This window comes from Mycobacterium sp. NPDC006124 (assembly GCF_040614235.1).
Taxonomy (GTDB): domain Bacteria; phylum Actinomycetota; class Actinomycetes; order Mycobacteriales; family Mycobacteriaceae; genus Mycobacterium.
The window spans coordinates 57,543-114,479 of record NZ_JBEXUA010000013.1 but is presented as its reverse complement, the minus strand read 5'-3'; the positions used below and the strand labels follow the sequence as shown (position 1 = coordinate 114,479).

Sequence of the window (56,937 nt, the reverse complement as noted above, 5' to 3'; positions counted from 1 at the left end):
GCACCGGTGGCGCGCCCGTCGTCGCGACGATCGCCCGCAAACTCGGCGCGCTCACCGTCGGCGTGGTGACCCGGCCGTTCTCCTTCGAGGGCAAGCGCCGCTCCAATCAGGCCGAGGCCGGCATCGCGGCGCTGCGCGAGAGCTGCGACACGCTCATCGTGATCCCCAACGACCGTCTGCTGCAGATGGGTGACGCCGCGGTCTCGCTGATGGACGCCTTCCGCAGTGCCGACGAGGTGCTGCTCAACGGCGTGCAGGGCATCACCGACCTGATCACCACCCCCGGCCTGATCAACGTCGACTTCGCGGACGTCAAGGGCGTGATGTCCGGCGCGGGCACCGCCCTGATGGGCATCGGCTCGGCGCGCGGCGACGGCCGCGCGCTCAAGGCCGCCGAGATGGCGATCAACTCGCCGCTGCTCGAGGCGTCGATGGAGGGTGCCCTCGGCGTGCTGCTGTCGGTGGCCGGCGGCAGCGACCTGGGCCTCTTCGAGATCAACGAGGCGGCGTCGCTGGTGCAGGACTCCGCGCACCCCGAGGCCAACATCATCTTCGGCACCGTGATCGACGACTCGCTCGGCGACGAGGTGCGCGTCACCGTGATCGCCGCGGGCTTCGACGCCGCCGGACCCAGCCGCAAGCCCGTCGTGGGTGCCGGCGTCAGCGGACCGTCGGTGGCCGCGGGCACCTCGGGCAAGCTGCGTCCGGCATCGGCGTTCGACCCGGATCCTGCGAGTGTGCCCGTGCACACCAACGGTGCGACGGTCAGCATTGGTGGCGGCGGCGATGACGACGACGACGTCGATGTGCCGCCCTTCATGCGTCACTGACCGGTCGACCTCTCGACGGCCGGGATACTGGCAGCGTGACCCGACGCATCAGATGTGTGACCACGACGAGGGCCGGCGGTGCCTCGGCTCCGCCCTTCGATTCGTTCAACCTGGGCGATCACGTCGGTGACGATCCCGCCGCGGTGGCCGCCAATCGGGCGCGGCTGGCCGCGACGATCGGGTTGGGCGCCGACGGCGTCGTCTGGATGAACCAGGTGCACGGCGATCGGGTCGTCGTCGTCGACGGGCCGGTCGACGGCGCGGTCGACGATGCCGACGGTCTGGTGACCACCCGGCCCGGGTTGGCACTGGCGGTGGTGACCGCCGACTGCGTGCCGGTGCTGTTGTCGGACGCCCGCGCGGGAGTGGTCGCCGCCGTGCACGCCGGCCGGGCCGGCGCCAAGGCGGGCGTCGTGGCGCGAGCGGTGGAGGCGATGCTGGCCCACGGCGCACACGCCGCGGACATCTCGGTGCTGCTGGGCCCTGCGGTCAGCGGGCGCAACTACGAGGTGCCCGAGGAGATGGCGGCCGACGTCGAGGCGGCACTGCCCGGCAGCCGGACCACGACGGCCCGCGGTACCGCAGGCCTGGACCTGCGGGCCGGCGTCACCCGGCAGCTGGCCGCGCTCGGCGTCGCCAAAGTGGCCGTCGACCCACGCTGCACGGTGGAGGATCCGAACCTGTTCAGCCATCGCCGAAGCGCCCCGACCGGGCGCCTGGCCTCGCTGGTGTGGATCGAATGACCTCGGCGCGCACCACCGAACTCGCCGAATCCCTTGCGGCACTGCGACATCGGGTCGACGACGCCGCGACCGCGGCGGGCCGCGACGCCTCCGAGATCGAACTGCTGCCCGTGACGAAGTTCTTTCCCACCTCCGACGTCGTCGAGTTGGTGCGACTGGGGTGCGACGCCTTCGGCGAATCACGCGAGCAGGAGGCGTTCCGCAAGATCGCCGAGGTGGCCCAGCTGGCGGCGGGGGACTCGATGCCGCCGCTGCGCTGGCACATGATCGGCAGCATTCAGCGCAAGAAGGCGAAGGCGGTGGCGCAGTGGGCCTACGCCGCACACTCGGTGGACCGCGCCGCGGTGGTCGAGGCGCTGGGCCGGGCGGCGGTCGAGGCGTTGGCCGAGGGCGTGCGGGTCGATCCGCTGCGGGTCTATCTGCAGGTGAGCCTGGACGGCGATCCCGACCGGGGCGGGGTCGACGTCGGTCGGCCGGACCTCGTGGACGAGCTGTGCGAGCTGACCGACGCCACCGACGGACTGGACTTCGTGGGCCTGATGGCGATTCCGCCGCTGCATTCCGACGCGGCGGAGTCGTTCATGCGTTTAGAAGCCGAACACCAACGGGTACAGGGGTCCTACCAGCAGCGTCTCGGTCTTTCGGCAGGTATGTCAGGTGACCTCGAGATGGCGGTGAAACACGGCTCGACGTGTGTGCGTGTCGGTACCGCTCTTATGGGAGCACGTCCTCTAACGTCTCCCTGAGTAGTCACTCCAGTCACATCTTCATCACAGACAACACGCTTTCTCAGTCATCAGAAGGGTCTCCGATGAGCACACTGCATAAGGTCAAGGCCTACTTCGGTATGGCGCCGATGGACGATTACGACGACGAGTACTACGACGACGACGACCGCACGTCGCGCGCCGCATACCCCCGTCGCGCCCGGGAGGACCGCTTCGAGGACGAGGGCCGCGGCTACGACGCCCGCCCCGGCGAGCCGCGCGGCTACGACGACCGGATGGACCGCCCCGGCGCGCGTGAGTTCGAACGCGAAATGGCAGGCGCACCAACGGGTTACCGCGGCGGATACATGGACGAGCCTGCGTTCCGTGGTCGGCGTGAGTTCGAGCGGCCGCGCTTCAACACCCTGCACGGGGCCACCCGCGGCGCCGTCGCGATGGAGCCGCGCCGGATGGCCGAACTGTTCGAGGCCGGCAGCCCGCTCGCCAAGATCACCACGCTGCGTCCCAAGGATTACAGTGAGGCGCGGACCATCGGCGAGCGCTTCCGCGACGGCACCCCGGTCATCATGGATCTGGTCTCGATGGACAACGCCGACGCCAAGCGTCTGGTCGACTTCGCCGCCGGTCTGGCCTTCGCTCTGCGCGGCTCGTTCGACAAGGTCGCCACGAAGGTGTTCCTGCTGTCCCCGGCCGACGTCGACGTCACCGCCGACGAGCGCAAGCGCATCGCCGAGGCCGGCTTCTACGCCTACCAGTGACGGCCTGGGTACGCTGGACCTACGTCGGGTTCTCCTGAGACCCGTGGTCCAGCACCACCCAATGTCATCATCGCCTGGAGTGAGGTCGCGCAGTTGTCGCTGTTCTTTTCGATCCTGGGCTTCGTGCTGTTCGCGTTCTGGCTCCTGCTCATCGCGAGGGTGGTCGTCGAGTTCATCCGTTCGTTCGCCCGGGACTGGCGTCCGCGGGGCTTCATGGTCGTGGTGCTCGAGGTCATCATGACCATCACCGACCCTCCCGTGAAGTTGCTTCGCCGCATCATTCCGCAGCTCACGATAGGTGCGGTGCGTTTCGATCTGTCGATCATGGTGCTTCTGCTGGCCGCGTTCATCGGCATGGAGTTGGCCTGGAGCCAGTAGCGTCAGCCGGCTGCGAATGGCCCCGTGAACTGTGAAATTCGCTCTTAATCTGGACCTCAACCGCAACCGCCGGGTCTACTGTGACAGGATGGACGCCAGTTACTTCCAGCATGGCTTTCACATGACACCGGTTGACGGTCGAGACCTCAAGGGGGCAGACGATGCCGCTTACACCAGCCGACGTCCATAACGTCGCGTTCAGCAAGCCGCCAATCGGCAAGCGCGGTTACAACGAGGACGAGGTCGACGCCTTCCTCGACCTCGTCGAGAACGAACTGACGCGTCTCATCGAGGAGAACGCCGACCTGCGTCAGCGGGTCGCCGAACTCGACCAGGACCTCTCGAGCGCGCGCTCCGGCAGCGGGGTGCAAGCCACGCAGTCGATCCCGCAGTACCAGCAGCCCGAGCCAGAGCCGGAGCCCGTCGCGCCTCCGCAGCCGGCTTACGAGGCGCCGCAACCGGTTGCCGCCGCGCCGGTCAGCGAGGATTCGCACATCAAGGCCGCCAAGATCCTCGGCCTGGCCCAAGACACCGCCGACCGCCTGACCGGCACCGCGAAGGCCGAGTCCGACAAGATGCTCGCCGACGCGAGGGCTCAGGCCGACGCGATGGTCAACGAGGCCCGTACGACCGCGGAGACCACGGTGTCCGAGGCCAAGGCTCGGGCCGAAGCCCTGCTGTCGGACGCCCAGACCCGCTCGGAGACGCAGCTTCGTCAGGCGCAGGAGAAGGCCGACGCCCTCCAGGCCGACGCGGAGCGCAAGCACACCGAGATCATGGGCACCATCAACCAGCAGCGCACCGTGCTCGAGGGCCGCCTCGAGCAACTCCGCACCTTCGAGCGTGAATACCGCACCCGACTGAAGACCTACCTGGAGTCGCAGCTCGAGGAGCTCGGCCAGCGCGGCTCCGCGGCGCCGGTGGATTCGACCGCCAACAACGACGGCGGCGGGTTCAACCAGTTCAACCGGGGCAACAACTGATCCGGTTGACTGACTCATGCTGATCGTTGCACTGGTCCTTGCCGTCATCGGCCTCGCCGCGCTGGTGACCGCCGTGGTCACCAGCAACGAGCTGATCGCCTGGGTGTGCATCGGGGCCAGTGTGATCGGGGTGCTGCTCCTGATCGTCGACGCGCTGCGCGAGCGCTCCCGGGCCACCGACGCGACCGACTCCGAGTCCGACGACGACGGGGACGACGCGACCACCGTCATGCCGGCCGTCTCCGATCCCCAGGCCGCCGAGGACTACCCGGAGGAGCCGAGCGAGGGGCTCGCCGAATCCGAGCACGAGCCGTCAACCGTCTCCGTCGACTCCCAGGAGGGTGGCAACGCGTCCGACGCCGACGACACCCCGGAATCCAAGCGCGACTAGGCCTTTCAGCCCGCGATTTCGGCGTGATTGGTCACGCTGAGGGCGACCGATCACGCCGAAGTCCCGTGGATGAGGTGCAATCCGCCCGTGGGATGACTACGAATGGATGTCGTGGGTATCGAGTTCGAGAGCGTGGTCGACCATCCGTTGGACGAGGTCTTCGCCTGGCACACCCGGCCGGGTGCGATGCCTCGGCTGGTCCCGCCGTGGCAACCGATGACGGTGGTCGCCGAGACGTCGTCGGTGGCCGACGGGCGCGCGGTACTCGGCCTGCCCGCCGGTCTGCGATGGGTTGCGCAGCATGACGGCGCCGACTACGACCCTCCGCACCGCTTCGTCGACCAGTTGTCCTCCGACGGAATCAGATCCTGGCCGCCGCGGATCATCGGAACCTGGCGCCACACCCACGACTTCGCTGCCGAGGGGGAGAACGCCACCCGGGTGCACGACCGCGTCGAGGCTCCGGTTCCCGCGGCGGCGCTGCGGTCGACCTTCGTCTACCGTCACCGCCAGCTGGCCGACGACCTCGACGCGCACCGCGAGGCCGCCGACGCGGGTTTGACGCCCGTCACCGTCGCCGTCTCGGGGGCCTCGGGTCTGGTCGGTACGGCGTTGACGGCGCTGCTCACCAGCGGCGGCCACCGGGTGATCCGACTGGTACGCCACGCCGCGACCGGTCCCGACGAGCGCCACTGGGATCCGGACGCACCCGCGACCGATCTGCTCGACGGCACCGATGCGGTCGTGCACCTGGCCGGCACGTCGATCGCCGGCCGGTTCACCGACGCCCATCGAGCGGCCATCCGCGACAGCCGCATCGAGCCGACCCGCAAGCTCGCCGAGGTCGCCGCGCGCGCGGGCGGGCCGGCGACGTTCGTGACCGCGTCGGCGATCGGCTTCTACGGGTACGACCGCGGGGACGTCCCACTCGACGAGGACAGCTCACGCGGCGACGGCTTCCTGGCCGACGTGGTCGCGGACTGGGAGGCGGCGACCGCACCCGCGGCCGACGCCGGTCGGCGCGTGGTCGCGGTGCGTACCGGCATCGTCCAGGCCGCCCGCGGCGGCACGCTCAAGCTGATGCGCCCGCTGTTCGCCGCAGGTCTGGGTGGCCGGTTGGGCAGCGGTGAACAGTGGCTGTCCTGGATCGGCATCGACGACCTGCTCGACGTCTACTATCGCGCGCTCTACGACGACCGCCTCAGCGGGCCGGTCAACGCGGTGGCGCCGAACCCGGTGCGCAACGTGGACTACACCGCAGCGCTGGCCCGAACGATGCACCGCCCGGCGCTGCTACCGGTGCCGTCCTTCGGGCCACGGCTGCTGTTGGGCAGCCAGGGCGCCCGCGAACTGGCCGAGGCCAACCAGCGCGTCCTGCCGGTGAAGCTGAAGAACGTGGGTCACCGGTTCCGCCAGCCCGAGATCGGCGATGCGCTGGCCCATCAGCTGGGGCACGCTCAGGCCTGAGCCACCCCGTCGACGAACGCCCGGACGAGGGCGTGCACCCGCTTGGTGGCGCTCTCCAGTTCGGCCCGGGTGGCGGCGCGCAACCGGTCCGCGTCGAGGCCCAGCGCTGCCAGTTCGGTGGCGCCTTCGCCCGCCAGCCACATCTCGAGCAGGCCCTCGTCGACCTCCGGATGAAACTGCAGGCCCATCGTCGTGCCCATCAGGAACGCCTGCGAGGCGCTCGAGTTCCTGGCGATCTCGGTCGCCCCGGGTGGCACCGTGAACCGGTCGAAGTGCCACTCGAACCAGGGTCCGCTGGGCACCAGTTCGGTTCGGGACGCGTCGACGTCGAACCAGCCGACCTCGGGTGCGGGGGAGCGGGTCACCGATCCGCCCAGCGCGTGGGCGATGAGCTGCCCTCCGAAGCACACCCCCAGCGTCGGCACGCCCGCGGCGTGCGCCTCGCGCACCATCGTCGCCTCGGACTCCATCCAGGGGAACGCGTCGTTGACGCCCCACCGAGAGCCCAGCGGGACGACGACGTCGTAGGCCGTCGGGTCCGGCATCGTCGCGTCGAATGCGGGTTCGTCAGCCTGGCCAGCGCTGACGACCTCGAATGTGGTTACCTCGTAACCACATTCGACGAACGCGTCGCCCAGCATCGCCTCGGGCGCAGTGGGATCGTTGTAGATGAACAGCACCGTCTTCGCCACCGCTCCGAGGATACGGGGGTCGGCGACGCGGCGCCTACGGGGAGGAGCCCGGCGCCCGCGGTCACAACCGGTCGAAGATGCCGTTGACGATGTCGTCGCCGATTCCGATGCCGGCCCCGGTCACGATGGCCTGACCAAAGCGTCCCCCGAGGAAGCGCTGCAGCGTGCCGCCGCCTTGTGCGGGTGGGCTCTGATACTGCGGCGCGTACCGGGGTTGCCACTGCTGGGGCTGTTGGTACTGCGGTTGACGGTAATTGGGCTGCACCGGAGGGGGCGCTGCTGCGGACGCCTGCTGCACGTGTCCGTCGACCACCGCGTGAATGGCTTGCAGCAGTTCGGTGGTGGTGGACTGCTCGTCGCGCAGGGCCAGCGCGATCTCGCGCAGGTCCAGCGACCACTCCCGCGCGTTGGGGTCACCCTCGGCCCGCGACAGCTTTCCGGCGAGCGCTGCGACCAGGCCGGCGGTCTGCTGGGTCCGTCGTTGCAACTCGCCGAACCGTTGGTCCACGGTGGCTACGGTGTCCTCGTCCACGGTGGCGCCTCCTCTCGTACGTGCACACCGGCGTGCACCGTCGAGATATACCGTCGCCGACTCGAGGGCTGCTGCGCGCTCGCTGTCAGAATCCGTGGAACGGGTTCAGGCCGAGGGGATGTCGAGAAGCTGCTCGAAGAATCCGCCGAAGCCGCGCTCGCGGTCGACGAGGTGCACCTCGAGGATCCAGTGGCAGTCCCGACCGGAGGGGTCGGTGCGGCGCATGGGGTTCTCGTTGGCCGGGGCGATGTAGCTCTCGAGCGCGTCGCCGCTGATGCGTTCGTGCGGGAACTCGCCGACGAGGTGCCCGGCGTGCTCGGCGGCATGGCTCCACCCGGCGTCGGTGATCAGTCCGGTGACGAACGAGAACAGCTGCGCACCGGTGATGTCCGGGGTCGCCGCGAAGTGAGCCCGGCCCTGCTCCCAGATCCGGGGCAGGTCCTCGGCGAGCCGGTGCTTGACCGGATCGTCGCCGAGGACGTAGGTGCGGCCGACGTCGGCCTCCCAGTCGGCGAAGATCGGTCCGAAGTCCAAGAACACGATGTCGTCGGCCTCGACGACGCGGTCCGGCGGGTTGTCGTCATAGGGCGCCATGGTGTTGACGCCGGCGCGCACGATGCGCTTGTGCCAGAACCTCCTGGTGCCGAACATCTCCTCGGCGAGAGCGCGAATCTGGTCGCTGAGCTCCCGTTCACCGACGCCGGGGACGATCATTGCGCGGGCCACGACCTCCTCGAAGAGGGCGTTGGCCTTGCGTTCGGCGTCGCGGAGGGCCTCGATCCGGGATTGCTCGGCTACTGCGTCCATGGTCCTATTCTGCGCGCCGCGCCCGGTAGCGGCGCTCGGGCCTGCCCGCCCCGTACTGCAGCCGCAGTTCGAGGGCGCCGACGCCGAGGAAGTGTTCCAGGTAGCGGCGCGCGCTGACCCTCGAGATGCCCACCACCTCAGCACATTCCGCCGACGACACCTCTCCGGCCGCCCGCACGGCGTCGAGCACCAGCTGTCCGGTCACCGTTCCGAGCCCCTTGGGAAGGGTGTCGTCGGGGGCGGTCGCCGCGCCGCCCTGGCTGCCGAACAGCGAGTCGATCAGCGACTGGTCGGCGCCGGTGGCCGAGGACAGCGCATCGGCCCGAGCGGCGAAGGCCTCCAGCTTGGCCTGCAACTGGGGGAACTCGAACGGCTTGATCAGGTAGTCGGCCGCGCCACCGTCGAGGGCGCCGCTGACGGTGTCCAGTTCGCGGGCCGCGGTGATCATGATGACGCCGACGGGGTCGCCGGCCGCGCGCAGCCGCTTGAGGACGTCGAGGCCCGTCATGTCGGGCAGGTACACGTCGAGCAGGATGAGGTCGGGTTGCAACGCGGCGGCCATCTCGAGGGCCTCGGCTCCGGTGCGGGCCGCGCCGACGGTGCTGAACCCGTCGACGCGGTCGACGAACTTGCGGTGAATCTCGCCGACCATGAAGTCGTCGTCGACGACGAGGACCTCACGCATGGTCGGCCAACCGGGCGGGGGGCAGGCTGACCCGGAAGCAGGCCCCGCCCGTCGGAGCGTCGGTGACGTCGACCGTGCCGCCGAGTTGCGCGCTGACCAGGCGCACCAGGGCCAGGCCGATTCCGCGTCCACCGGGAACGTCGGGTTTGGAGGTGACGCCCCTGGTGAAGATCTCCTCCCGAAGATGTTCGGGCACACCGGGTCCCGAGTCGGTGACGGACACGGTCATCCCTTCGGTGTCGTCGAGGTGCACGGTGACGTGCGCGCCGGCCGACCCCTCGGAGACGTCGACGGCGTTGTCGATGAGATTACCCAGCAGGGTGATGACGTCGGTCGAGAGTGCGGGATCCAGCGCCGAGAGATGGGAGTCGGCGTCGATGATCAGGGCGACGCCACTCTCGGCGGCCAGCGAGGTCTTGGCGATCAGCAGCGCGGCGACGGCCGGGTCGGCGACCAGTTCGGTGACGGCGTCGCTGATCTCGGCGCGTCGACGGGTCAGCGCCCCGACGAAGTCGTGCACGGAGTCGTACTCGCCGAGTTGGACCAACCCCGAGATGGTGTGCAGCTGGTTGGCGAATTCGTGGGTCTGGGCGCGCAGGGTGTCGGTCACGCTCTTGTGCGAGGACAACTGACCCTGCATGGACGCCAGTTCGGTGCTGTCGCGCATGGTGGTGACGGTGCCGATCCGTTTGCCCTGGCTGGTCGCCGAGCGGCGGTTGAGAGCGAGCACCCGGGTGCGGGTCACGATGACGACGTCGGATTGGCCCGACCGCCCCTCGCCTCCGGCCAGGAGGAACTCGGCGACGGCGGGATCGAGGTCGAGCTCGTCGATGCGACGTCCGACCGCATCCTCGGTCACGTCGAGCAGCACCTGCGCACTGTCGTTGAGCACCGTCACGACCCCGTCGTCGTCGACGGCCACGACACCTTCTCTGATGCTGTGCAGCAACGCTTCTCGATGCTCGGCGAGGCCCGCGATCTCGGCGATCTCCAGCCCCCGGGTCTGTCGTTTGATGCGGCGCGACAGCAGCCACGACGCCATCGCGCCGAGTGCCGCACCGAGTCCGAGGTACACCAGCAGACGTTCGCCCGCGCCGCCGAGGAGCTGCCACACCGAGGGGTAGCGCTCGGAGACCGACACCACCGAGAGCACCACCCCGTCGACGTCGTTGATCGGCACCTGACCCGCCAGGCTGTGTACGCCGTCGACGTCGAGATCGCCGAACCAGGCCCGGCCGTGGGCGGCGCCGCTGACGGAGAGGTCGAGCCGCCGGCCGATGCGCGACGGGTCGGTGGACACGCGGACGACGCCGGAGGGGTCGACGATCTCGGCGAGTTCGGCGCCGGACAGCGCGACGGCCCGGTCGACGTCCGGGGCCAGGATCTGCGCGGCGAACGGATCGGCGAATCGCTCGCGGACGATCGGCGTCGACGCCAGGTTCTCGGCGACTGCGATCATCCGCTGGCCGCGGACGTCACGGAATTCGTCGGTGGACTGGGTGACCGACACCGCGGCCACGGCGACCAGCACGATGGCGATGACGACCAGTTGGAACACCAGGAACTGGCCGGCGAGGCTGCGCGTCCCGCGGACGCCGCGGGCCGCTCCCGCCCGGCGCCCCGTCAGATTCCCCGCCCGATTACACGGTGATCGCAACGACCACAACTTCCTTTGCGTTCGTAAGAGTGACCTGTGTCACCTCGCGGTCCAGTATTGCTTCTCATCACACTCAAGCGAATTGGGACGACCCTATGAGAGCACGACCGCCCAGAACGACACGCATTCTGGCGTTCCTGATCAGCCTCGCGCTCGCCGCCGCGTTCGCGACCGGCTGCGGGGTGACGCGCGGCAACGACGACACCGGCCTGCACCGGCTACGGATGATGGTGCCCAACAGCCCCGGCGGCGGTTACGACCTGACCGCCCGCAGCGCGGTGAAGGTCATGGAGGACGACGACATCACCGGTCGCGTCGAGGTGTTCAACGTCATCGGTGCCGGCGGCACGGTGGCCATGGCACGCCTGATGAACGAGAAGGGCAACGGCGATCTCATGATGATGATGGGCCTCGGCGTCGTCGGCGCGGTGTACACCAACGGGTCCAACGCGCTGGCGACCAACGCGACTGCGCTGGCGAAGATCGTCGAGGAGCAGGAGGGCATCCTGGTGCCCGCCAACTCGCCGTTCAAGACCGTCGCCGACTTCATCGCCGCGTGGAAGGCCGACCCGGCGAAGGTCACCGTCGGCGGCGGATCCTCGCCGGGCGGACCCGACCACCTGTTCCCGATGGAGACGGCCCGCGCCGCGGGCGTCGACCCCAAGAAGGTCAACTACGTCTCCTACGACGGTGGAGGTGATCTGCTCACCGCTCTGCTCGGCGGCAAGATCGCCGCGGGCACCTCGGGTCTGGGTGAGTACGTCGACCAGATCGAGGCCGGCCAGGTCCGCGTCCTGGCCGTCTCGGGCGACGAGCGCGTCGAGGGAGTCGACGCGCCGACGCTCAAGGAAGCCGGCATCAACCTGACCTTCACCAACTGGCGCGGCGTCCTTGCGCCCCCGGACATCTCGGAGGAGTCCAAGCAGGTGCTGGTGAAGTCGCTCGAAGACATGCACGCCACCGACGCTTGGAAGGAGGCCCTGGTGAAGAACGGCTGGACCGACGCGTTCATGACCGGCGCGCCGTTCGAACAGTTCCTCAAGGATCAGGACCAGCGCGTCTCGACGACGCTGACCGAGCTGGGGCTGCTGTGAGCGCGCCGACCGAGGAACCAACCCAAGATCCCACGCCGGTCGAGCAGGCGGCACCCACCGTCGACCGGGCGCAGTACCTGGTGTGCGCGGTGCTGGTGGCCGTCGGTGCCTTCCTGTTCTATGACGCGCTGCATCTGCCCGGCGGCTTCGCGAAGGTGGATCCCGTTGGGCCACGGCTCTTCCCGTTGGTCGTCGGGGCCGGCCTGGTGGTGATGGCGGTCATCCTGGCGATCGCCATCCCCCGCGGATCCAGGGGCGAGGCGGATGCGGGGGAGGACATCGACCCGGATCGGCCCAGCGACTGGCGCACCGTCGGCCTGCTGGTGGCGATCTTCGTCGCCACGATCCTGCTCGTCGTTCCGTTGGGCTGGACCATCACCAGCGCCCTGATGTTCGCCGCGTCCGCCACGGTCCTGGGCAGCAAGCACTACGTGCGCAACATCATCATCGGCGCCGTGCTGGGCGTCCTCAGCTTCTACGCGTTCTACTCAGGGCTCGGAATTCCGCTGCCCGCAGGCATTTTGGATGGGATTCTCTGATGTTGGCGAACTTGGACTGGTTGCTGCAGGGGTTCGAGCAAGCGGCCACCCCGATGAACCTGCTGTACGCCTGCATCGGTGTGCTGCTGGGAACGGCGGTCGGCGTGCTGCCCGGCATCGGACCCGCGATGACGGTGGCCCTGCTGCTGCCGATCACCTACAACGTCAGCCCGAGTGCGGCGTTCATCATGTTCGCCGGCATCTTCTACGGCGGGATGTACGGCGGGTCGACCACGTCGATCCTGCTCAACACTCCCGGCGAGTCGTCCTCGGTGATCACCGCGATCGAGGGCAACAAGATGGCCAAGGCGGGCAGAGCCGCACAGGCCCTCGCGACGGCGGCCATCGGCTCGTTCGTCGCCGGCACCATCGGCACCCTGCTGCTGGCGCTCTTCGCCCCGGCGATCTCGCGGTTCGCGGTCACCCTCGGTGCGCCGTCGTATCTGGCGATCATGCTGTTCGCCCTGGTGGCGGTCACGGCGGTGCTCGGCTCCTCGAAGCTGCGCGGCGGTATCTCGCTGTTCCTCGGGCTGGCGATCGGACTGGTCGGCATCGACTCCCTGACCGGTCAGGCCCGGGCGACGTTCGGCCTCCCGCAGCTCTCCGACGGCATCGACATCGTCGTCATCGCGGTCGCGATCTTCGCCCTCGGCGAGGCGCTCTGGGTGGCCGCGCATCTGCGGCAGAAGCCGGCCGAGGTCATTCCGGTGGGGCGGCCGTGGATGGGCAAGAGTGACTGGCGACGGTCGTGGAAGCCGTGGCTCCGCGGCACGGCCTACGGCTTCCCGTTCGGTGCGCTGCCCGCCGGTGGTGCCGAGCTGCCGACCTTCCTGTCCTACATCACCGAGAAGAAGCTCTCCAAGCACCCCGAGGAATTCGGCAAGGGCGCCATCGAGGGCGTGGCCGGTCCGGAGGCGGCCAACAACGCCTCGGCGGCGGGCACTCTGGTGCCGATGCTGTCGCTGGGTCTGCCGACCAACGCGACGGCCGCGGTGATGCTGACGGCGTTCGTGTCCTACGGCATCCAGCCCGGCCCCACGCTGTTCGACAAGGAACCGCTGCTGATCTGGACGCTGATCGCGAGCTTGTTCATCGGCAACTTCCTACTGCTGGTGCTCAACCTGCCGTTGGCGCCGCTGTGGGCCAAGCTGCTGCGCACCCCGCGGCCCTACCTGTATGCGGGCATCCTCTTCTTCGCGACGCTCGGCGCCTTCGCCGTCAACATCCAGCCGCTGGACCTGGTGCTGCTGTTGGTCTTCGGCCTCCTCGGGCTGATGATGCGGCGCTTCGGTCTTCCGGTGCTGCCGTTGATCATCGGGGTCATCCTCGGGCCGCGCATCGAACGCCAACTGCGGCAGAGCTTGCAGCTCGGCGGTGGCGACTGGGGCAGCCTGTTCACCGAACCGGTGGCGATCGGCGTCTACGTGTGCATGGCGCTGCTGCTGCTGGCCCCGCTGGTGCTCAAGCTGATGCACCGCAGCGAGGAGACGCTGCTGCTGGTCGAGGACGACAAGGATCAACGAGAGAAGGCGCAGGCGAAATGATCGTCGTCGGATACACCGCGGATCAGTATGGACAGGCCGCCTTGGAGCACGCCATGACCGAGGCGTCGGTGCGGGGGACGGGCTTGCTCGTGGTCAACTCGACCAAGGGCGACGCCTATGTCGACCCGGCCTTCGCCGGGGCGCCGGAAGTGCACGACGTCGAGGAGCGGTTGAAGCGCAGTGGCGTGGCCTACGAGCTGACCCAGCCCGTCGGCGTCGACCCGGTCGACGAGCTCCTCGCGGCCATGGACCGCCCCGATGCCGAGTTGTTGGTCATCGGAATCAGGCACCGCAATCCGGTCGGGAAGCTGCTGTTGGGCAGTGTCTCGCAGCAATTGATCCTGGAATGCCAAAAGCCGGTGCTCGCCGTCAAACCCAGTGTTTAGACTCTCGACGCCATCGGGTCCGACCCGCCACACGTGAGCGGGGGGCGTGAATGCTGATCCCGCGATGACGGAAGTTGGTAACTGGGTTGGCGTGACGACGAACGCATCGACCGGGGCGTGAGCCCCGGCCGATGCGCTGCCGGTTGTCAGCCCGCTATTGCAATCAGCTGGATCGTGTTGGAGGCGCCCGGATCGCCAGGTTGGCCGTTCGCCACGTTGTTGGTGACATAGATCCTGCCGTCGGGTCCGACTGCAACGGGGCCGAGCGTGAAGGCGTTGTTGCCATAGGCCAAGAGGGCGGAGTCGCCGGTGTACACCTTCGCCGTACCGCCGTCGGGCCCCACCCTCCACACCTCGACGGCTCCCTGACTGGGAAACACGGCGAGGTAGGCGTTACCGTCGGGACCAACCGTCAGCGGAAATGGTGCGTACCCCGCGATGGATGCGCTGGATGCCCCGTTGAAGAGGTTGACGACGACGATCGTGGGGGCGGCGCTGCCGTTGCTCACGCTCTGGAGATTGTAGGCCGACGACGGACCGTAAACCGTCGACACTGGATAGCCAACCGCTGGCACTTGCACGAGCGGCGAGAAGCTGCTGGCTCCCGGGCTGAAATGCGTCGAATACCTGTTCGTACCAACGACATTCAGGAATAGCGTGCCATCAGGAGCCACTCCGTAAGCGTTCACGCTCAAGGAGAAGTCGTTGCCGACGTTGAACGTGGTGGGGACATTCGACGACGACTCGAAGACGTACAGGGTCTGCACCGGAGTGGAGCCCGTGAAATTCTGCGCAGCGGCGTAAAGGAGACCGTTGGCGCCTCCATACACCCCGAAGCGATGAGTAGCATCGACGACGAACGTAGTCATTGGAGCTGCCAAGCCGACTTTGTAGAGCCCCACCGAGTTGGTTCCGATGTTCTTCGCGTAATACACGGTGTTCCCGACGATGAACGTCGACGCGAACGAATCGGGGAACGGAGACAGGTCGGGGCTCACTCCTGCAGGCGTCACCCGGTAGAGATGGTCCTGGTTGTGCAGGTAGACGACGCCGTCGCTCACGAAGACGTCATGTGCGTCGATCCCGACGGGTGCGTCGAATGCAGTCACCTCTCCGTCAGGGGTGATGAAGGAGATGACACTGCGCTGGCTCCCGGAAATCGAACTGGCCACTACCACCGTCGAGCCCACCGCCCGGATGCTCTGAATCCCGCCCTCGATGGGGATGGGCGTGCCGCGTCCGAGGATGCGGATGTACGTCCCGCCATCGGGTGAGCTGTACGGCTGATAGATGGTGCCGTCGGCCGCGACGACCGCGTTGTCTGTGGCGTAGTCATTTGGCCACGTATCGAGGACCACGGAATTCGCCGGAGCGACGGGCACCGTGACTGGCACCGGCCTCGGTGCGCCGGCGGCTGCGAACGGAGCTGCCGTTCTGGCGAACGACGCGACCTGCACGACACCCGATGTCCCGCTGATGCTTACGACGAAGGTGTCTTCGGTCGGGCCGCCCGAGAAGGCGTCCAAGCGGGCCAGGGGGTCCGGCGTGTAGACGTACGTCACGGTGTACGAATTGGCCACACCGCTCGGAGCGACGGTGACCTCGACGGTCCCGTAGGTCGGCTGATCTTCCTCGGCGACGAGGGCCGCGATGGCGGCTCCGTCCGGACTGACGAACACGAACGATCCGGTCACTCTGCCGTCCGTCTGACTGGGCGCCCCGTTGATCGGTGTGGTGACGACGTATCCGTCGTTTCCGGAGACGATGACGTCGACGCTGTCGCTGGCGATCTCACCCGCGGCGTCGGTGAGGGTGAAGGAGATCGTCTCGGTACCGGGTTTGGTCGGATCGGGGATGTAGCGGAGTGTCACGGTGTTCTGAATGGGTCCGAACGGACCGGTGACGGTGAACCCGGTGGCTTGGGGGCCCTGACCATAGTCGTACGTGCCGTGCTCGGGGTCGGACAACGTCAAGGTGACGTTGTCGTCGTCCTCCTCACCGAAGTTGATGGTGACCAGAACAGACCCGTCGGCGTCACCGGTGGGTCCACTGGTCAGCGTGACGGTGGGTGCGTGATTGTTCACGACCGGCGCCAGCGGGCTGATGGGGACGTCGACCTCGATGACGGTGTTGTCGCCGAATTCGTCGTCGGTGTCACTGATGTCGAAAACGAGCGTCTCGACGTCGTCGCCGTCGGTGTAGTAGGCGGCGCCGCGGGATGGAGCGTAGGGCTGATACACGTAGAACTGGGTGGTCTGCCCGGAGTCTTCGTCGTAGGTGCTGTCGACGTAGGTCAGCGTCCCGGCGTCGGGGATGGGGTAGAACACCGTGACGTCATCGCCCTCGGGATCGTAGAAGGTCACCGCGACGTCTACGGCGCCGTTCCCTCCGGGTTCTCCAATCGTGATGTAGCCCAACGGGTTCTGGTTGACCCCGGTGCCGCTGACGACGACGTCCGTGCTGGCCTTCGCGCTCAGGCCGGCAGCGTCTTTCAGGGTGAACGAGATGGTCTCGGTGCCGGGTTTACTGGGGTTGGGGGTGTAGACGAGCGTGATTGATTGCTCTCCCGGTCCGAAGTCGACAGGATCAGAGGTGAAACCGCTGATGACCTGCCCTTCGTAGGTATAGATCCCGTGCTCCGGGGTCGAGAGAGTGGCGATGACGACGTCATCGTCCTGTTCGCCATAGGTGATGGTGACGTAAAGAGACCCGTCGGCCGCCCCGGTCGGCGTGGTGGTCAACGTGACCGTGGGGGCATGGTTGACCGCCGGATCGACGGTGACCGTCTGGGTTCTGACGACGGTGCCGCCGTAGCCGTCGGTCAGAGAGAACGACAGGGTCTCGGTGCCGGGGGTGGCGGGGTTGGGGATGTAGTAGGCGACGTTGGTGGTCGGGGCGGCGGACCCCGGGACTGGGCTCGGGCTGGTGATGGTGACCGCGGGACCGTCGACCGTGTATGCGTAGTAACCGTATTGCGGTGTAGAGGTCGTCGCCGTCAAGGGAGTGTCACCGTCGGCGTCGGCATAGGTGATGGTGACCTTCACCGCACCATTGGCGGCCCCGGTCGGTTCGGTGACGATGCTCAGGGTGGGAGCGGCGTTGACCGGGGTGATCACAGGGGCGACCGTCACCGCGGCTGTTGCCCCTGCTGAATCGGTGGCGGTGAACGTGATCGTGTCTGCGCCGGGATTCCTGTTCCCGCCTAGAGCCAGGCTGTGAGCGTAAGTCGCGTCGGGCGTGTACACGTACACCAGTGGATCGGTGGAATCCTGGGCCAGGGTGCCTCGGACCGGCGGGGTGGTGACGGCGACGGTGACGGTGTCTCCGGGTGAGTCGGTGGTGGTGACGGTGTACCGGGTGGCCCCGGTGACGGGATCGAGCACGCCCGGAGCGACGATGACAGGCGGGGTGTTGGCACCGGTGACGACGGTGACGGCGGTCAAACCGATGGTGGCCACCGTGGCGTGCGGGCCGTACGGCGACGCCAACCCCGACAGCCCGTGCACGTGGGCCCCGCCGTCGCTGACTGCCACGGTGAAGCTGTCCGCACCGACGTAGCCGGCGGTGGGCTGGTAGACGTACTGACCGTTGGCGTTCACCGCCACGATGCCGTGAGCCGGACCTTGAAGCACCTCATAGGTCAGGGGGTCGCCGTCGGCGTCGGTCGCGCCAAGGGTGCCGTAGAGCTGGCCGGTCGTCGGATTGGCGACCTGATTCGCCGGGGCCAGAGTGGGGCTCGTGTTGAAGAATTGACGGCGTACGAGCGCCAGCACTGCCCACAGCACCGGGGTATCGGCTGGCACGGAAGGCCCACCGGTGAAGAGCGGCGTGAATACCGCGGCGATCAGATCCACCGCAAAGGACACGATATTGCCCGGCAAGGCAATCAGCGCGGCGATCGGGTCGACTGGCGGGGTGGTCACCGTCGGCGGATTCGGCAGTACGTAGGGCGCAGCTGGGTCGGCAGCCAGCGCATTAGCGTTGGGTGCGGCCGAATTGATCATTCGCGCGGAGGCGGACGGGCCTGCGTTCAAGACGGCGTTGGCTGACAGGTCCTCCAGTGAACCCGTTACGCCGGTCGAGGGGGTGCCCACCGCGTTCGCACCCGTATTTGGTGTCTGATTCGCACCGTGGTCGGCACCCGTCGGAGGGGTACCCGAGGTGGGCACTGGCGCCGCGCTGGTCGGGATGACCGAGGTGGGATCCACGGGCACCGCCGCTGGAGACGTCGGCGCCACCACCGTGGCCGTCGGTTCGACTGTCGCCGGCGCCGTCGACGGCGGATCCGCGACTGGGGCGCTGGATGTCGGCACGCTGGAGGAAGGCGTGGTGTCGTCCGTCTGAGTCGCCGTCGTGACGGTGGTCTGGGCGTTTATCGAGACGGTCGGCGCGCCACCGACGCTGATCGTGGTGGTTCCCGAGTTGCTCCCGCTGCCGCTTTCGACGGGGCTGCTGCCGACGTGGCTCTGCGGGGGGCCGTCATTGTCGCGCGTGGGGTTGGTGTCGTTGTCGGTGGTGTCACCCGGTGAGTCCCCGCCGGGGGCTGGGTTGTTCGCTACGTCTGAGCCGGGGGTGTCGTCAGCCCACGCAAGCCCGGGGGTTGTGACTAGTGCCGTACCGATGCCCAATGCGACCGCGAGCGCTCCGACCCGGCCGACATACTTCGCATGACCCACGATGACTCCCCCCACAACTGCGGCCCGCATCGTTGCCGGCAACTCACAGCAATCCGGAGGCTATAAGTCAGCGCATCTTCAGGAATCGGGGATTGCCCTAGTGTTTGCCTCATCGGACCCTCGATCGCTCTACGCCCGCCGCCAGCGTCGCATGGGACAGGCGTCCGTTCGGTTGCCGTAAAACTCGCTCTCCGTCACGACCATGGTCGTCGGGCCACGCCGCGGTCTTCGCAGGCTTGCTGTGGGCTGTAAACACAGAAACGTTCTCTCGACATGGACGTTGAGCGATGTTCGTCGAGGAGTTGCCCGTGCGGCGATGGGCCGGAGCGCTGCCCTCTCGCTGGGGCGGCTGACCCACGAATCGTGGCGCTGATGTCGCCTCGTTTTCGTCTGCATTGCCGTCAATTATTCGGTTTGGCCCGCGGGGCCCGGGGTACACCCGGGCCATGGTGGACACCCGGTCGGCGGCCCACACCGCCCACGACAACGTCTGGTTCGAACGCGCGGCGCGGGCCGGCTTCGCCGTCAGCGGACTGCTGCACCTCCTGATCGCCTTCATCGTCGCGCAGTTGGCGCTCGGCGCCGGCGGTAACGCCGACCAGTCCGGGGCGCTCGCCACCCTGGCCGCCCAACCCGGCGGCGCAATCATGCTGTGGGTTGCCACCGTTGTCCTCGCCGCGCTCGGCGTCTGGTATCTCGTCGAGACGTTCCTCGAAGACGACGCCAAGAATCGGGTGAAGTCCGCCGCCGTCGGCGTGGTCTACCTCTCCCTGGCCTTCTCGGCCGGCAAGTTCGCGACGGGCAGTGGCAAGTCCAGTGGTCAGCAGAACGCGGGCCTGAGTGCCCAGATGATGCAATCCGGTTGGGGAAAGGTACTTCTGATCGTCGTTGCCCTAGTCATCATCGGCGTCGGCGGCTACCACGTGTACAAGGGCGTCACCAAGAAGTTCCTCGAGGAGCTCGACGTGGCGAAGGGCACGGCCGTCACCTGGGTGGGCGTCGTCGGCTACGCCGCCAAGGGCTTGGTGCTGGCGGGTGCGGGCATCTTGGTCGTCGTGGCCACCTTCACCGCGGACCCTGCGAAGGCCTCCGGAATCGACTCCGCCGTGAAGACTCTGGGCGCGGCACCGTTCGGCAAGTTCTTGCTGCTGCTCGCCGCGGTCGGCCTCGCCGCGTATGGCGCGTACGGCTTCGTGCGCGCCCGCCACGCAAAGATGTGACGGCTCAACCGCATTCGACGCACGGCGATCTGCTCGTCGTCGCCGACGCCTTCACCGGTGGCAGCCGCCGCCGAGGTGTAGGTTTCGCACCATGGCAGCATCTACCGCGAACGTGAATCTGCCGGGCCGCCTTGGCGACCCGACCATGGAAATGCGCACCGATCCGCGCGCCGATCCGCGGATGCTCGCCGCCATCGCCCCGTTCGGGCTCGGCGCCAAGGCCGCCGACGTTCCCGTCACCAGGCATTCGGCGCTCGAGGAACGCCTCGCCGTGGCCGCGGCCACCGAGCAGGGTTTCGACGGACTGTTCGGCGCGCTGCTCGCCGACGTCCCGGCCGCCCAGGGCGTCGAGTGTCGGCGCCTGAGCATCACCGGAGTCGACGGCAACGACATCGCGCTCTACGTGCACCGGCCGATCGGGGTGTCGATGCCGCTGCCGGGCCTGTTGCATCTGCACGGCGGCGGGATGGCGATCCTCACCGCCGCCGACCGGTCCGCCGCGCTGTGGCGCGATCACCTCGCCGCCCGCGGGTGCGTCGTCGTCGGAGTGGAGTTCCGCAACTCGGCCGGAGTGCTTGGACCGCACCCGTTTCCCGCCGGCCTGAACGACTGTGCCAGTGCGCTGGATTGGATGCACGCTCAGCGCGAGGGACTCGGACTGACGTCGATCGTCGTGACCGGCGAGTCCGGCGGCGGCAACCTGTCGATCGCGACGGCGTTGAAGGCCAAGCGCGAGGGACGGCTGGATCACGTCGACGGGGTGTACGCCCAGGTGCCGTTCGTCTACGGCGGGTACGACGTGCCCAACCCGGCGCTGCCGTCGCTGGTGGAGAACGAGGGCTACATCCTGAGTCCGTCGGTCATGACGCTGATGGCGGCGCTCTACGACCCGTCGGGGGAGCACGACCGCGACCCCCTGGCGTGGCCGTACTACGCGACGGAGGAAGACCTGCGGGGGCTGCCCCCGCACGTCGTCACGACCGACGAGATCGACCCACTGCGCGACGAGGGGCTGGCGTTCCTGCGGGCCCTGCAGCGGGCGGGCGTCGACGCGACCGGGCACACCTACAACGGCATCGGGCACGCTTGCGAGCAGTTGATGGGAGCGTTCGTGCCGGATCTGTTCGAACGGGCCCTGCACGATGTCGTCGACTTCGCCCGCGGGCTTGGGAGAACCATGAACTGAAGGAGTGTCCGAGGGGGGACTTGAACCCCCACGCCCATTAATAGGGCACTAGCACCTCAAGCTAGCGCGTCTGCCATTCCGCCACTCGGACAAGAGCGCCTAAGGCTAACGGATTCCGGGGCCCGGACCAAAACGGGCCGGAGAGGGCAGTGGTACGAATGGTGACCGTGACTGACTTCCCGCAAGCGTCCGACGAGGTCGTCGAGCTCGTGAGCTCGCTGATCCGCTTCGACACGTCGAACACCGGTGAGCTCGAGACCACCAAGGGCGAGGCGGAGTGCGCGCGCTGGGTCGCCGCTCGGCTCGAAGAGGTGGGCTACGAGTGCGAGTACGTCGAGTCCGGCGCCCCGGGCCGCGGCAACGTGGTGACCCGGCTGGCGGGCGCCGACCGCAGCCGCGGTGCGCTGCTCGTGCACGGGCACCTCGACGTGGTGCCCGCAGAGGCCGCCGACTGGAGCGTGCACCCGTTCTCCGGCGCCGTGTCCGACGGCTACGTGTGGGGCCGCGGCGCGATCGACATGAAGAACATGATCGGCATGATGATCGCCGTCGCGCGGTACCTGAAGCTCTCGGGAACCGTGCCGCCCCGGGACCTGGTGTTCGCCTTCGTCGCCGACGAGGAGGCCGGCGGCAAGTACGGCTGCGGCTGGCTCGTCGAGAACCGTCCCGACCTCTTCGAGGGCGTCACCGAGGCGATCGGCGAGGTCGGCGGCTTCTCGCTGACGGTGCCGCACCGCGACGGCGGCGACAAGCGGCTGTATCTCATCGAGACGGCCGAGAAGGGCATGCGCTGGATGCGCCTCACCGCCCGCGGCCGCGCGGGGCACGGCTCGTTCGTCCACGACGACAACGCCGTCACCACCCTGGCCGGCGCGGTGGACCGGCTGGGCCGACACCAGTTTCCGGTGGTGCTGACCGACACCGTCGCCCAGTTCCTCACCGCCGTCGGCGAGGAGACCGGGCACTCCTTCGACGCGGACTCGCCGGACCTGGACGGCGTCGTCGCCAAGCTGGGTCCGATCGGACGCATCGTCGGTGCGACGCTGCGCGACTCGGCCAATCCGACGATGCTCGACGCCGGCTACAAGGCCAACGTGATTCCGGGGTCTGCTCAGGCCGTGGTGGACTGCCGGATCCTGCCCGGGCACGCCGCGGAGTTCGAGGCCGCGGTCGACGAACTGATCGGACCGAACGTCACCCGGGAGTGGATCACCGACCTGCCCGCCTACGAGACCACCTTCGACGGCGAGCTGGTCGACGCCATGAACGCCGCGCTGCTGGCGGTCGACCCCGAGGCGCGCATCGTGCCCTACATGCTCTCCGGCGGCACCGACGCCAAACACTTTGCCCGGCTGGGCATTCGCTGCTTCGGATTCATCCCGCTGCGGCTGCCGCCCGAACTCGACTTCGCCGCGTTGTTCCACGGCGTCGACGAACGGGTACCCGTGGAATCGCTGACGTTCGGGACCGAGGTCCTCGGGCGCTTCCTGTTGCACTGCTAACCGACCTGCACTGTTGAACCGCACGTATCACCGAGAGGATCCGATGAGCACCCCGTATGACGACCTTCCCCAGCTGCCCGGCTTCACCCTGACCTCGACGTCGGTCGCCGACGGCCAACCGCTGGCCAACGATCAGGTCAGCGGCATCATGGGCGCCGGTGGTTCGGACGTCTCCCCGCAGCTCAGCTGGTCGGGCTTCCCCGAGACGACGCGCAGTTTCGCGGTGACGATGTATGACCCCGACGCCCCGACCGCCTCGGGCTTCTGGCACTGGGCGGTGGCCAACCTGCCCGCCACCGTCACCGAGCTGCCCGAGGGCGTGGGCGACGGCAGCCACAGCGGTTTCCCCGGGGACGCGCTGACGCTCGCCAACGACGCCGGGCTCAAGCGCTTCATCGGCGCCGCGCCGCCGCCGGGGCACGGTCCGCACCGCTACTTCATCGCCGTGCACGCAGTCGACGTGGAGAAGCTCGACATCCCCGAGAACGCGACACCGGCCTACCTGGGCTTCAACCTGTTCAGCCACGCCATCGCCCGCGCCGTCATCATGGGCACCTACGAGGTGAAGGAGAGCTAGCGGGCGGCCGATCCCACGGCGTCGGCGAGCGAGGCGAAGCCGCCGGCGTGCAGCCGCTCGGCCAGCCCGTCGTGAATCCGTTTGGCCCACGACCCGCCGCCGTAGACGAAGCCGGTGTAGCCCTGCAGCAGTGACGCCCCGGCGACGATGCGTTCCCAGGCGTCGTCGGGGGTCTCGATGCCGCCGACGCTGATCAGCACCAGCCGGTCTCCGACGCGGGCGTAGAGCCGTCGAAGCACCTCGACCGAACGGCGCGCGACGGGCGGTCCGGAGACGCCACCGGCTCCCAGCGCGTCGACGCCCGGGGTGAGCAGTTCGGCGCGCGAGACGGTGGTGTTGGTTGCGACGATGCCGGCCAGGCCCAATTCGACTGCCAGGTCGGCTATCTCGTCGACGTCGGAGTCCGACAGGTCCGGCGCGATCTTCACCAGCACCGGTGTCGTGGTCTCTGCGCGGACCGCAGCCAGGATCGGCCGCAGCGATGCCACGGCCTGCAGGTCACGAAGGCCGGGGGTGTTGGGGGAGCTGACGTTGACCACCAGGAACGACGCCAGCGGGCCGACGAGTCGCGCGCTCTCGGAGTAGTCGGCGACGGCGTCCTCGGCGGGCGTCGCCTTGGTCTTGCCGATGTTGGCCCCGATCGGCACCGCGGCATGGTGGCGGCTCAACTTCAGCGCCAGCGCACCCGCGCCGTGATTGTTGAAGCCCATGCGGTTGAGCAGGGCGCGGTCCTCGGGTAGCCGGAACATGCGCGGTGCGGGGTTACCCGGCTGCGCGTGGGCGGTCACGGTGCCCACCTCGGCATAGCCGAAACCCAATGCGCCCCAGGTGTCGAGGCCCGTCCCGTCCTTGTCGAAGCCGGCGGCCAGGCCGACCGGACCCGGAAACCGGACGCCAAACACCGTGCTGGCCAGGACGGGATCGCGCGGGGCCAGCCACCCGGTGAGGACCCGGCGCAGCGGCGCCGGCCTGGTGACCAGCCGCAGCAGGGTGAAGACCAGGGTGTGGATGCGCTCGGGCGGGACGAGGAACAGCAGTCGTCGCAGGGCCTGGTAGATCACGAGGCGGGCTGACCGTCGACGCTCGCCCACGCCGCAGACTTCCTGCGCCGCAACAGAACTCGGCGACTTCCGTCGGTGTAGAGCCGAACCCTGGTCAGCTCCCAGCCCCGGTACTCGGCCTCGATCGACAGTCGGATCGACGCAGACACCCGCGTCACGTCGGGAGGCAGTCGCAGCGGCACCCATTCGTACTCGTCGGAGAGGTCGGCCTCCCACGCGGCCGGCATGCGTCCCCGCTGATGGCCGCTCACCGGCCCGCCCGGGGGACGATCTGCACGCCCGCGCCCGATCCGGACACCACGAAGAGTGTTCCGGTCCGGTCGTCGTATGTCATGGAGTTCGGTTGCTGCACGGTTCGATAACGCACCTTCTCGACGGGTATTCCGGTCGCCAGATCGTAACCAACGACGGTGTTGGTCGCAGTTTCGGACACCCACGCCAGCCGCGACGACCCGGCCAGGCCGAACGGGGCGCCCTTGACCGGGTACTGCTGCCTCAACATCAGCGGGTCGGAGCCGAAGACCAGCAGGGCCTCCCCACGGGTGTCGGCCACCAGGATGCGGCCCGCCGGGTCGCCCGCCATGGTGGTGGCGCCCTCGCCAGCCCGCAGCGCGTGCTGCTGCTTGGTGCCCGACGGGTCGACCGTCGTCACCGACGTCTGACCCCGGTCCAGGACGGCGACCGTATCGCCCTCTGCGACAAGGGCGTCCACGCGGGCGAAGATCTGCAACCGCGCACCAACCGCGGTGTCGGAACTCAACGTGTACACCGCACCGGAGGCGCTGCCGAGCACCATCTTGCCGTCCGCGCGACGAGTGACGGCAGTGAAGTCGGTGTCGCGTTCGCCGTCGACGTCGCGCCGGACCACCTGGCCGTCACCGCCGAGATCCACCGCGAAGTACCCGCCCTTGCTCGCCGCGTACACGGTGCCGGCACCGTCGCCGGCGATGGCCGTCGCCGGGCTGGGCAGCGGCACCGTACGCGACGGCCCCGTGACGACCGGGAACGTGACCAGTGCCGAACCCCCTGCCGCATCGGTGCTCAGCACCACCGACGACGACGTCTTTGCGTCGAACACGACGGCCTCGCCGCGGCCGGCCAGCGGTCGCACCGCACCGGCGGGGGCCTCCGAGTTCGCCGGGGACACCGCGGCGGTGGCGGGCGCGATGGTGGGCGGGGGAGCGTCGGCGGACTTGGAGCCGCAGGACACGAGGGTGCCCATCGCCACGATCAGGACGGCGCCGTGAACCAGGCGGCGCCGCGGTGTTGGGGGCGATGGCACGGGGTAGACCTCTCCGATGGGATGGGATTGGGGACTGAAGGGCCAGTTTAGGCACGCCGTGACACCACCCCGGCGGTATGGTTCCGACATGTCCATGGCCTCCGCCGACGACCCGTCGGGCAGCGGATTCGGCGTCGAAGTGGTGTCCACCGGTCTGCATGCCAGCGGCTTCGGCCGCGTCGGAGACGGTCGCAGCTTCTCGTTCCAAGTCGACCGGCGACACCTCACCGTCGAGGTGTACCGGCCACGGCTTCGCGGTCCGGTCCCGGTCGAGGAGGACGTCGTGGCGGCGGCCACCCGCAGCCTCGAACACGTCGACGTCGGCGACGAACGCAGCCTCACGGCGGCCGTCCGAGACGCCGTCAACGACGCCCAGCCGGTGCCGCGCACCGTTCGCTGAGGCCACGCCGCGCGGTACGGTCTTCGGCGTGATGGAGATGTCGTGGCTGCAGGTCGTCGTGCTGTCGGTGGTCCAGGGGCTGACGGAGTTCCTGCCGGTGTCGTCATCCGGGCACCTGGCCATCGTCTCGCAGCTGTTCTTCGCCGACGACGCCGGCGCGTCCTTCACCGCGGTCAGTCAGCTGGGTACCGAACTCGCGGTACTGATCTACTTCGCCAAGGACATCGGCCGCATCGTCGTGGCCTGGTTCGGGGGGTTGCGCGACCCGTCGCGCCGCACGTCGGACTACTGGCTGGGGTGGTGGGTCATCATCGGCACCGTCCCCATCGGCGCGGCGGGGTTGATCTTCAAGCACTTCATCCGTGACGACGTTCGCAACCTGTGGGTCATCGCAACGGCACTCGTCGTGTTCTCCGCGGTGATCGCCGCCGCCGAGTACTTCGGCAAGCAGACCCGCCCCATCGAACGGTTCACCTGGAAGGACAGCATCGTGATCGGCGTGTCCCAGTGCCTGGCGCTGATCCCCGGGGTGTCGCGGTCGGGGGCCACCATCAGCGCCGGACTGTTCCTGGGGCAGCAGCGTGAGGCGGCGGCCCGGTTCGGCTTCCTGCTGGCCATCCCCGCCGTGCTGGCCTCGGGTCTGTACTCCCTGCCCGATGCGTTCCATCCCGACGGCCGCGGCATGAGCGCCTCCGGGCCGCAGCTGGTGGTCTCGGTGGCCATCGCGTTCGTGGTGGGCCTCGCTGCAGTGTCCTGGTTCCTCAAATTCCTGGTGCGCCACGGCATGTACTGGTTCGTGGGCTACCGGGTCATCCTCGGGGTGACCCTGCTGGTCCTGCTCGGCACCGGCACAGTGGCGGCGCAGTGAGATGACCGTCATCCTCCTGCGCCACGGCCGCTCCACCTCCAACACCGCCCACACCCTGGCCGGTCGATCCGAGGGCGTCGACCTCGACGACAAGGGTCGCGAACAAGCCGATGCGGTCGTCGCCCGCGTGGCGGACCTCCCGATCAAGGCGATCGTGCGCTCCCCGCTTCTGCGCTGTGAGCGAACGGTCGCGCCGCTGGCCGCCGCCCTCGGACTGCAACCCGTCGTCGACGATCGGCTCTCGGAAGTCGACTACGGCGCCTGGACCGGGTCCAAGATCGCCGACCTGGTCAAGGAGCCGCTGTGGGCGGTGGTCCAGCAGCAGCCCAGCGCCGCGGTGTTCCCCGACGGCGAGGGGCTCGCGCAGGTTCAGGCCCGGGCGGTCGCGGCGATCCGCGATCATGACCGCACCCTCGCCGAGCAGCACGAAGGCGACGTTCTGTGGATCGCCTGCACGCACGGCGACGTGATCAAGTCGGTCATCGCCGACGCGGTCGGCAGCCATCTGGACAGCTTCCAGCGCATCACCGCCGACCCGGCGTCGATGAGCGTCATCCGGTACACCGCGATGCGCCCATTCGTGCTCCACGTCAACCACACCGGCCCCGCGCTGACCTCCGCGCTGCTGGCCAAACCCGAGCCCTCGGGGGACGCGGTGGTGGGCGGTTCCACCGACTGACGGGCCCGCCCACACGCTCCGCGTCGCCGTTCGAATTACGGATGGGGTGGCTATACCGGTATTTTGGAAGGGGCCATGACCCGTTCGATTCACGTCTTCCGCTCACCCGACCGCTTCGTGGCCGGGACGGTCGGGCAACCTGGCGACCGGACGTTCTACCTCCAGGCCGTGCACGACGAACGCGTCGTGTCGGTGATCTTGGAGAAGCAACAGGTGGCGGTGCTCGCCGAACGGATCGCCGCCCTCCTGCTGGAGATCAACCGCCGCTTCGGCACCCCGGTGCCCCCGGAGACGGACGAGGTCGAGGATCTCAGCCCGCTGATCACGCCGGTCGACGCGGAGTTCCGCGTGGGGACGATGGGTCTGGGCTGGGACTCCGAGGCCGAGACGGTGGTGGTCGAACTGCTCGCCGTCTCCGAGACCGAGTTCGACGCGTCGGTGGTGCTCGACGACGCCGAGGACGGACCCGACGCGGTGCGGGTGTTCCTGACGCCGGAGTCGGCGCGGGAGTTCGCGGCGCGGTCCAATCGCGTGATCTCCGCGGGTCGGCCGCCGTGCCCACTGTGCGACGAACCGCTGGACCCCGCAGGACACATCTGCGTGCGTACCAACGGTTACCGACGAGGCATGCTGGCGGAATCCGACGATGACGCCGAATTCTGAGCGCAGTGCCGGTGACCGCGCAGGTGACGACGAGGTCCTCCGCTCCGGCGCGCTGACGGTCCTCGGGCGCATCCGATCGGCGAGCAACGCGACGTTCCTCTGCGAGGCGAACCTGGACGAGCAGATCGTCCATTGCGTGTACAAGCCCGTCGCAGGGGAGGCTCCGCTGTGGGACTTTCCCGACGGGACACTGGCGGGCCGTGAGGTGTCGGCCTATCTGGTTTCTGCCGTGCTCGGGTGGAACGTGGTGCCGCACACCGTCGTTCGTGACGGGCCTGCCGGTCGCGGGATGGTGCAGCGGTGGGTCGACCAACCCGGTGACGTGCTGGACGAGACGGAGGTCGCCGACGACCCCGACGCCGGTCCCGACCTGGTCGACCTGTTGCCCGCCGGTGAGATACCACCCGGCTTCCTACCGGTGCTGCAGGCCTACGACTACGCGGGCGACGAGGTCACCCTGGTGCACGCCGACGACGCGAGGCTCAAACGGATGGCGGTCTTCGACGTCATCATCAACAACGCCGACCGCAAGGGTGGGCACATCCTGGCCGGCGTCGACGGTGGCGTCTACGGCGTCGACCACGGCGTGAGCTTCCACACCGAGGACAAACTGCGCACGGTGCTGTGGGGCTGGGCCGGCAAGCCCGTCGAGGACGACGCGCTGCGCGACATCGCCTGCCTGCGGGACGCCCTGCTGGGTGATCTGGACCAGACGCTGCGCCCGCACGTCACCAATCGGGAGATCGACGCGCTCTACGCCAGAACCGTTGGTCTGCTGCAGAACCCGGTCATGCCGTCGCCGGATCAGCGCAGGCCGATCCCATGGCCGGCATTTTGACCTCCGTGTTCTACGCTCGTCGTCATGACTGATCACGATCACGCCGCCGCCGGCAGGGAGATCGCCGACGCCCTCCAGAAGGCGCTCGACCGCCGCCACGAGGTGCTCGACGCGATCGTCGAGGCCGGCGACCGCGCGGCCGCCGTCAAAGCCATCTCCGCGCTGCTCGACACCTCGTCCACGGGTGGCGAGGCCGTGATGACCATCTCGTTCGACCAGCTCACCCGCGACTCGCGGCGCAAGATCGCCGACGAGCTCGAGGATCTCAACAAGCAGCTGACCTTCACCCTCGGTGAGCGGCCCGCCAGCTCGGGGGAGAGCCTGTCGCTGCGGACCTTCTCCCGTGACGCCGACCGCGACCTCTTCGTCGCCCGGACCTCCGACGTCGGCGCCACCGGCGACGGCTCCGGTAGGCCCGCGGGCAACATCGACGACGAACTCGACGCGGCGCTGCGTCGCGTCTCCAACGAGGACGCCGTCTGGTTCGTCGCCGAGGAGGGGGCGGACAAGGTCGGAATGGTCTTCGGTGAGCTCGTCGGCGGCGAGGTCAACGTCCGGGTCTGGATCCATCCCGAGCACCGGCACCGCGGCTTCGGCACCGCCGCCCTGCGTCGTTGCCGCTCGGAGATGGCGGCCTACTTCCCGGCGGTGCCGATGGTGGTGCGCGCTCCCGGCGCCACGCCCAAGTAGGACCCGATTAGTCCCCCCATCAGCGATGCGGCGCTCGCCGCGGAAGTGGCCGAGGAGGCCGGCCGGATGTTGGTGGCGCTGCGCGCCGACATCGGCTTCGAGGACTACTACCACCTCGGCGACGCCGGCGACCGGACCGCCAACACGCTGATCCTGGACCGGCTTCACGAGCACCGGCCCGACGACGCCGTCCTGTCCGAAGAGGCGGCCGACGACTTGTCGCGCCTCGGTGCCGACCGGGTGTGGATCGTCGACCCGGTCGACGGCACCCGGGAGTTCTCGACCCCGGGGCGCACCGACTGGGCGGTGCACATCGCGCTGTGGCAGCGAGACGCGGGACCGCACGGCGCCATCACCGATGCCGTGGTGGGGCTGCCCGCCCTCGGCGAGGTCTACCGCAGCGACGCCGTACCGCCGCCACCGCCGCGCCAACCGGGACCCATCCGCATCGCGACCAGCCGCAGCCGGCCGCCCACGGTGCTGTGGTGGCTGCGGGATTTGCTCGACGTCGAACTGGTCGGCATTGGCTCGGCCGGGGCCAAGGCGATGGCCGTCGTCCGCGGCGACGTCGACGCGTACGTCCACGCCGGCGGGCAGTGGGAGTGGGACTCGGCGGCCCCGGCGGGCGTGGTCGTGGCGGCCGGTCTGCACGCGTCGCGTCTGGACGGCGCGCCGCTGCGGTACAACCGCCCCGACCCGTATCTGCCGGACTTCGTGATGTGCCGCCCGGAGCTGGCCGCCACTCTGCTCGAGGCGATCCGGTCGATCTTCTAGGGGCCTCGGGAATGGATCGGTGCCGTCGGTTGTCGCATCCATGGACAACCACCGTCGGAGGCCGAACTGAACGCAACCCCTAGAGTCGGTGCCATGCAATCGTGGCCTGCGCCGACCGTTCCGCAGCTCACCGGTGTGGGAACGCCGTTGCGCCTCTTCGACAGTGCCGACGGACAGGTGCGTCCCGTCGCTGCCGGCGAGACGGCCACGATGTACGTCTGCGGCATCACCCCGTATGACGCGACCCACCTGGGTCACGCGGCGACGTACCTGACCTTCGACCTGGTCTACCGGTCGTGGTTGGACGCCGGTCACCGGGTGCACTACGTCCAGAACGTCACCGACGTCGACGACCCGTTGTTCGAGCGGGCGGAACGCGACGGCATCGATTGGCGCGAGCTCGGGGCCCGGGAGACCCAGCTGTTCCGCGAGGACATGGCGGCGCTGCGGGTGCTGCCACCGCAGGACTACGTGGCCGCCACGGACGCGATCACCGAGGTGATCGAGCTGGTGGAGAAACTGCTCGCCGACGGGGCGGCGTACGTGGTGGAGGACGCCGAATTTCCCGACGTCTACTTCCGCGCCGACGCGACCACCCAGTTCGGGTACGAGTCGGGCTACGACCGCGAGACCATGCTGCGGCTCTTCGGCGAACGCGGCGGCGACCCCGACCGTGCGGGCAAGGGTGACGCGCTCGACGCCCTGCTGTGGCGGGCGGAGCGTCCCGGCGAGCCCAGCTGGCCGTCGCCGTTCGGTCCCGGCCGCCCGGGCTGGCACGTCGAGTGTGCCGCGATCGCCCTGGACCGCATCGGCACCGGCCTCGACGTGCAGGGTGGCGGCAGCGACCTGATCTTCCCGCACCACGAGTTCTCCGCCGCCCATGCCGAATCGGCAACGGGGGAACGGCGATTCGCAAGGCACTACGTGCACGCCGGCATGATCGGCCTCGACGGCCACAAGATGAGCAAGAGCCGCGGCAACCTGGTTCTGGTCTCGACGTTACGCGCCGAGGGCGTCGACCCCGCCGCCATCCGGCTGGGGCTGCTGGCGGGGCACTACCGCGCCGACCGCACTTGGAGTGACGCGGTGCTCGCCGACGCCAAGGACCGCTTGGCCCGCTGGCGCGCTGCCGCGGCGCTGCCCGCCGGTCCGGATGCCACCGACGTGGTCGACCGGGTCCGCCGGTACCTCGCCGACGACCTCGACACCCCCAAGGCGCTTGCCGCCGTGGACGGTTGGGTCGTCGACGCCACGGAATACGGCGGCGAGGACGCCTCGGCGCCCGGCCGGGTCGCCGCGGCCGTCGACGCGCTCCTCGGGATCGCGCTCTAACCACGAGGTACCTTCCGCGCATGGGTTCGGTGGACGGCAAGGTCGTGTTCATCACCGGTGGCGCGGCCGGCGTCGGAGCGGAGGTCGCCCGCCGACTGCACGCCAGGGGCGCCCGGTTGGTCCTCACTGACGTCGACGCAGAAGCACTCGACCGGTTCGCCGCCACGCTCGGGGGTGACCGGGTGCTCACCGTCGCAGCCGACGTGCGCGATCTGGCCGCGATGCAGGCCGCCGCCGCTCGGGCGGTGGAGCGCTTCGGCGGCGTCGACGCCGTGGTGGCCAACGCCGGCATCGCCAGCTACGGATCGGTGCTGCAGGTCGACCCCCTGGCGTTCAAGCGGTTGCTCGAGATCAACGTCCTCGGGGTGTTCCACACCGTCCGGGCCACCCTGCCGTCGATCATCGAACGCCGGGGCTACGTGCTCGTCGTGTCCTCACTGGCGGCCTTCACCGCCGCACCGGGCCTGGCGCCGTACAACGCCAGCAAGGCCGCCGTCGAGCAGTTCGCCAACGCGCTGCGGCTCGAGGTGGCCCACCACGGCGTGGACGTCGGCTCGGCCCACATGTCCTGGGTGGACACGGCGATGGTGCGGGACACCAAGACCGATCTGACGACGTTCGCCGAGATGCTCTCCAAACTGCCCTACCCGCTCAACGTCACCACCTCGGTCGAGAAGTGCGGCGCCGCGTTCGTCACGGGCATCGAGAAGCGCAAGACCCGGGTCTACTGCCCCGGCTGGGTGGGCGTGCTGGGATGGGTTAAGCCCATCTTCTCCACCCGTCTCGGCGAGGCTCCCATCCGCCGCGTGGTGCCCGACCTGCTGCCGCGGATGGACGCCGAGGTGGTGGCCCTCGGGCGTTCGACGAGCGCCCAGTCCGAGCGAACCCGCGGCTCCAGCTAGGGCGTGGCCTGCCGATATTGGGCCTGCGCGGGCGTACCGTGTGGTCCACCATGGCGCGCCCACTGACCGACGCAGAGCTCGTCGGTGAACTCGAACCCGTCGTCGACGCCGGGCTCAACCAGCACTTCGCCGCCACCAAGGACTGGGCGCCACACGACTACGTGCCGTGGTCCGACGGTGCCAACTACGCGGCGCTGGGTGGGACGGCGTGGGAACCGGAGCGTTCGCCGCTGTCGGAACTGGCCCGCATCGCGATGGTCACCAACCTGCTGACCGAGGACAACCTGCCGTCCTATCACCGCGCCGTCGCCGGCTACTTCACCCTCGACGACGCGTGGGGCGCGTGGGTCAACAGGTGGACCCTCGAGGAGAACCGGCACGGCATCGCGCTGCGCGACTACCTGGTGGTCACCAGGGCCGTCGACCCCGTGGACCTCGAGATCGCCCGGATGCAGCAGGTCACCGCCGGGTTCAGCCCGGGACAACAGGGTCAGGGCGACGTCGCACCGGAGTCGTTCCTCGACGCCGCCGCGTACGTCACCTTTCAGGAACTGGCCACCCGGGTCTCGCACCGCAACACGGGCAAGGCCTGCGCGGAACCGGTCGCCGACGCGTTGCTCAAGCGCATCGCCTTCGACGAGAACCTGCACATGATCTTCTACCGCGGGTTGACGGGTGCGGCCCTGGATCTGACGCCCGACCGCGCCATGCAGTCCATCACCCGGATCCTGCTGAACTTCGCGATGCCCGGCTTCTCGATCCCCAACTTCCGGCGCAACGCGGTGAAGATGGCGGTCGGCGGCATCTACGACGCGCGTCAGCACCTCGACGAGGTGGTGTTGCCGGTGCTGCGCAAGTGGCGGATCTTCGAACGCACCGACTTCGGCCCCGAGGGTGAATGCGCCCGTGACGAGCTGGGCGCGTTCGTCGAGAAGCTCGCCGCGGAGGCGGCCAAGTTCGAGGCCGCCAAGGACAGGTACCTCGAGCGCGCGGCACGTCGCGCCGACCACGACACGGCGACCGCGCTGGTCTGACCCGCTATCCCCGGTAGCCCGGCCCGCGGCGCCGCAGATACCGCTCGAACTCGGCGGCCAACGCGTCGCCGTCGATCTTGCCGAGCGCCTCGGTCATGTCGACCTCGGCGTCGCCACGCTCCTCGAGGGACTGGACGTATTCGGCGATCTCGTCGTCGTCGGCGGTCATCTCGGTGACGGCCTGCTCCCACTCCTCGGCCTGGATCGGCAGGTCGGCCAGCGGCACCTCGATGTCCAGGACGTCCTCGACCCGGCGCAGCAACGCCACCGTCGCCTTCGGGTTCGGTGGTTGCGACACGTAGTGCGGCACCGCGGCCCAGAACGTGACCGCGGGGATGCCGGCGGCCACGCAGGCGTCCTGGAAGACACCGGCAATGCCGGTCGGACCCTCGTAGCGCGTCTCCTCCAAACCGAAGAACTTGGCCGACTCGGGTGAGTACGCGGCGCCGGAGACGGGCACCGGCCGGGTGTGCGGCGTGTCGGCCAGGAGTGCGCCCAGGATCACGACGGTGTCGACGTTGAGCTTCTCGGCGATGGCCAGCAACTCCGCACAGAACGTGCGCCAGCGCATGTTGGGCTCCACCCCGTGCATGAGGACGATGTCTCGGTTGCTGCCGGGCGGGCGGCAGTGCGAAATGCGCATCGAGGGCCACACCAGCTCGCGGGTCACGCCGTCGATCTGGCGGATCACCGGGCGATTCACCTGGTAGTCGTAATAGGACTCGTCGTCGATCTCGACGATGGTGTCGGCTTCCCAGATCACGTCGAGGTGCTCGAGGGCGTCACTGGCCGCGTCACCGGCGTCGTTCCAGCCTTCGAAGGCTGCCACGATGATGGTGTCCTGCAGGTTGGGCAGGTCTGTCACCAGGCCAGCGTAAGCCCTGCCCGGCGACCGCGAGCGCCATCACCGGGCGGGTCGTCGTCCGGATCGGCGTGATCCGGCGCCGCGAAATACCCTCGCCGGCACTGTCGTTACCCTGGGTAACCAAGACCACGGAACTGGGCGTCCGGCCGTCGCGAACACGACGACGTAGACTTGTTCGGTCGAGAGGCGTTGCAACGGTTGCCGGAGGACCCGGGCGGACTGACACAGTCCCGGAAGTCCACCCCGCATCCGCCACGCTCGGCAGAGCTAAGGACGCCTTCCGCTACGGAAGGAATGTACGTGGGGTCCTCTGAGCCGATCGCAGAGCCGCAAGTCTTCGAGCCGAACATCCGTCCCGACTGCACCGACGAACTGACCGCTGCGCTCAACCAGCGGATCATGGTCATCGACGGCGCCATGGGCACCGCAATCCAGCGCGACCGGCCCGACGAGGCCGGCTACCGCGGTGACCGGTTCACCGAGTGGCCGACCTCGCTTCAGGGCAACAACGACCTGCTGACGCTGACGCAGCCGCAGATCATCGAGGGCATCCACCGCGAGTACCTCGAGGCCGGCGCGGACATCCTGGAGACCAACACGTTCAACGCGAACGCGGTCTCGCTGTCCGACTACGACATGGCCGACCTGGCCTACGAGCTGAACTTCGCCGGCGCCGCCCTTGCCCGCAAGGCCGCCGATGAGTTCAGCACCCCGGACAAGCCCCGCTACGTCGCCGGCGCGCTGGGCCCGACGACCCGCACCGCGTCGATCTCCCCGGACGTCAACGATCCCGGCGCCCGCAACGTCTCCTACGACCAACTGGTCGCCGCCTACCTCGAGGCCGTCAACGGTCTGGTCGACGGTGGCGCCGACCTGCTGATCATCGAGACGATCTTCGATTCGCTCAACGCCAAGGCCGCGGTGTTCGCCGTGGAGACCCTCTTCGAGCAGCGCGACCGCCGTTGGCCTCTGATCATCTCCGGCACCATCACCGACGCGTCGGGTCGCACGCTGTCCGGTCAGGTCACCGAGGCGTTCTGGAACGCGATCCGGCACGCCAGGCCGCTGGCCGTGGGCCTCAACTGCGCCCTTGGCGCCCCCGAGATGAGGCCCTACATCGCCGAGGTGGCCCGCATCGCCGACACATTCGTGTCCTGCTATCCCAATGCGGGTCTGCCCAACGCCTTCGGTGAGTACGACGAGGATCCGGAGCATCAGGCCGGTTACATCGCCGAATTCGCCGAGGCCGGCCTGGTCAACCTGGTCGGCGGCTGCTGCGGCACGACGCCGGAGCACATCGCCGAGATCGCCAGGGTCGTCGAGGGCAAGCCCCGGCGCGAGCTGCCGACGATCCCCGTGGCCACCCGGCTCTCGGGTCTCGAGCCGCTCAACATCACCGACGACTCGCTGTTCGTCAACATCGGCGAGCGCACCAACATCACCGGGTCGGCCCGGTTCCGCAACCTGATCAAGGCAGAGGACTACGACACCGCCCTGTCGGTTGCGCTGCAGCAGGTCGAGGTCGGCGCGCAGGTCATCGACATCAACATGGACGAGGGCATGATCGACGGCGTCGCCGCGATGGACCGGTTCACCAAGTTGATCGCCGCCGAACCGGACATCAGCCGGGTCCCGGTGATGATCGACTCCTCCAAGTGGGAGGTCATCGAGGCTGGCCTGAAGAACGTCCAGGGCAAGCCCATCGTCAACTCGATCTCCATGAAGGAGGGCGAGGAGAAGTTCGTCCGCGAGGCCCGGCTGTGCCGCAAGTACGGCGCGGCCGTGGTCGTCATGGCCTTCGACGAGCAGGGCCAGGCCGACGACTTGGAGCGCCGCAAGGAGATCTGCGGGCGCGCCTACCGGATCCTGACCGAGGAGGTCGGGTTCCCGGCCGAGGACATCATCTTCGACCCGAACTGCTTCGCGCTGGCCACTGGCATCGAGGAGCACGCCACCTACGGCATCGACTTCATCGAGGCCTGCGCGTGGATCAAGGAGAACCTGCCCGGGGTGCACATCTCCGGCGGCATCTCCAACGTGTCGTTCTCCTTCCGCGGCAACAACCCCGTGCGCGAGGCCATCCACGCGGTGTTCTTGTTCCACGCCATCAAGGCCGGCCTGGACATGGGCATCGTCAACGCCGGCGCACTGGTGCCGTATGACTCGATCGACCCCGAACTACGGGACCGCATCGAGGACGTCGTGCTCAACCGGCGCGAGGACGCGGCCGAACGCCTGCTGGAGATCGCCGAGCGGTTCAACAGCACGGACAAGGCCGACGATCCGGTCGCGGCCGAATGGCGGTCGCTCCCGGTCCGGGAGCGCATCACCCACGCCCTGGTGAAGGGCATCGACGCCAACGTCGACGACGACACCGAGGAGTTGCGGGCTGAGATCGAGGCCGCCGGCGGCCGCCCGATCGAGGTGATCGAGGGTCCGCTGATGGACGGCATGAACGTCGTCGGCGACCTGTTCGGTGCGGGCAAGATGTTCCTGCCCCAGGTGGTGAAGTCGGCTCGGGTGATGAAGAAGGCCGTGGCCTACCTGCTGCCCTACATCGAGGCGGAAAAAGCCGCACTGCTGCCCGGGGACGGGGCGAGCGAAGCGACGGGGAATGTTCAAGCCGCCAAGAAGGACACCAACGGCACGATCATCATGGCGACCGTGAAGGGCGACGTCCACGACATCGGCAAGAACATCGTCGGAGTCGTGTTGCAGTGCAACAACTTCGAGGTCATCGACCTCGGAGTGATGGTGCCTGCGCAGAAGATCCTCGACGCAGCCAAGGAGCACGACGCCGACATCATCGGGCTCTCCGGCCTGATCACGCCGTCGCTGGACGAGATGGTCAACTTCGCCGTCGAGATGGAGCGCGCGGGCCTGGAGATTCCGCTGCTGATCGGTGGTGCGACGACATCGCGGGCCCATACGGCGGTGAAGGTCGCGCCGCGACGCAAGGGCCCGGTGGTCTGGGTCAAGGACGCCTCCCGGTCGGTGCCGGTGGCCGCCGCACTGCTCGACGACAAGCAGCGGCCCGGTCTGCTCGAGGCCACCGAGAAGGACTACGCGTCGTTGCGCGAACGGCACGCCCAGAAGGGCGAGCGCAAGATGCTCACGCTGGAGAAGGCCCGGGCGAACCGCACGCCGATCGAATGGGACGGCTACACCCCGCCCGTGCCGGCCCAAGGCCTCGGCATCCGAGAGTTCCTGGACTACGACTTCGCCGAATTGCGGGAGTACATCGACTGGCAACCGTTCTTCAACGCCTGGGAGATGAAGGGTCGCTTCCCCGACATCCTGAACAACCCGGTCTCCGGTGAGACGGCGCGCAAGCTCTACGAGGATGCCCAGGAGATGCTGGACACCATGATCAAGGAGAAGTGGCTGACCGCCAACGGCGTGATCGGCTTCTTCCCGGCGAATGCGGTCGGCGACGACGTCGAGGTCTACACCGACGAGTCCCGCGGCACGGTGCTGACCAAGTTGTTCAACCTGCGGCAGCAGGGCGAGCACCGCGCCGGGATCCCCAACCGGTCCCTGGGTGACTTCGTCGCGCCCAAGACGACGGGCCTGGCCGACTACGTCGGGGCCTTCGCCGTCACCACCGGACTCGGCAGCCACGTCAAGATCGAGGAGTTCAAGGCCGCCCACGACGACTACAACGCGATCCTGCTGGAGTCGCTCGCCGACCGTCTCGCCGAGGCCTTCGCCGAACGGATGCATCAGCGAGTCCGCAAGGAGTTCTGGGGCTTTCAGCCCGACGAGCAGCTCGACAACGCCGATCTCATCGGTGAGAAGTACGTCGGCATCCGCCCCGCCCCGGGCTACCCGGCCTGCCCCGAGCACACCGAGAAGTCGACGCTGTGGGAGTTGCTGGACGTCAAGGAGCGCACCGGCATAGAGCTGACCGAGTCGATGGCGATGTGGCCCGGCGCGGCGGTCAGCGGCTGGTACTTCTCGCACCCGCAGTCGCAGTACTTCGTGGTGGGTCGGCTGGCCCAGGACCAGGTCGCCGACTACGCCAAGCGCAAGGGGTGGACGTTACCGGAGGCCGAGCGTTGGCTCGCGCCCAATCTCGGCTACAACCCGGAGGACTGACCGATGCCCCATGAGCTGAGGGCCGTCCTGTGGGACATGGACGGTACCCTCGTCGACTCCGAGAAGCTGTGGGACGTCTCGCTTCAGGCGTTGTACGTGCGCCTCGGCGGGGTGCTCAGCCAGGAGGTTCGGGACACGACGGTCGGCAGTTCGGCAGACGGGCTGATGCGGATCGTGTACAGCGATCTGGGTCTCGAACAGGACCCGGCGGCGATGGCGGACTCCTCGGATTGGTTGCACGACTACACCGGAGAGCTCTTCGAGCAAGGCCTGACGTGGTTGCCCGGGGCGCGGGAGACACTCGACGCGTTGACCGCTGCAGGCGTGCCGATGGCGCTGGTCACCAACACGCGTCGTGAGCTCACGGAGCGTGCGCTGAAGAGCATTGGCAGTCATTACTTCTCGGCATCGGTGTGCGGTGACGAGGTCGAGCACGCCAAGCCCGCGCCGGACCCGTATCTGCGGGCGGCGCAGTTGCTGGGCGTCGACCCGGCCGAGTGCCTGGCCATCGAGGACTCGGTGACCGGGTCGGCGGCTGCCGAGGCGGCCGGTTGCCCAGTGCTGGTCGTGCCCAACGACGTCGAGGTGCCCAAGGGTCCACGGCGCCGGCACGTGACGTCGTTGACCAAGGTCGACGTGGACGCCCTGAGGGCGGTTCACCGCGACCTGGACAGTCGGCTCGGCGCCCCCGTCACCGGCTGAACCCGGCCGCCGGGGGTTTGGCGCGCCGCCCTTCGGGATACCGCCGAATGGCTCACCCGATTGTCCTATCGTGGTGTGACAGGTATCACGCAGCGCTGCGAAAGGAACTCCCATGGCTGGTCAGGGTCCCCCGGTATCCGACGGGCCGTCGGCGATCTCGGACGAAGACTTCTCCTCCGGTGGCACGGCGGTCCGCATCGCCGGCGTCGCAGCACTTGGCGGTCTGCTGTTCGGTTACGACAGTGCCGTCATCAACGGCGCGGTCAAGTCGATCGAGGAGCAGTTCCAGGTCGGTTCGATCGAGTTGGGGTTCGCCGTCGCGTCGGCGCTCCTCGGTGCCGCGGTCGGCGCGATGACGGCGGGCCGCATCGCCGACAAGATCGGCCGCATCGCGGTGATGAAGATCGCCGCGGTGCTGTTCTTCATCAGTGCCATCGGGACGGCGTTCGCGCCCGAGGTCATCACACTCGTGGTCTTCCGCGTCATCGGCGGCATCGGAGTCGGGGTCGCGTCGGTGATCGCACCCGCCTACATCGCGGAGACGTCGCCGCCCCGGATCCGGGGCAGGCTGGGTTCGCTGCAGCAGTTGGCGATCGTGTTGGGCATCTTCCTGTCCTTCGCCGTCAACACGCTGTTGCAGACGATCGCGGGGGGTGCCAGCAAGGACCTGTGGTTCGGCCTGGAGGCCTGGCGGTGGATGTTCCTGGTGATGATGGTGCCCGCGATCGTCTACGGCGTGCTGTCCTTCACGATTCCGGAGTCGCCGCGTTATCTCGTTGCCAGCCACAAGATCCCGGAAGCGCGCCGGGTGCTCAACCTGCTGCTCGGTGAAAAGAACCTCGAGATCACCATCGATCGCATCAAGGAAACCCTCGAGCGCGAGGACAAGCCGTCCTGGAAGGACATGCGCAAGCCGGGCGGCGGCGTCCTCAGCTTCTACGGCATCGTCTGGGTGGGTCTCGGGTTGTCGGTCTTCCAGCAATTCGTCGGCATCAACGTGATCTTCTACTACTCGAACGTGCTGTGGCAGGCGGTCGGCTTCAGCGAATCCGAGGCAGCGTGGTCGACCGTGATCACGTCGGTGATCAACGTGGCGACGACGCTCATCGCCATCGCCCTGATCGACAAGATCGGCCGCAAACCGTTGCTGCTCATCGGTTCTACCGGCATGGCCGTCACCCTGCTGACGATGTCCGTCATCTTCGCCAACGCCACGGTGGGAGCCGACGGTGTCCCGGCCCTCCCCGAGGGCACCGACATCATCGCGTTGATCGCGGCGAACCTGTTCGTCGTCGCCTTCGGAATGTCGTGGGGCCCGGTGGTCTGGGTGCTGCTCGGCGAGATGTTCCCCAACCGCATCCGCGCTGCCGCACTCGGGCTCGCCGCGGCCGGGCAGTGGGTGGCCAACTGGTTGATCACCGTGTCGTTCCCCGAACTGCGGAGCCACCTTGGCCTGGCGTACGGCTTCTACGGTCTGTGTGCGGTGCTGTCGGGACTGTTCGTGTGGAAGTGGGTCATGGAGACCAAGGGCGTCTCGCTGGAGGACATGCACGGCGCAATCGTCGCTGCGGAGAAACCCGCGAAGACCGCCTGAGACCGCTCGGCGGCAAACCGCCGTGACTTCACGAACGTTGACGTGGAACAATCGCCTGCCGTGAAGACCTTCGACGCGCTGTTCGCCGAACTCAGCGAGCGCGCGCAGACCCGTCCCGCCGGCAGTGGCACCGTCAAGGCCTTGGACGGCGGCGTGCACGGGCTGGGCAAGAAGATCCTCGAGGAGGCCGGCGAGGTGTGGCTGGCCGCCGAGCACGAGGGTGACGACGCGCTGGCGGGGGAGATCAGCCAACTCCTCTACTGGACACAGGTGCTGATGATCTCCCGGGGTCTGACCCTCGACGACGTCTACGCCAAGTTATGACCGGTTCTCTTCGCGTCGCCGTCCCCAACAAGGGCGCCCTCAGCGAGTCGGCGGCCGAGATCCTCTCCGAGGCCGGGTACCGCCGTCGGCGCGACCCCAAGGACCTGACCGTCGTCGACCCGGAGAACAACGTCGAGTTCTTCTTCCTGCGGCCCAAGGACATCGCGATCTACGTCGGATCCGGTGAGCTCGACTTCGGCATCACCGGGCGTGACCTCGCCCGGGAATCCGACGCGCCCGTCCAGGAACGGTTGGCGCTGGGCTTCGGCTCGTCGAGCTTTCGCTACGCCGCGCCCGCCGGATCCGCCTGGACCGTGGCGGGGCTCGCGGGCAAGCGCATCGCCACCGCGTACCCCAATCTGGTGCGAAAGGACCTGGCCGCCAGGGGGATCGACGCGACCGTCATCCGTCTCGACGGGGCCGTGGAGATCTCGGTGCAGCTCGGCGTCGCCGACGTCATCGCCGACATCGTGGGAACGGGCCGCACCCTCGGCCTGCATGGTCTGGCGGCCTTTGGCGAGCCGCTGTGCGACTCGGAGGCGATCCTCATCGAACGCGCCGACGCGGACCCGGCGACGGCGCCGGCCCGCGACCAGCTCGCCGGGCGGGTTCAGGGCGTGGTGTTCGGCCAGCAGTACCTGATGCTCGACTATGACTGTCCACGAACGGTTTTGGATCAGGCCACGGCCGTCACCCCCGGGCTCGAGTCGCCGACCATCGCGCCGCTGGCCGATCCGGCGTGGGTTGCGGTGCGTGCGCTGGTGCCGCGGCGGACGGTCAACGCCATCATGGACGAATTGGCGGCGATCGGCGCGAAGGCGATCTTGGCCTCGGACATAAGGTTCTGCCGCTTCTGAGCATTCAGTGTTAGCTTTCCAGCCATGACGCAAGTCCTGGTGATCGTGTTGGCCATCCTGATCGGTGTCGTCGCCGGGCTTCGTGCGCTGACTCCGCCCGCGATGGTCGCCTGGGGCGCGCTGCTGGGTTGGCTTCCCGTCGAGGGCACCTGGGCACAATGGGTGGGCCATCCCGTCACCGTTGCGGTGCTCACCGTCTTGCTGGTCGTCGAGCTGATCACCGACCAGCTACCCAAGACCCCCAGCCGCACCGTGCCTGTGCAGTTCATCGCGCGCCTGCTGACGGGCGCCTTCGCAGGTGCCGTCATCGGCGCGGGCACCCACCACACCATCCTCGGCATCGGCGCGGGGATGATCGGCGCGGTGCTCGGCACGCTCGGCGGCTTCCAGGCCCGCAGCAGCCTGGTCACCCGCAACGGGGGACGAGACCTGCCCATCGCAGTCACCGAGGACGCCATCGCGGTGCTCGGCGGCCTCGCCGTCGTCGCCCTCGCGTCGGCCGCGTTCTGAAGGGGCCCGCCATGACGACGAAGTACGACGCCATCATCGTCGGTGCGGGACAGGCCGGACCGCCGCTGGCGGGCCGGCTGACCGCAGCGGGACAGACGGTGGCGGTGATCGAACGCAAGCTGGTCGGCGGCACGTGCGTCAACACCGGATGCATCCCGACGAAGACGCTGGTGGCCAGCGCGCACGTCGCGCACTCCGCGCGCCGCAGTGCGGAGTACGGGATCACCACCGGCGACGTCGTCGTCGACATGGCCCGGGTGAAGGCGCGCAAGGACCAGATCAGCCGGGGCGACCGCGAGGGTCTCGAGTCCTGGCTCGAGGGCATGGACGGCTGCACCCTCGTCCGCGGCCACGCCCGCTTCGAGGGGCCCCACACCATCCGGGTCGACGACGAGGTGCTCGAGGCCGACCGCATCTTCCTCAACGTGGGCGGTCGTGCGACCGCGCCGCCGATCCCGGGCCTCGACGACGTCGACTACCTCACCAACGTCGGCATCCTCGAACTCGACGCCGTGCCCGAGCATCTGGTGATCATCGGCGGCAGCTACATCGGGTTGGAGTTCGCCCAGATGTACCGTCGCTTCGGTGCCCGCGTCACCGTCGTCGAGCGGGGTCCGAGGGTGACCGCCCGCGAGGACGAGGACGTGTCGGCCGCGATCCAGGAGATCCTGGAGGGCGAGGGCGTCGAGGTCCACGTCGGCGCCACGGACATGCGAATCGTGGCCCAGCCAAATGGATTCCACCTGTTCCCGCGAGACGGCGCGGACCCCGTCTCCGGCAGCCACCTGCTGGTGGCCACCGGCCGCCGACCCAACACCGACGACCTCGGACTCGACGCCGCCGGGATCGAGACCGACGAGCGCGGGTACGTCGTGGTCGACGATCAACTCCGCACGAACGTCGACGGGGTGTGGGCGATGGGGGATTGCAACGGCAAGGGTGCCTTCACGCACACCTCGTACAACGACTTCGAGATCGTGGCGGCCAACGTGCTCGACGACGACCCGCGCCGGGTCAGTGACCGGGTGCCGACCTACGCCCTGTACGTCGACCCTCCGCTGGGGCGCGCGGGTATGTCGACCGACGAGGTTCGCAGGTCGGGACGCAAGGCGCTGGTGGGCAAGCGGCCCATGACCAAGGTGGGCCGCGCCGTGGAGAAGGGCGAGACGCGCGGCTTCATGAAGGTCGTGGTCGACGCCGAGACCCAGGAGATCCTCGGTGCGTCGATCCTCGGGGTCGGCGGTGACGAGGTGATCCAGGACATCCTGGACGTGATGACCGCCAAGCTGCCCTACACGGCGATCTCACGGACGATGCACATTCATCCGACGGTCAGCGAGCTGCTGCCGACGATGCTGCAGGAGCTGACCCCGCTGCAGTGAACGCGCTCAGCGCGGGATGACCAACAACGTCTGCGCCGACGTGCCGATGAATCCGTCGCGGTCGAAGATCTCGGCGGTGGTCACGCCGATGCCGTCGGGGCCGATCGATCCGCGGGCCCGCAGGCCGAAGTCGGTGCCGCGGGGAAGACGGTGCAGGTGCACCGCGGTGTCGGTGTTCATGAAGGTGTACCGAGCCGGATCCAGTTGTGCACCAACGCCATTGGCCGAGTCGACCACCATGGTCATCCGCTGCAGGTCGGTGACGGGTTCGTCCTCGACCAGCGACACCAGCGGGCGCAGCCAGGCCACCGCCGCGCCGTCGTCACCCTGGGCCTGGCGTCGCCAGCTCACCGACTCCAGGTAACCGGGTGCGCCCGCCCAGCCGTGCGCGTCGGTCGCAGGTTCGCCCTCGGCGATCGGCGGATGGCGGTCGAAGGCGACCGCGGCGGTGTCACCGACCGCGAGCAACCAGGCCGACAGGGTGGCCACGGCTCGCCAACTGCCGTCCGGGCGTTGGGCGGACATCTCGGCCTGGTGCAACGAGATTCGCGAACCTGGCCGCTGCACCCAGGAACGCACCCGCACCGGGGCGACCGGAATGGCGCCGAGGATGTCGAGGAGCAACCGGCCTACTCGCTGCCCGGATCCCGCGGCCTGATCCTCGATCAACCGGCTCATCAAGGCCAACGGCGGCGACCCGTGCTGGATCGTCGGGTCCCAGTTGCTCGCCGTGAGGGCCGTGCTGTCGAAGAGATGAGCGCCGCCGTCGGAGTCGAGTCGTCGGTAGTAGCAGTCGGTCACGCCGCCGGCTCCGCGGGCTCGGTGCCGCTGGGCCAGCCGGGATACGGCGGCGGCGTGCCGCCGAAGGTCGGACAGTGCGCGTGGTGGGCGCACCAATCGCACATCCGCGACGGCTTGGGCAGGAAGTCGCCGGTCGCGCCGATGGTCTGAATGGCCTGCCACATCGCCATCAGGGTCTTCTCGAAGCGCACCAGTTCGTCGAGATCGGGCGTGTAGTCCAAGACTTGGCCGTCGGCGAGGTACAACAGCCGGAGCCGGGCGGGCAGCACACCGCGCGAGCGCAGCAGCGCCACGGCGTAGAACTTCATCTGGAACAGCGCCTTGGCCTCCGCGAGCTCCCGGGTGGCCGACGGCGCCCTACCGGTCTTGTAGTCCACCACCCGCAGCTCGCCGGTGGGGGCGACGTCGATGCGGTCGACGAACCCACGCAGCAGCGTGCCGTCGGACAGCTCGACCTCGACGCGCTGCTCGCAACTCTCGGGGTCGAACCGGGTCGGATCCTCCAGGCGGTAATAGCCCGACACCAGCGCACGGGCCTCGTCGAGGAGCTTGTCTCGCTCTGCCGGCTCCAGGTCCCCGGCCAACTCCGGGCGGGCCGCGGCCATCTCCTCCCAGGCCGGCTCGACCAACGTCATCGCCGTCCCGGGCACCCGGCTGGCCGCGGGCAGGGCGTAGAGCAGCTCCAGCGCGCCGTGGACCACCGTTCCACGGACCTGAGCGGGCGACGACGGCTCCGGCAGCCGGTCGATCGCGCGCAGCCGATACAGCAGCGGGCACTGCTTGAAGTCGCTGGCACGCGACGGCGACAGGGCAGGACGCCGGGTCGGTGCCGCCGCGTCCTCGCTCACGTACTGGTTCCTCTCCCCGGTCGCTGCGCTCCTGCCCACCGGACAGTGTCCCCGGTCGCTGCGCTCCTGCCCTCCGGAGCCTATGACGGCCCTCCGACAACCCCGCGCACCGGACCCGGCGGGTCTGCTGGCAGGCTGATCCGCTGTGAAACGCACCGGGCCGTTCGACGTCGGCGATCGTGTCCAGCTGACCGACGCGAAGGGCAAGCACTACACGATGGTGCTGACTCCCGGCGGCGAGTACCACACCCATCGTGGCGGCATCACCCACGACTCGGTGATCGGCCAGCCCGAGGGCAGCGTGGTCAAGTCCGCCAACGGCGACCCGTTCCTGGTGCTGCGTCCCCTTCTGATGGACTACGTCCTCTCGATGCCCCGCGGCGCGCAGGTGATCTACCCGAAGGACGCCGCGCAGATCGTGCACGAGGGCGACATCTTCCCGGGCGCACGCGTGCTGGAGGCCGGCGCCGGCTCGGGCGCGCTGACGTGCTCGCTGCTGCGGGCCGTCGGGCCCCAGGGGGCGGTGGTGTCCTACGAACTGCGCGAGGACCACGCCGAGCACGCCGAACGCAACGTCGTCACGTTCTACGGCGAGCGGCCGGCGAACTGGGACCTGCGCATCGCCGATCTGAACACCTACGACGGGCCGCAGGTCGACCGCGCGGTGCTCGACATGCTGGCGCCGTGGGAGGTGCTCGACGCGGTCGCCGGTGCGCTGGTGTCCGGCGGGGTGCTGATGGTCTACGTCGCGACGGTCACCCAGTTGTCGCGCATCGTCGAGGCGCTGCGGGAGCAGCTCTGCTGGACCGAGCCACGGGCGTGGGAGTCGTTGCAGCGTGGGTGGGACGTGGTCGGTCTGGCCGTGCGGCCGCAGCACTCGATGCGCGGCCACACCGCGTTCCTGGTCAGCGCCCGCAAGCTGGCACCCGGCACGATCACGCCTGCGCCATACCGCCGGAAACGGCCCGCCGTCTAACCCGGGGGTGGTGGCGGCGGTACCGGCGGCGGCGTCGCCCCGACCATCGGCAACAGTTGATCGGCCGTCCGCTTGCTGAGCTGCCAGGTGTCGCGAATCGGCACGAACTCCATGGGGAACGTGAACGGGCGTACCTGAGGGTTGGGCGTGCCGATGGTCACCGACGCGATGACGTGGCCAGGTTCACCCGCCCACCGGAGGTCGGCGGCGTCCACGGTCAGCGGGGTGAACCCGCTGGCGGCCAGTGCTTCGCCGAAGTTCTTCAGCGCGGGTTCGTCGTCGGTGGTGGCGTACTGCACCAGGGCGACCTTCTGCTCAGCGGGAATCGAAGTGTCGGCCAATTTGGAGAGCACGCCCGCCAGCTGATCCGGCGCCGGCAGCGGCGAGACCGTGGGCAGGGCCGGACGCATGGTGCCCATCGCCGGACCCGCGCTCTGCGTCGTCGCCGCGGGCGGTTCGTCGGCGCACCCACCAAGCCAGAGCGCCGCCACCAAGGTGACGGCGCTCAGGATGGAGACGTGGCTGCGGTGCACCTAGCCGTTCGAGGACAACAGCGCCAGGGCGGACTGCTTGGAGATCTGCCAGCCGGTGGGGCTCGGGCCGGCGACGAAGGTCACCGGCTCGGTCTTCGTGGCACCGGTGTTCGCGGTGGCCGTGACGTTCGCTGTGGCGACCGTGCCGTCGGAGTCGACGTCGGCGACGACGAAGCTCAGCGGGAAGTAGCCCTTCGCGGCTGCCTTGCCATACTCGCGATCGGCGGCGATGCCCTCGATGCGACCGAGGCCGCCCTCGATGTAGGTGCCCTTGGCGCCGGAGAAGGAACCACCGCCGGCCAGCCCGTTGAGGGTCTGCAGCAGAGGTGCCTGGAGGTCTGGTGCCGGGGCCTCGGGGAGCGGGATGCCCATGACCACGGGCTGGATGGCCGCCGTGGACGATGACGCGCCCGAACCTAGGCTCGATGCAACGGACGTCACACCACCCGCTGCTCCGGCTACGACGGCTGCTGCTGCCATGCCGGTAACGAGGGTTTTCAGGATCACGGCTGTCCTTTCGATCGGCCTAACTCATCAATGAGGCTAACAGTGTTGCTGGTGTGTCAGATTCCTACACCACACACAAAGACTGAATCGCCGGTAGCGTTGAAGGTGTTACTGCACCAACTTTCGGTGCGGGGAGGGGCGCAACATGAGTGAGTCAGAGCCCATGTCGAGCGGCGAAGCCGCCGAATTGGAAGAACTGCGCCGCGAAGCCGCCGCGCTTCGCGAGCAACTCGAACGTGCGGTTGGGACCGACAGCGGCCTGCGCAGCGCGCGCGACGTGCACCAACTCGAAGCCCGGATCGACTCCTTGGCGGCCCGCAACGCCAAGCTGATGGACACCCTCAAGGAAGCCCGTCAACAGTTGCTGGCCTTGCGCGAGGAAGTCGACCGGCTGGGTCAGCCGCCGAGCGGATACGGCGTTCTGCTGGGCACCCACTCCGACGATACGGTCGACGTGTTCACCTCCGGTCGCAAGATGCGGCTGACGTGCTCGCCGAACATCGAGGTGAAGGAACTCAAGCAGGGCCAGACGGTCCGGCTCAACGAGGCCCTCACCGTGGTCGAGGCAGGCACCTACGAGTCCGTCGGTGAGATCAGCACGCTGCGCGAGATCCTCGGCGACGGCCACCGCGCGCTCGTCGTGGGTCACGCCGACGAGGAGCGCATCGTCTGGCTGGCCGAACCGCTCGTCGCCGCGGAGTTCCTGCCCGACGTCGCCCTCGAGGACGGTGACGACGACTGGAAGCCCCGCAAGCTGCGCCCGGGTGACTCACTGTTGGTGGACACGAAGGCCGGATACGCCTTCGAGCGCATCCCCAAGGCCGAGGTCGAGGATCTCGTGCTCGAGGAGGTGCCGGACGTCAGCTACGAGGACATCGGTGGTTTGACCCGGCAGATCGAACAGATCCGCGACGCCGTCGAACTGCCGTTCCTGCACAAGGACCTCTACCGCGAATACTCGCTGCGGCCCCCGAAGGGCGTCTTGCTCTACGGGCCTCCCGGGTGCGGAAAGACCCTCATCGCCAAGGCCGTGGCCAACTCGCTGGCCAAGAAGATGGCCGAGGTGCGCGGCGAGGACGCCCGCGAGGCGAAGTCCTACTTCCTCAACATCAAGGGCCCGGAACTGCTGAACAAGTTCGTCGGCGAGACCGAGCGGCACATCCGCTTGATCTTCCAGCGGGCTCGCGAGAAGGCCTCCGAGGGCACTCCGGTCATCGTGTTCTTCGACGAGATGGACTCGATCTTCCGCACCCGCGGCACCGGCGTCAGCTCCGACGTCGAGACCACCGTCGTTCCGCAGCTGCTCAGTGAGATCGACGGCGTCGAGGGCCTGGAGAACGTCATCGTCATCGGTGCCTCCAACCGCGAGGACATGATCGACCCGGCGATCCTGCGGCCCGGTCGCCTGGACGTCAAGATCAAGATCGAGCGGCCGGACGCCGAGGCGGCCCAGGACATCTTCTCCAAGTACCTGACCGAGAATCTTCCGGTGCACGCCGACGATCTCGCCGAGTTCGGCGGAGACCGCGGCGCGTGCATCAAGGCGATGATCGAGAAGGTCGTCGACCGGATGTACGCCGAGGTCGACGAGAACCGGTTCCTCGAAGTCACCTACGCCAACGGTGACAAGGAAGTCATGTACTTCAAGGACTTCAACTCCGGCGCCATGATTCAGAACGTCGTGGACAAGGCGAAGAAGTTCGCGATCAAGTCGGTGCTCGAGACCGGACAGCACGGTCTGCGCATCCAGCACCTGCTCGACTCGATCGTCGACGAGTTCGCCGAGAACGAGGACCTGCCCAACACCACCAACCCGGACGACTGGGCCAGGATCTCGGGCAAGAAGGGCGAGCGGATCGTCTACATCCGCACGCTGGTCACCGGCAAGAGCAGCAGCGCCAGCCGTGCCATCGACACCGAGTCGAACCTGGGGCAGTACCTCTAGCAGAGGGGGCCGGTGAAGTCGTCGTCGGCGAGGTCAACGCGAAGATCGTAGGCCAGACTCCATGGCGAGGTAGGCGTCGCGACCCGCCAGGCTAACGGCGACGTCGGCGATCAACGGATCGAAGAAGCGCTGACGGTAGAGCGGGTCGACGCTCGTGCTGACGGTGAAGTACAGCCCGGAGAGCACCGCGACGAACAATGACATGTGCACCATCGTCTGCGGAACCGGGATGTGGATGCCGAACCACGTTCCCGCGCAGGGGGGTTGGCCCACCGCGCAGGTCTGCTCGGCCGACCACAGGACGGCGACGTCGTCGGGGACCGCGACGATGCCCAGCGCCAAGAAGAAGGCGAACAGGCCCGCGGTGAAGAACACCACCTGGATGGCCTGGGACACCACCATCACGGCGACGACGTTGATCTGCTCGGCGCGCGAGAGCGGGGTGCGGTCGATCTGCTCTCCCGCCGGTACGGCCAACGGCGTGCCGGCCAGCAGGCCGGCCTGGTCGGTCTCCTCGGCCCGGTCCTCGCGCAGCGCGCGTACCTCGTCGCGGATCGTCGTCACCACGAAGGCCAGCGCGACGACGGCGAAGAAGGCGATCACCTGCCACAACCGCTGGCGCGTCATGCGGGCGGCGAGCTGCCAGAGTTCGCCGGTGAAGTACACCACCACGGTCAGCATCAGCAGGGGCAGGGCGCGACTCATCAGGGTGCCCAGCGCGCCGAGTTGCACCCAGGCGAAGCGGAACGCCCAGGCCGCGATCGACCCGAATCCGAGGTAGGTCAGCCAGATCGCGAGCAGGGTGATGACGACGAATGCCGGCGCCTCGGCTGCCGCGGCGGCCGACCACCCGCTGACGGTCACCGGCATCACGACCACGAAGATCGCCATGACGACCAGGGCCGCCGTCCGCCGGCCCGTCTCGCCGCGAGTGCTGTCCAGGCGGTGCAGGAGATACAGCGCGAACGGGGCGGCGACCAGGACGAGGGCGATCACCCCGAGCCGAAGGGCGTAGCCGTAGTCGGGGGAGTCGCCGGTGACCTCGGCCAGCAGCATCGTCACCGCCGTGAGTGCGCCGACGCCGCTGACCATCGGTGCCGAGCGCTCGATCAGATGCCGTGAGCGCACCCGCCGGGTCAGCACCAGCGGCAGGCCACGATGCAGGAACCACTCGTGGACCTGCTGCATGTCGGGCACGGCAAACATTGTGATGGACTGGTGACCGCTATGGCGAGACGACGCACTGCGGACTGGGGCATCTCGGGGCGGTCGGCGTTGGTCGCGGCCACGGTGGTCTTCGTCGCCCTCGGCATCGCCGGGGCGGGGCTGGCGGCGATCCTCTACCGCACCATGCTCTCCGGCGTCGACTCCGCGGCGGCGACCAGGGTCGGCGAGATCTCCGCGCAGGTCGCCGATCGCGGTGCGACCGGCCTGGACCCGGTGCTGCTGACCACCGACCAGCGCATCGTGGCGGTGCAGGTGATCGCCGGGGACGGCACGGTCCTGCGGCGGTCCCCGTCGGCTCCGGACACCCCGCTGGTCGCGATGAACGACGTCGGAGACGGGATTCGCATCGGCATGCCCGAGGTGTCCTCGCCGTTCGACCGGGTCCGCTTCAGCGCTCAGACGGTCGCGGGACCCGACGGCCGGTACACCGTCGTCGTCGGGGAGGGCACGGCGACGATCGCGTCGACGGTGTGGGCGGTGGTCGTCGCGCTGGCCATCGCCGCGCCGGTGGTGGTCCTGGTCTCCGGGGTGGCGACCTACGTGCTGGTGCACCGCTCCATGCGCTCGGTCGACGACATTCGGTCCCGGGTCGCCGACATCACGACCTCCGATCTGGCCGACCGCGTTCCGGTGCCGGACAGCCGTGACGAGATCGCGGCCCTCGCGGTGACGATGAACGAGATGCTGGCCCGTCTCCAAGCCGGTCACGAGGCGCAGAAGCGATTCGTCGGCGACGCGTCACACGAACTGAGAAGCCCTCTGACGACGATCATCTCGGCGCTGGAGGTGGTCGTCGCCCACCCCGAGGTGCTCGGCGGCGACCAAGCCGGCGACCTGGTCTCCACGACGCTGATGCCCGAGGCGCTGCGCATGAAGGTGCTCATCGACGACCTCTTGCTGCTGGCCAGGGCCGACGAGCGTGGGTTGGACATCGCCCGCGAGGACGTCGACCTCGACGACCTGGCGGCCGAGGAACTCGACCGACTGCGCCGCGAGACGACCCTCGAGGTACAGGGCGACTTCGAGCCGGTCCGGTTGACCGGTGACCCCGCCGCACTGTCGAGGGTTCTGCGCAACCTGCTGGACAACGCGGGACGGCACGCGGCGTCGCGGGTTCGGGTGACCGTGCGGCGCGACGACGACGCGGTCCGGGTCACCGTCGCCGACGACGGACCCGGCATCCCGCCGCAGGACCGCGAACGCGTCTTCGACCGCTTCGTCCGGTTGGACGCCGACCGGTCCAGGAGTGCGGGCGGTTCCGGCCTGGGTCTCGCGATCGTGCGGGAGATCGTGGCGGCCCACGGCGGGAGCACGAGCATCGGTGCCGGAATCGGCACGGGAGCGTCGGTGACGATTCAGCTGAGGTCCTCGGACGCCAGTCGGTAGCCGACGCCACGGACGGTCTCGATGGTCCGAGTGCCGAACGGGATGTCGATCTTGCGGCGCACGTAGCCCACGTACACCTCCACGACGTTGTCGGCGCCCTCGTAATCGGCGGCCCACACGTTCTGCAGGATCTGAGCCTTGGTGACGACGGTGTCCTTGTTGCGCATCAGGTATTCGAGCAAGCCGTACTCGCGCGGGGTCAGCGAGATTTGCTCGTCACCGCGGAACACCTCGCGGCGCGACGGGTCGAGCGTCAGCGTCCCGGCCACCAGCACGGCGGGGCGCTGCGGCGCGGCGCGGCGCACCAGGGCCCGAAGCCGGGCCACCAACACGATGAACGAGAACGGCTTGGTCAGGTAGTCGTCGGCGCCGAGGTCGAAGGCGTCGGTCTGGTCGTACTCGCCATCCTTGGCGGTCAGCATCAGCACAGGTGTCCATATCCCGCGAGAACGCATGTGGCGCAACACTTCGTAACCGTTGAGCCCGGGCAGCATGATGTCGAGGACGACGACGTCGAACTCGCCCTCCGTGGCGCGGGCCAATCCGTCCACGCCGGTGGCCACGGCCACCACCGTGAAACCCTCGGCACGCAACCCGATCATCAGGGTCGACGCCAGCAGGGCTTCGTCTTCGACGACGAGGACCTTCATGACCCCGGCCCTCCTCGCCGAGCCCGCCAGATGAGCAGCCCGCTCTGTACGCCGAGGGCGATCGAGATCATCGAGATGAACGTGGCCGTGAAGACCGTGGTGCTGTCCGTGCCGAGCACCTCGGTCACTCCCATCAATCCCAGCGATCCCGGTACCAACAGCCAGAAGCCGGGCAAGATCAGCGAGATCGCCGCCGGCGTGCCCGGCCGGCGCGCGACGGCCACGGCGCACAGGGTGAGGGCCAGGCCGCCGCCGAAACCGGCCGCGTACGTACCCAATACGGCGTTGCCGGCGAGTTGCCCGACGTAGGCGACCGTCAGCATCGTCAACATCCAGGGCAGGAACCGTGTCGGCAGGCCGAAGGACAGCATGGCGCCGACGCCGTAGAGCGCCACGCCCAGCCACGGTGCCCACGGACCGAGCCGGTCGACGTGCGCCACGCTCAGGTGCGAATCGGAGATGCCGGCGACCTGGGCGGCCACCAGGATTCCAAATGCCAGCTGCGCCATCCTCATCAGCCCGCTCACCAGTCGGCTGGCACCGGAAACCACTTGGCGAGAGGACAATTCGGCCACCGCCAGCGTGATCGCCGCACCGGGGAGGAAGGTGGCCAACGGTGGCGCCAGAGCGCGCAGGCTGGCGTCGCCCAGGTGCAACCAGTCGACTGCGGTGAACGCGATCAGCGACACGGTGAACGCGCACACCGTCGGAAGCAGCTGCTGGATGGCGTCGTTGTGGCGGGCCAGCTCGCACATCACTCCGACGACGGCGCCCAACACCACCGCCATCAGCAGCGTCAGCGGCGCGGGTTGCAGGATCAGTGCCAGCCCGGCGCTCTGCACGGTGTACCCGACGACGCCGACCCACGCCGGAAACCGGTTGGGCAGTCGCCAGATCCGCGTCAGTTCCGACTGCCCCTCGGCGGGGGTGACCTCACCTGCCTGCGCCTGGGCGACCAGCGTCGCCAGCGGGAAGGTCTGATCGAACCGCAGGTCCTCGTCGGGGTGGGAGATGAAGAGCCGGCCTCCGCTGCTCGACGAACCGACCTGAACGTAGTTGGGTAGCGCCAGATATTGGGTGTCCAGCCCATAGGCCCGCGACGTCGCCACCATGGCGTTGCGCACCAACGACACCGGATAGTTCGCCGCGGCCATCGCGGCACCGAGGGCGGCGACGAACTGCATCGCCTCGGCGTCGTCGGGTTCGCGGGGCACGGGATAGTTCACCAACTCGGGTGCCCGCCTGGCAACCATGGGGCCTTCCCCTACGCTGAGTGCATGCAACGGATCATCGGTACCGAGGTCGAATACGGCATTTCCTCGCCGTCCGATCCGACCGCCAATCCGATCTTGACGTCCACGCAGGCCGTGCTGGCCTACGCGGCGGCCGCCGGCATCCAGCGGGCGAAGCGGACCAGGTGGGACTACGAGGTCGAGTCGCCGCTGCGCGACGCCCGCGGCTTCGACCTGAGCCGGGCCAGCGGGCCACCGCCGATCGTCGACGCCGACGAGGTCGGTGCCGCGAACATGATCCTCACCAACGGTGCGCGCCTCTACGTCGACCACGCGCATCCGGAGTACTCCGCCCCCGAGGTGACCGACCCGCTGGACGCCGTCATCTGGGACAAGGCGGGCGAGCGGGTGATGGAGGCGGCTGCGCGGCACGTGGCCAGCGTGCCCGGGGCGGCCAAGTTGCAGCTCTACAAGAACAACGTGGACGGCAAGGGCGCCTCCTACGGCACCCACGAGAACTATCTGATGAGTCGGCAGACCCCGTTCTCGGCGGTGATCGCCGGGCTGACGCCGTTCCTGGTGTCGCGTCAGGTCGTCACCGGTTCGGGCCGGGTCGGCATTGGTCCGGCCGGCGACGAACCCGGCTTCCAGCTGACCCAGCGCGCGGACTACATCGAGGTGGAGGTCGGCCTCGAGACCACGCTCAAGCGCGGGATCATCAACACCCGCGACGAGCCGCACGCCGACGCGGACAAGTACCGCCGGCTGCACGTCATCATCGGCGACGCGAACCTCGCCGAGACGTCGACCTATCTCAAGGTGGGCACCACCTCGCTCGTGCTCGACCTCATCGAGGAGGGTCCGGCCCACGGTCTCGACCTCTCCGACCTCGCGCTGGCCCGACCCGTGCACGCCGTACACGTCGTCAGCCGGGATCCGTCGCTGCGCGCCACCATCGCCCTGACCGACGGTCGGGAACTGACGGCCCTTGCGCTGCAACGGATCTACCTCGACCGGGTGGCCAAACTGGTCGACGCCCGCGATCCGGACCCGTCGGCGACGAAGGTGCTCGAGACGTGGGCGACGGTGCTGGACCTGCTGGAGCGCGACCCGATGGAGTGCGCCGAGATCCTCGACTGGCCCGCCAAGCTTCGGTTGCTGGAGGGTTTCCGGCAGCGCGAGAACCTCGGCTGGTCGGCCCCGCGTCTGCACCTGGTGGACCTGCAGTACTCCGACGTCCGGCTCGACAAGGGTCTCTACAACCGGCTGGTGGCGCGCGGTTCGATGAAGCGCCTCGTCACCGAGCAGCAGGTGATCGACGCCGTCGACAACCCGCCCACCGACACCCGCGCGTACTTCCGCGGCGAGTGTCTGCGCCGGTTCGGTGCGGACATCGCCGCGGCCAGCTGGGATTCGGTGATCTTCGACCTCGGGGGCGACTCCCTGGTCCGCATCCCGACCCTGGAGCCGCTGCGCGGAAGCAAGGCCCACGTCGGAGCGTTGCTCGACTCGGTGGACAGCGCAGCCGAACTCGTCGCGCAGCTGACGACCTGAGGACCGGCAATCCAGACCCCGACCGGTACTGTGAGGGAACTGGTGGGGATTGACACGAGCAGGAGGCAGCGATGGCTCAGGAGCAGACCAAGCGTGGTGGTGGCGGCGGCGATGACGACGACCCCACCGGCAGCGGTGCGGCCGGCCAGGAGCGTCGCGAGAAGCTCTCCGAGGAGACCGACGATCTGCTCGACGAGATCGACGACGTACTCGAGGAGAACGCGGAGGACTTCGTGCGTGCGTATGTCCAAAAGGGCGGCCAGTGACCTGGCCCTCCAACGATCGGCCGTCATTCCTTCCACACCTCCCCGGAGCGTCGTCGCCGTCCAACATGTCGGCGATGTCGGGGGACACCTCGTCCTTCTTCGAGTTGCTGCGTCGGCAGTCGCCGCACCTGCTGCCCGCGAGTCAGCCGGTCGGCCCCACCTCGGGTGACCTCGGGGCGACCAACGCGGTGCCACACGGCACCACGATCGTCGCCATCAAGTTCCCGGGTGGCGTCTTGATCGCCGGTGACCGCCGGTCGACGCAGGGCAACGTCATCGCCGGCCGCGACGTGCAGAAGATCCACGTGACCGACGACTACACCGCGACCGGCATCGCGGGCACCGCTGCCATTGCCGTCGAGTTCGCCCGGCTCTACGCCGTCGAACTCGAGCACTACGAGAAGGTCGAGGGCGTCGCGCTGACCTTCGCCGGCAAGGTCAACCGGCTCTCGATCATGGTGCGCGGCAACCTCGGTGCCGCCCTACAGGGCTTCGTGGCGATCCCCCTGCTGGTGGGTTACGACCTCGACGACCCCAACCCCGAGGGCGCCGGACGCATCGTGTCCTTCGACGCCGCGGGTGGCTGGAACGTCGAACTCGAGGGCTACCAGTCGGTCGGTTCGGGGTCGGTCTTCGCGAGGTCGTCGATCAAGAAGCTGTACTCCCGGGTGACCGACGCGGACTCTGCGTTGGCGGCAGCCGTCGAGGCGCTCTACGACGCCGCCGACGACGACTCGGCGACCGGCGGACCGGACCTGGCGCGCGGCATCTACCCGACGGCG

General features: G+C 68.6%; 57 protein-coding genes and 1 tRNA gene (2 of these 58 running past the window's edge). 40 read left to right on the top strand and 18 right to left on the bottom strand.

Annotated elements, in window-relative coordinates; translation table 11 throughout:
• From ftsZ to ABZ195_RS23005, 8 genes are all read left to right on the top strand, one after another.
• Positions 1-830, top strand: partial view of a cell division protein FtsZ gene (ftsZ, locus tag ABZ195_RS23040; protein ID WP_355221840.1) — the 3' portion only. The gene continues 319 nt to the left of window position 1, outside the view; only the last 830 of its 1,149 coding nucleotides appear in the window; its start codon lies beyond the left edge, outside the window; the stop codon is at positions 828-830.
• A 35-nt stretch (positions 831-865) separates the two neighbouring features.
• Positions 866-1,573: a peptidoglycan editing factor PgeF gene (pgeF, locus tag ABZ195_RS23035; RefSeq protein ID WP_355221838.1), complete on the top strand. Its 708-nt coding sequence runs from the start codon at positions 866-868 to the stop codon at positions 1,571-1,573.
• A complete protein-coding gene (locus ABZ195_RS23030) occupies positions 1,570-2,319 on the top strand; it encodes a YggS family pyridoxal phosphate-dependent enzyme (RefSeq protein ID WP_355221837.1) in 750 nt (249 codons plus the stop codon). The genes pgeF and ABZ195_RS23030 overlap by 4 nt, the downstream gene beginning before the upstream one ends.
• A gap of 65 nt (positions 2,320-2,384) precedes the next feature.
• On the top strand, positions 2,385-3,059 hold the full coding sequence (locus tag ABZ195_RS23025) for a cell division protein SepF (protein ID WP_355221835.1): 675 nt from the start codon (positions 2,385-2,387) through the stop codon (positions 3,057-3,059).
• 93 nt (positions 3,060-3,152) lie between these two features.
• Positions 3,153-3,437 (top strand): YggT family protein, encoded by a 285-nt coding sequence (locus ABZ195_RS23020; protein WP_355221834.1) that lies wholly within the window; start codon positions 3,153-3,155, stop codon positions 3,435-3,437.
• Between the two features lie 161 nt (positions 3,438-3,598).
• A complete protein-coding gene (locus ABZ195_RS23015; RefSeq protein WP_355221832.1) occupies positions 3,599-4,420 on the top strand; it encodes a DivIVA domain-containing protein in 822 nt (273 codons plus the stop codon).
• Positions 4,421-4,436: 16 nt separating this feature from the next.
• On the top strand, positions 4,437-4,811 hold the full coding sequence (locus ABZ195_RS23010; protein ID WP_355221831.1) for a hypothetical protein: 375 nt from the start codon (positions 4,437-4,439) through the stop codon (positions 4,809-4,811).
• 111 nt (positions 4,812-4,922) lie between these two features.
• Positions 4,923-6,278 carry a TIGR01777 family oxidoreductase gene (locus tag ABZ195_RS23005; RefSeq protein WP_355221829.1) on the top strand — a complete coding sequence of 452 codons (1,356 nt, stop codon included), beginning with the start codon at positions 4,923-4,925 and terminating at the stop codon, positions 6,276-6,278.
• On the opposite strand, the gene ABZ195_RS23000 is transcribed toward ABZ195_RS23005, so the two are convergent.
• From ABZ195_RS23000 to ABZ195_RS22980, 5 genes are all read right to left on the bottom strand, one after another.
• The gene (locus ABZ195_RS23000; RefSeq protein WP_355221828.1) at positions 6,269-6,970 is read right to left on the bottom strand and encodes a type 1 glutamine amidotransferase; all 702 of its coding nucleotides are present in this window, start codon (positions 6,968-6,970) and stop codon (positions 6,269-6,271) included. The two genes, ABZ195_RS23005 and ABZ195_RS23000, sit on opposite strands and share 10 nt — an antisense overlap.
• A 61-nt stretch (positions 6,971-7,031) precedes the next feature.
• Positions 7,032-7,502 (bottom strand): hypothetical protein, encoded by a 471-nt coding sequence (locus ABZ195_RS22995; RefSeq protein ID WP_355221827.1) that lies wholly within the window; start codon positions 7,500-7,502, stop codon positions 7,032-7,034.
• Between the two features lie 105 nt (positions 7,503-7,607).
• A complete protein-coding gene (locus ABZ195_RS22990; RefSeq protein ID WP_355221825.1) occupies positions 7,608-8,309 on the bottom strand; it encodes a M24 family metallopeptidase in 702 nt (233 codons plus the stop codon).
• Between the two features lie 4 nt (positions 8,310-8,313).
• Entirely contained in the window at positions 8,314-8,994 is a 681-nt protein-coding gene (locus ABZ195_RS22985) for a response regulator (protein WP_355221823.1), read from the bottom strand.
• On the bottom strand, positions 8,987-10,621 hold the full coding sequence (locus ABZ195_RS22980; protein WP_355221910.1) for an ATP-binding protein: 1,635 nt from the start codon (positions 10,619-10,621) through the stop codon (positions 8,987-8,989). Before ABZ195_RS22980 ends, ABZ195_RS22985 begins: the two co-directional genes overlap by 8 nt.
• 125 nt (positions 10,622-10,746) lie before the next feature.
• Between ABZ195_RS22980 and ABZ195_RS22975 the strand changes: the two genes are divergently transcribed.
• From ABZ195_RS22975 to ABZ195_RS22960, 4 genes are all read left to right on the top strand, one after another.
• Entirely contained in the window at positions 10,747-11,745 is a 999-nt protein-coding gene (locus ABZ195_RS22975; protein ID WP_355221821.1) for a tripartite tricarboxylate transporter substrate-binding protein, read from the top strand.
• Between the two features lie 77 nt (positions 11,746-11,822).
• The gene (locus ABZ195_RS22970) at positions 11,823-12,284 is read left to right on the top strand and encodes a tripartite tricarboxylate transporter TctB family protein (RefSeq protein ID WP_355221909.1); all 462 of its coding nucleotides are present in this window, start codon (positions 11,823-11,825) and stop codon (positions 12,282-12,284) included.
• Between the two features lie 2 nt (positions 12,285-12,286).
• Positions 12,287-13,828, top strand: a complete 1,542-nt coding sequence (locus ABZ195_RS22965) for a tripartite tricarboxylate transporter permease (protein ID WP_355221908.1) — start codon at positions 12,287-12,289, stop codon at positions 13,826-13,828.
• The gene (locus tag ABZ195_RS22960) at positions 13,825-14,214 is read left to right on the top strand and encodes a universal stress protein (protein WP_355221819.1); all 390 of its coding nucleotides are present in this window, start codon (positions 13,825-13,827) and stop codon (positions 14,212-14,214) included. The genes ABZ195_RS22965 and ABZ195_RS22960 overlap by 4 nt, the downstream gene beginning before the upstream one ends.
• 146 nt (positions 14,215-14,360) lie before the next feature.
• Here the strand turns inward: ABZ195_RS22960 and ABZ195_RS22955 are convergent, their stop codons facing one another.
• Complete coding sequence (locus tag ABZ195_RS22955; protein ID WP_355221818.1) at positions 14,361-18,137, bottom strand: Ig-like domain-containing protein; 3,777 nt, start codon at positions 18,135-18,137, stop codon at positions 14,361-14,363.
• A gap of 238 nt (positions 18,138-18,375) precedes the next feature.
• Here ABZ195_RS22955 and ABZ195_RS22950 point away from each other — a divergent pair, with 238 nt between their 5' ends.
• The 3 genes from ABZ195_RS22950 (at position 18,376) to ABZ195_RS22940 (ending at position 21,296) form a co-directional block, all read left to right on the top strand.
• Complete coding sequence (locus ABZ195_RS22950; protein WP_355221816.1) at positions 18,376-18,558, top strand: hypothetical protein; 183 nt, start codon at positions 18,376-18,378, stop codon at positions 18,556-18,558.
• Positions 18,559-19,336: 778 nt separating this feature from the next.
• The gene (locus ABZ195_RS22945) at positions 19,337-20,110 is read left to right on the top strand and encodes a DUF1206 domain-containing protein (RefSeq protein WP_355221814.1); all 774 of its coding nucleotides are present in this window, start codon (positions 19,337-19,339) and stop codon (positions 20,108-20,110) included.
• Positions 20,111-20,201: 91 nt separating this feature from the next.
• Complete coding sequence (locus ABZ195_RS22940; RefSeq protein WP_355221812.1) at positions 20,202-21,296, top strand: alpha/beta hydrolase fold domain-containing protein; 1,095 nt, start codon at positions 20,202-20,204, stop codon at positions 21,294-21,296.
• A gap of 5 nt (positions 21,297-21,301) precedes the next feature.
• Here ABZ195_RS22940 and ABZ195_RS22935 read toward each other — a convergent pair.
• Positions 21,302-21,387, bottom strand: a tRNA-Leu gene (locus ABZ195_RS22935).
• A 67-nt stretch (positions 21,388-21,454) separates the two neighbouring features.
• Between ABZ195_RS22935 and ABZ195_RS22930 the strand changes: the two genes are divergently transcribed.
• Together ABZ195_RS22930 and ABZ195_RS22925 are read left to right on the top strand one after the other, a co-directional pair.
• Complete coding sequence (locus ABZ195_RS22930; protein ID WP_355221810.1) at positions 21,455-22,798, top strand: M20/M25/M40 family metallo-hydrolase; 1,344 nt, start codon at positions 21,455-21,457, stop codon at positions 22,796-22,798.
• A 43-nt stretch (positions 22,799-22,841) separates the two neighbouring features.
• On the top strand, positions 22,842-23,375 hold the full coding sequence (locus tag ABZ195_RS22925) for a YbhB/YbcL family Raf kinase inhibitor-like protein (protein WP_355221808.1): 534 nt from the start codon (positions 22,842-22,844) through the stop codon (positions 23,373-23,375).
• On the opposite strand, the gene ABZ195_RS22920 is transcribed toward ABZ195_RS22925, so the two are convergent.
• From ABZ195_RS22920 to ABZ195_RS22910, 3 genes are read right to left on the bottom strand one after another with little or no spacing between them, the layout of a single operon-like run.
• Positions 23,372-24,433 (bottom strand): quinone-dependent dihydroorotate dehydrogenase, encoded by a 1,062-nt coding sequence (locus tag ABZ195_RS22920; protein ID WP_355221906.1) that lies wholly within the window; start codon positions 24,431-24,433, stop codon positions 23,372-23,374. The two genes, ABZ195_RS22925 and ABZ195_RS22920, sit on opposite strands and share 4 nt — an antisense overlap.
• Positions 24,433-24,687 carry a DUF5703 family protein gene (locus ABZ195_RS22915; protein ID WP_355221807.1) on the bottom strand — a complete coding sequence of 85 codons (255 nt, stop codon included), beginning with the start codon at positions 24,685-24,687 and terminating at the stop codon, positions 24,433-24,435. The genes ABZ195_RS22920 and ABZ195_RS22915 overlap by 1 nt, the downstream gene beginning before the upstream one ends.
• Complete coding sequence (locus ABZ195_RS22910; protein ID WP_355221904.1) at positions 24,684-25,658, bottom strand: hypothetical protein; 975 nt, start codon at positions 25,656-25,658, stop codon at positions 24,684-24,686. Before ABZ195_RS22910 ends, ABZ195_RS22915 begins: the two co-directional genes overlap by 4 nt.
• Before the next feature lie 148 nt (positions 25,659-25,806).
• On the opposite strand from ABZ195_RS22910, the gene ABZ195_RS22905 reads away from it, so the two are divergent.
• From ABZ195_RS22905 to ABZ195_RS22860, 10 genes are all read left to right on the top strand, one after another.
• Entirely contained in the window at positions 25,807-26,118 is a 312-nt protein-coding gene (locus ABZ195_RS22905) for a hypothetical protein (protein WP_355221805.1), read from the top strand.
• A gap of 37 nt (positions 26,119-26,155) precedes the next feature.
• Positions 26,156-26,986: an undecaprenyl-diphosphate phosphatase gene (locus tag ABZ195_RS22900; RefSeq protein WP_355221902.1), complete on the top strand. Its 831-nt coding sequence runs from the start codon at positions 26,156-26,158 to the stop codon at positions 26,984-26,986.
• 1 nt (position 26,987) lies between these two features.
• On the top strand, positions 26,988-27,665 hold the full coding sequence (locus tag ABZ195_RS22895; RefSeq protein WP_355221803.1) for a histidine phosphatase family protein: 678 nt from the start codon (positions 26,988-26,990) through the stop codon (positions 27,663-27,665).
• A 75-nt stretch (positions 27,666-27,740) separates the two neighbouring features.
• Positions 27,741-28,328 carry a DUF3090 domain-containing protein gene (locus tag ABZ195_RS22890; protein ID WP_355221801.1) on the top strand — a complete coding sequence of 196 codons (588 nt, stop codon included), beginning with the start codon at positions 27,741-27,743 and terminating at the stop codon, positions 28,326-28,328.
• Positions 28,312-29,166, top strand: a complete 855-nt coding sequence (locus ABZ195_RS22885; protein WP_355221800.1) for an SCO1664 family protein — start codon at positions 28,312-28,314, stop codon at positions 29,164-29,166. The genes ABZ195_RS22890 and ABZ195_RS22885 overlap by 17 nt, the downstream gene beginning before the upstream one ends.
• 24 nt (positions 29,167-29,190) lie before the next feature.
• On the top strand, positions 29,191-29,856 hold the full coding sequence (locus tag ABZ195_RS22880) for a GNAT family N-acetyltransferase (protein ID WP_355221799.1): 666 nt from the start codon (positions 29,191-29,193) through the stop codon (positions 29,854-29,856).
• Between the two features lie 66 nt (positions 29,857-29,922).
• A complete protein-coding gene (locus tag ABZ195_RS22875) occupies positions 29,923-30,630 on the top strand; it encodes a 3'(2'),5'-bisphosphate nucleotidase CysQ (protein WP_355221797.1) in 708 nt (235 codons plus the stop codon).
• A gap of 93 nt (positions 30,631-30,723) precedes the next feature.
• Entirely contained in the window at positions 30,724-31,962 is a 1,239-nt protein-coding gene (mshC, locus tag ABZ195_RS22870; RefSeq protein WP_355221796.1) for a cysteine--1-D-myo-inosityl 2-amino-2-deoxy-alpha-D-glucopyranoside ligase, read from the top strand.
• 20 nt (positions 31,963-31,982) lie between these two features.
• Positions 31,983-32,864 carry an SDR family oxidoreductase gene (locus tag ABZ195_RS22865; RefSeq protein WP_355221794.1) on the top strand — a complete coding sequence of 294 codons (882 nt, stop codon included), beginning with the start codon at positions 31,983-31,985 and terminating at the stop codon, positions 32,862-32,864.
• A 50-nt stretch (positions 32,865-32,914) separates the two neighbouring features.
• A complete protein-coding gene (locus tag ABZ195_RS22860) occupies positions 32,915-33,898 on the top strand; it encodes an acyl-ACP desaturase (RefSeq protein ID WP_355221792.1) in 984 nt (327 codons plus the stop codon).
• A 4-nt stretch (positions 33,899-33,902) separates the two neighbouring features.
• On the opposite strand, the gene ABZ195_RS22855 is transcribed toward ABZ195_RS22860, so the two are convergent.
• Positions 33,903-34,766: a PAC2 family protein gene (locus ABZ195_RS22855; RefSeq protein WP_355221900.1), complete on the bottom strand. Its 864-nt coding sequence runs from the start codon at positions 34,764-34,766 to the stop codon at positions 33,903-33,905.
• Between the two features lie 291 nt (positions 34,767-35,057).
• Here ABZ195_RS22855 and metH point away from each other — a divergent pair, with 291 nt between their 5' ends.
• From metH to ABZ195_RS22820, 7 genes are all read left to right on the top strand, one after another.
• Complete coding sequence (metH, locus tag ABZ195_RS22850; RefSeq protein ID WP_355221790.1) at positions 35,058-38,861, top strand: methionine synthase; 3,804 nt, start codon at positions 35,058-35,060, stop codon at positions 38,859-38,861.
• A 15-nt stretch (positions 38,862-38,876) separates the two neighbouring features.
• Positions 38,877-39,563 carry an HAD family hydrolase gene (locus ABZ195_RS22845; RefSeq protein ID WP_355221898.1) on the top strand — a complete coding sequence of 229 codons (687 nt, stop codon included), beginning with the start codon at positions 38,877-38,879 and terminating at the stop codon, positions 39,561-39,563.
• A 112-nt stretch (positions 39,564-39,675) separates the two neighbouring features.
• Positions 39,676-41,157 (top strand): sugar porter family MFS transporter, encoded by a 1,482-nt coding sequence (locus tag ABZ195_RS22840; protein WP_355221789.1) that lies wholly within the window; start codon positions 39,676-39,678, stop codon positions 41,155-41,157.
• Positions 41,158-41,199: 42 nt separating this feature from the next.
• Positions 41,200-41,481, top strand: a complete 282-nt coding sequence (locus ABZ195_RS22835; protein WP_263998579.1) for a phosphoribosyl-ATP diphosphatase — start codon at positions 41,200-41,202, stop codon at positions 41,479-41,481.
• Entirely contained in the window at positions 41,478-42,338 is an 861-nt protein-coding gene (gene hisG, locus ABZ195_RS22830; protein ID WP_355221788.1) for an ATP phosphoribosyltransferase, read from the top strand. Before ABZ195_RS22835 ends, hisG begins: the two co-directional genes overlap by 4 nt.
• A gap of 24 nt (positions 42,339-42,362) precedes the next feature.
• Positions 42,363-42,848 (top strand): DUF4126 family protein, encoded by a 486-nt coding sequence (locus tag ABZ195_RS22825; protein ID WP_355221787.1) that lies wholly within the window; start codon positions 42,363-42,365, stop codon positions 42,846-42,848.
• Between the two features lie 11 nt (positions 42,849-42,859).
• Complete coding sequence (locus ABZ195_RS22820; protein WP_355221785.1) at positions 42,860-44,230, top strand: FAD-containing oxidoreductase; 1,371 nt, start codon at positions 42,860-42,862, stop codon at positions 44,228-44,230.
• Between the two features lie 6 nt (positions 44,231-44,236).
• Here ABZ195_RS22820 and ABZ195_RS22815 read toward each other — a convergent pair whose 3' ends face one another.
• Together ABZ195_RS22815 and ABZ195_RS22810 are read right to left on the bottom strand one after the other, a co-directional pair.
• Positions 44,237-45,031 (bottom strand): thioesterase family protein, encoded by a 795-nt coding sequence (locus ABZ195_RS22815; protein ID WP_355221897.1) that lies wholly within the window; start codon positions 45,029-45,031, stop codon positions 44,237-44,239.
• A complete protein-coding gene (locus tag ABZ195_RS22810; RefSeq protein WP_355221783.1) occupies positions 45,028-45,879 on the bottom strand; it encodes a RecB family exonuclease in 852 nt (283 codons plus the stop codon). The genes ABZ195_RS22815 and ABZ195_RS22810 overlap by 4 nt, the downstream gene beginning before the upstream one ends.
• Before the next feature lie 145 nt (positions 45,880-46,024).
• Between ABZ195_RS22810 and ABZ195_RS22805 the strand changes: the two genes are divergently transcribed.
• On the top strand, positions 46,025-46,855 hold the full coding sequence (locus ABZ195_RS22805; RefSeq protein ID WP_355221782.1) for a tRNA (adenine-N1)-methyltransferase: 831 nt from the start codon (positions 46,025-46,027) through the stop codon (positions 46,853-46,855).
• Here the strand turns inward: ABZ195_RS22805 and ABZ195_RS22800 are convergent.
• Together ABZ195_RS22800 and ABZ195_RS22795 are read right to left on the bottom strand one after the other, a co-directional pair.
• Positions 46,852-47,388, bottom strand: coding sequence for a hypothetical protein (locus ABZ195_RS22800; protein WP_355221780.1), 537 nt, complete (start codon positions 47,386-47,388; stop codon positions 46,852-46,854). The genes ABZ195_RS22805 and ABZ195_RS22800 overlap by 4 nt on opposite strands.
• Positions 47,389-47,895 carry a hypothetical protein gene (locus ABZ195_RS22795; protein ID WP_355221778.1) on the bottom strand — a complete coding sequence of 169 codons (507 nt, stop codon included), beginning with the start codon at positions 47,893-47,895 and terminating at the stop codon, positions 47,389-47,391.
• A gap of 145 nt (positions 47,896-48,040) precedes the next feature.
• Between ABZ195_RS22795 and arc the strand changes: the two genes are divergently transcribed.
• Positions 48,041-49,840, top strand: a complete 1,800-nt coding sequence (arc, locus tag ABZ195_RS22790; RefSeq protein ID WP_355221776.1) for a proteasome ATPase — start codon at positions 48,041-48,043, stop codon at positions 49,838-49,840.
• Positions 49,841-49,873: 33 nt separating this feature from the next.
• On the opposite strand, the gene ABZ195_RS22785 is transcribed toward arc, so the two are convergent.
• Positions 49,874-51,046: a hypothetical protein gene (locus ABZ195_RS22785; RefSeq protein WP_355221775.1), complete on the bottom strand. Its 1,173-nt coding sequence runs from the start codon at positions 51,044-51,046 to the stop codon at positions 49,874-49,876.
• A gap of 21 nt (positions 51,047-51,067) precedes the next feature.
• Between ABZ195_RS22785 and ABZ195_RS22780 the strand changes: the two genes are divergently transcribed.
• Positions 51,068-52,453 carry an ATP-binding protein gene (locus ABZ195_RS22780; protein ID WP_355221773.1) on the top strand — a complete coding sequence of 462 codons (1,386 nt, stop codon included), beginning with the start codon at positions 51,068-51,070 and terminating at the stop codon, positions 52,451-52,453.
• On the opposite strand, the gene ABZ195_RS22775 is transcribed toward ABZ195_RS22780, so the two are convergent.
• The gene (locus ABZ195_RS22775) at positions 52,423-53,103 is read right to left on the bottom strand and encodes a response regulator transcription factor (protein ID WP_355221772.1); all 681 of its coding nucleotides are present in this window, start codon (positions 53,101-53,103) and stop codon (positions 52,423-52,425) included. The two genes, ABZ195_RS22780 and ABZ195_RS22775, sit on opposite strands and share 31 nt — an antisense overlap.
• The gene (locus ABZ195_RS22770; protein ID WP_355221770.1) at positions 53,100-54,356 is read right to left on the bottom strand and encodes a threonine/serine exporter family protein; all 1,257 of its coding nucleotides are present in this window, start codon (positions 54,354-54,356) and stop codon (positions 53,100-53,102) included. The genes ABZ195_RS22775 and ABZ195_RS22770 overlap by 4 nt, the downstream gene beginning before the upstream one ends.
• A 24-nt stretch (positions 54,357-54,380) precedes the next feature.
• Between ABZ195_RS22770 and dop the strand changes: the two genes are divergently transcribed.
• From dop to prcB, 3 genes are all read left to right on the top strand, one after another.
• Entirely contained in the window at positions 54,381-55,889 is a 1,509-nt protein-coding gene (gene dop, locus ABZ195_RS22765; RefSeq protein WP_355221768.1) for a depupylase/deamidase Dop, read from the top strand.
• 71 nt (positions 55,890-55,960) lie between these two features.
• Entirely contained in the window at positions 55,961-56,155 is a 195-nt protein-coding gene (locus ABZ195_RS22760; RefSeq protein ID WP_355221766.1) for a ubiquitin-like protein Pup, read from the top strand.
• On the top strand, positions 56,152-56,937 hold the 5' portion of the coding sequence (prcB, locus tag ABZ195_RS22755) for a proteasome subunit beta (RefSeq protein ID WP_355221765.1). The gene runs 129 nt beyond the window's last position; 786 of the gene's 915 nt are visible here — the first part of the coding sequence; the start codon lies at positions 56,152-56,154; its stop codon lies beyond the right edge, outside the window. The genes ABZ195_RS22760 and prcB overlap by 4 nt, the downstream gene beginning before the upstream one ends.

Coding starts and splice junctions, on each gene's coding strand:
- ABZ195_RS23030 (WP_355221837.1), top strand. CDS start 1,570: ATGACCTCGGCGCGCACCACCGAACTCGCCGAATCCCTTGCGGCACTG.
- ABZ195_RS23025 (WP_355221835.1), top strand. CDS start 2,385: ATGAGCACACTGCATAAGGTCAAGGCCTACTTCGGTATGGCGCCGATG.
- ABZ195_RS23015 (WP_355221832.1), top strand. CDS start 3,599: ATGCCGCTTACACCAGCCGACGTCCATAACGTCGCGTTCAGCAAGCCG.
- ABZ195_RS23010 (WP_355221831.1), top strand. CDS start 4,437: ATGCTGATCGTTGCACTGGTCCTTGCCGTCATCGGCCTCGCCGCGCTG.
- ABZ195_RS22990 (WP_355221825.1), bottom strand. CDS start 8,309: ATGGACGCAGTAGCCGAGCAATCCCGGATCGAGGCCCTCCGCGACGCC.
- ABZ195_RS22985 (WP_355221823.1), bottom strand. CDS start 8,994: ATGCGTGAGGTCCTCGTCGTCGACGACGACTTCATGGTCGGCGAGATT.
- ABZ195_RS22975 (WP_355221821.1), top strand. CDS start 10,747: ATGAGAGCACGACCGCCCAGAACGACACGCATTCTGGCGTTCCTGATC.
- ABZ195_RS22960 (WP_355221819.1), top strand. CDS start 13,825: ATGATCGTCGTCGGATACACCGCGGATCAGTATGGACAGGCCGCCTTG.
- ABZ195_RS22945 (WP_355221814.1), top strand. CDS start 19,337: ATGGTGGACACCCGGTCGGCGGCCCACACCGCCCACGACAACGTCTGG.
- ABZ195_RS22940 (WP_355221812.1), top strand. CDS start 20,202: ATGGCAGCATCTACCGCGAACGTGAATCTGCCGGGCCGCCTTGGCGAC.
- ABZ195_RS22930 (WP_355221810.1), top strand. CDS start 21,455: ATGGTGACCGTGACTGACTTCCCGCAAGCGTCCGACGAGGTCGTCGAG.
- ABZ195_RS22925 (WP_355221808.1), top strand. CDS start 22,842: ATGAGCACCCCGTATGACGACCTTCCCCAGCTGCCCGGCTTCACCCTG.
- ABZ195_RS22910 (WP_355221904.1), bottom strand. CDS start 25,658: ATGGGCACCCTCGTGTCCTGCGGCTCCAAGTCCGCCGACGCTCCCCCG.
- ABZ195_RS22905 (WP_355221805.1), top strand. CDS start 25,807: ATGTCCATGGCCTCCGCCGACGACCCGTCGGGCAGCGGATTCGGCGTC.
- ABZ195_RS22900 (WP_355221902.1), top strand. CDS start 26,156: ATGTCGTGGCTGCAGGTCGTCGTGCTGTCGGTGGTCCAGGGGCTGACG.
- ABZ195_RS22895 (WP_355221803.1), top strand. CDS start 26,988: ATGACCGTCATCCTCCTGCGCCACGGCCGCTCCACCTCCAACACCGCC.
- ABZ195_RS22890 (WP_355221801.1), top strand. CDS start 27,741: ATGACCCGTTCGATTCACGTCTTCCGCTCACCCGACCGCTTCGTGGCC.
- ABZ195_RS22885 (WP_355221800.1), top strand. CDS start 28,312: ATGACGCCGAATTCTGAGCGCAGTGCCGGTGACCGCGCAGGTGACGAC.
- ABZ195_RS22880 (WP_355221799.1), top strand. CDS start 29,191: ATGACTGATCACGATCACGCCGCCGCCGGCAGGGAGATCGCCGACGCC.
- ABZ195_RS22875 (WP_355221797.1), top strand. CDS start 29,923: ATGTTGGTGGCGCTGCGCGCCGACATCGGCTTCGAGGACTACTACCAC.
- mshC (WP_355221796.1), top strand. CDS start 30,724: ATGCAATCGTGGCCTGCGCCGACCGTTCCGCAGCTCACCGGTGTGGGA.
- ABZ195_RS22865 (WP_355221794.1), top strand. CDS start 31,983: ATGGGTTCGGTGGACGGCAAGGTCGTGTTCATCACCGGTGGCGCGGCC.
- ABZ195_RS22860 (WP_355221792.1), top strand. CDS start 32,915: ATGGCGCGCCCACTGACCGACGCAGAGCTCGTCGGTGAACTCGAACCC.
- metH (WP_355221790.1), top strand. CDS start 35,058: ATGTACGTGGGGTCCTCTGAGCCGATCGCAGAGCCGCAAGTCTTCGAG.
- ABZ195_RS22840 (WP_355221789.1), top strand. CDS start 39,676: ATGGCTGGTCAGGGTCCCCCGGTATCCGACGGGCCGTCGGCGATCTCG.
- hisG (WP_355221788.1), top strand. CDS start 41,478: ATGACCGGTTCTCTTCGCGTCGCCGTCCCCAACAAGGGCGCCCTCAGC.
- ABZ195_RS22825 (WP_355221787.1), top strand. CDS start 42,363: ATGACGCAAGTCCTGGTGATCGTGTTGGCCATCCTGATCGGTGTCGTC.
- ABZ195_RS22820 (WP_355221785.1), top strand. CDS start 42,860: ATGACGACGAAGTACGACGCCATCATCGTCGGTGCGGGACAGGCCGGA.
- arc (WP_355221776.1), top strand. CDS start 48,041: ATGAGTGAGTCAGAGCCCATGTCGAGCGGCGAAGCCGCCGAATTGGAA.
- ABZ195_RS22785 (WP_355221775.1), bottom strand. CDS start 51,046: ATGTTTGCCGTGCCCGACATGCAGCAGGTCCACGAGTGGTTCCTGCAT.
- ABZ195_RS22780 (WP_355221773.1), top strand. CDS start 51,068: ATGGCGAGACGACGCACTGCGGACTGGGGCATCTCGGGGCGGTCGGCG.
- ABZ195_RS22775 (WP_355221772.1), bottom strand. CDS start 53,103: ATGAAGGTCCTCGTCGTCGAAGACGAAGCCCTGCTGGCGTCGACCCTG.
- ABZ195_RS22770 (WP_355221770.1), bottom strand. CDS start 54,356: ATGGTTGCCAGGCGGGCACCCGAGTTGGTGAACTATCCCGTGCCCCGC.
- dop (WP_355221768.1), top strand. CDS start 54,381: ATGCAACGGATCATCGGTACCGAGGTCGAATACGGCATTTCCTCGCCG.
- ABZ195_RS22760 (WP_355221766.1), top strand. CDS start 55,961: ATGGCTCAGGAGCAGACCAAGCGTGGTGGTGGCGGCGGCGATGACGAC.